The sequence below is a fragment of the Propioniciclava flava genome (assembly GCF_004126535.1).
In the GTDB taxonomy this organism is placed as follows: Bacteria; Actinomycetota; Actinomycetes; order Propionibacteriales; family Propionibacteriaceae; genus Propioniciclava; species Propioniciclava flava.
In genome coordinates this window covers 171125-225841 of record NZ_PPCV01000002.1, presented here as the reverse complement: position 1 = coordinate 225841, position 54717 = coordinate 171125, and the positions used below count along the sequence as shown (strand labels likewise).

Genomic DNA, 54717 nt, shown 5'->3' with positions numbered 1-54717 from the left:
CCACCCACGTAGTAGGGAAGACCGCAGTCGGCGAGCGGAGGAGATGTGGCCCGACTTCGCCACGACGGTCATGGAGGCCTGCTCGTCGAAACGCCGCAGGCGGGCGGCGGCCGACATGCCGGCGGCGACGCCGCCGATGATCACGATGTCCATGGGACTTTCTTTCCGGAGGATGTCAAGGGGTGGCCGGGCGGGCTCAGCGGCCCAGACGACGCCGGGCACCCGGGCGGTGACGCCCGACCCAGACCCGGCCGTCGGCGCCCGTGGTGAACACGCGGCCACTGGGCGTGGGCATCGCGCTGTCCAGCTCGGCCCACAACTGGCCGACCAGGTGGTCGAGCTCACGTCGCGTCTGGTCGATCTGGTCGCGCAGCGCGAAGATCCAGGCCACCTGCGCGACGGGCATCCCGGCGTGCTGCACCATGGTGAGCGCCTGGCGCAGCCGGGCCACGTCGGCCCGGCCGTAGACGGGCTGGCCGGCCACGTCCTGGCCGGGACGCACGATCCCGGCCAGGGCGAAGGCATCCAGGGTGCGCGGGTGGATCCCGGTCAGGTGCACCACCTGGATGGTGGTGAACACGACGTTGTCACGCCGCTCGTGGTTGTTGCTGGTCATGGTCATTCCCTCCCCAGAATCGAGGCGCGCGGGTTGGTCTCACCCATCGCGCGGGCGAAGTCCCGGATGGCCTGCTTGGCCTGGTCATTCACGCTGCTCGGCATCTGCACCTGCAGGGTCACAAGCAGGTCACCGGTGCCGGCCTTGGTCTTCACGCCCTTGCCGCGCACCCGCAGCGTGCGGCCGTTGGGCGTGCACTCGGCCACGCGCACCGTCACCCGTCCACCGTCGAGGGTGGGCACCTCGATGTCGGCGCCCAGGATCAGTTCGTCGACGGTGACCGGCACGTCGAGGGTCAGGTCACGGCCCTTGCGGCCGAACAGCCGGTGCGGGGTGACGTGGACGCGCACCAGCAGGTCGCCGGCAGGTCCGCCGTTGACGCCGGTCGAGCCCTTGCCCTTGATCCGGATGGTCTGCCCGTCTTCGACGCCGGCCGGGATGCGTACCTTCATCGTCCGCGACTGCGGCACCCGGGCGGTGCCACCGCACGAGCCGCACACCTGGGGCGGGTTGCCCGAGGTGATGCCGGCCCCGCCACAGGCCGTGCACGGCACCTGCGAGACCAGCTGCATCGACACCGTCGTGCCGGCCACGGCCTCCTCGAAGCCGATGGTCACCTCACCCTCGATGTCGGCACCTTGGCGCGTGCCTTGCGGGCGACGCCCACCGAAGCCACCGCCCTGGCCGAACAGGCCACCCAGGATGTCCTCGTAGCCGCCACCCTGGCCGAACAGGTGCTCGGCCGAGCCACCCGTGGAGTAGCTGTAGGTGAAGGGCCCACCACCGCCCTGGCCGTACTGGCCTCCGGCACCCGGGAAACCCGCACCGTACTGGCCGGCGCCGGATCCGTAGCCGAAACCGCCGTTGGCGACCATCTCGCGGATCTCGTCGTACTCGCGGCGCGAGTCGGGGTTGGACAGCACCGAGTTGGCCTCGGAGACCTCCTTGAAGCGGGCCTCCGCCGCAGCGTCACCGGGGTGCTGGTCGGGGTGGTTCTCGCGGGCCAGCTTGCGGAAGGCCTTCTTGATGTCCTTGTCAGAAGCGTCCTTGGAGACCCCGAGCACCTTGTAGAAGTCCTTGTCGACCCAGTCCTGGGCGCTCATCAGCGGTCCTCCTGTCCCGTCAGGTCATCGTGGGTGGTGGCCTCGGGATCGGGGTCACTGACCGCGACCCGGGCGGGGCGCAGCACCTTGTCATCGATGCGGTGGCCGGGCTGCATCACCTGCGAGACACAGGTCTGGGTGGCGCCGGGCAAGGGCTGCTGCATCAGCGCCTCGTGCAGGGCCGGGTCGAAGGCGTCACCGACCTCACCGAAGCTGGTCATGCCGTGACGGGTGGTGAGGGCCAGCACCTGGTCGGCCAGCACCTTCACCGGTCCGTCCAGCTGGCCGTGCTCGTCGGCCAAGCGGATAGCGTCGAGCACCGGCAGCAGCTCACCGAGCACCTTCTCGACACCGCCCCGCCGCGCCAGGTCGCGGTCGCGGTCGACGCGCTTCTTGTAGTTGACATACTCGGCCTGCAGCCGCTGCAAGTCCTCGGTGCGCTCGGCCAGGCGACCTTTCAGCTCGGCCACCTGCGCGCGCAGCGCCTCGACCTGCGCGGCAGCGTCGAGCTCCTCAGCGGTCGTGCTCTGCTGACCGGTCGTGGTGGTCACGTCGTCTGCGCTCATCTGTTTTCCTCATGTCTGGTGGGTGGCAGCACCTGGCGGGTAGGCACTGCTTCGAATGGCCCATGGCGCCGCGAAGCGCCCGCAGGGGGGTGCTGCGGGCCGATCGCGTGGCCACCGCCCGGGACGGGTGGGGCCGCGAGGCGACCCCACCCGGCGGATCACTTGTCGTCGACGATCTCCGCGTCGACCACGTCGTCGTCCGAACCACCGGCATCGGCCGGGGAGGCCTGCTCCTGGGCCTGCGCCTGACTGGCCGCATAGACGGCCTGGCCCATGGCGGCGGCCTTGGTGTTCAGGTCCTCCATCGCGGCCTTGACCTCGGAGTCGTTGTCGGTGCCCTTCAGGGCCTCCTTCAGCTTCTCCAGGGCCTCGACGACCGGGGCCTTGACCTCGTCACCGATGCTGTCGGCGTCGGCCAGCAGCTTCTCGGTGCGGAAGGCCAGGGCATCGGCCTCGTTGCGCATCTCGACGGCCTCACGGCGCTTGCGGTCCTCCTCGGCGTGCGCCTCAGCGTCACGGACCATCCGGTCGATGTCCTCCTTGCCCAGCGCCGAACCACCGGTGACGGTCATCGACTGCTCCTTGCCGGTCGCCTTGTCCTTGGCCGAGACGTGGACGATGCCGTTGGCGTCGATGTCGAAGGTGACCTCGATCTGCGGCACGCCACGCGGGGCGGGCATCAGGCCGGTGAGCTCGAAGTTGCCGAGCGACTTGTTGTCGCGGGCGAACTCGCGCTCACCCTGGTAGACCTGCACCATCACCGACGGCTGGTTGTCCTCGGCGGTGGTGAAGATCTCCGAGCGCTTCGTCGGGATCGTCGTGTTGCGCTCGATGATCTTGGTCATCACACCACCCTTGGTCTCCAGGCCCAGGCTCAGCGGAGTCACGTCAAGCAGCAGTACGTCCTTGACCTCACCCTTCAGCACACCGGCCTGCAGAGAGGCACCCAGCGCGACGACCTCGTCGGGGTTGACACCCTTGTGCGGCTCCTTGCCGGACAGCTCCTTCACCAGGTCCGCGACGGCGGGCATGCGGGTGGAGCCACCCACCAGGATGACCTGGTCGATCTTGTCCACCGAGGTGTTGGCATCCTTGATCACGGCGTGGAAGGGCGCCTTGCAGCGGTCCAGCAGGTCCTGGGTCATGCGCTGGAACTCGGAGCGGGTGAGCTTCTCTTCCAGGTGCAGCGGGCCCTGTGCACCGGCGGTGATGTAGGGCAGGTTGATGCTGGTCTCCTGGGAGGAGGACAGCTCGATCTTGGCGCGCTCGGCAGCCTCCTGCAGACGCTGGGAAGCCATCTTGTCCTTGCTCAGGTCAATGCCGTTCTTGTTCTTGAACTGCGTGACCAGCCAGTCGACGATGCGCTGGTCCCAGTCGTCGCCACCCAGGCGGTTGTCACCCTTGGTGGCCTTCACCTCGAAGACGCCCTCGGAGATGTCCAGCAGGGACACGTCGAAGGTGCCACCACCCAGGTCGAAGACCAGGACCGTCTGCTCCTCGCCACCCTTGTCCAGGCCGTAGGCCAGGGCGGCCGCTGTGGGCTCATTGATGATGCGGTCCACGGTCAGACCCGCGATCTCACCGGCCTCCTTGGTGGCCTGACGCTCCGCGTCGGAGAAGTAGGCCGGGACGGTGATGACCGCATTGGTGACGGGCTCACCCAGGTAGGCCTCGGCGTCGCGCTTCAGCTTCTGCAACACGAAGGCGCTGATCTGCTGGGGCTTGTAGACCTTGCCGTCGATCTTGATGCTCCAGTCGGTGCCCATGTGGCGCTTGACGGAGCGAATGGTGCGGTCGACGTTGGTGACGGCCTGGCGCTTGGCGACCTCGCCCACCAGGACCTCACCGGTCTTGCTGAATGCCACTACCGACGGGGTGGTGCGAGCGCCTTCGGCGTTCGGAATGACAGTGGGATCGCCACCCTCAAGAACTGCGACGACGGAGTTGGTGGTGCCCAGATCGATGCCGACGGAACGTGCCATGGTGTTCTCCTCCTGTGTGGTGCGAACTGCGAAGGATGGTCCAGAAGCGCTGCATGAACGGTGCGCTTCCACGTCATCCACTGTCGCCCAGGGCGCGGCTCCGGTCGATGGGTGGCGACACCCAAAGTGGCCGGGGCGATCCCCACCCCCGGGCCAGAACGCTTGGCCGGGCTGCCGGTGCGCGTCGAGAGTGGAGCCACCACGAACAGCGAAGCTGTTCCTCACAGAAAGGCAACCTCATGGAGTTGAAGGATTTCACCGCTCTGGTCGTCGGCGTCGACGGCTCCTCAGCCGCCGACCGTGCTGCCGCGTGGGCCTGTCAGTTCGCCGACCGGCACGACCTGTCGGTGCGGCTGCTGATGATGGTGTCCATGCCCGTGCCTCCCAGCACCGACACCTTCGCCGGCCCGATCTCCCACTGGTACACCCCGCAGCTGGTCGAGGACTACCTCGACGCGATGCGCGCGCAGGTCAACCAGCTGGCTGAGCTGAACCGGGCTCGATTCCCCCAGGTCGACATCACCACCGAGGTGCAGCTCGGTGCCCCCGCCCACGGCCTGATCGCTGCCACCGGGCCGAGCGACATCCTCGTGGTCGGGCGCCAGGGCCGCGACGGCATCGTGGAACACCTGCTCGGCAGCACCACTGACGCCGTCCTGTCCCACAGCAAGCAGCCAGTCGTCGTCGTGCCCATGCAGGGTGACTGGAGCCCCGACGGCCCCGTGGTCGTGGGGGTCGACGACCAGGGTTCCTGCCAGGCCCTGCACCTGGCGGCACAGATCGCCAGCAGCCACCACACCACGCTGCAGCCCGTCACCGTCGTCCACTTCGACCCCTCGTGGACCACGGCATTCGACGACCGCATGCCGGAACTGATGGCAGCCAACGCCATGGAACGTCTCGATGATCTGCTGGAGCCGGTGACCGAGCAGCATCCCGACCTCACTGTGGACGCCATCCTGGTCGACGGCAAGCCCGTCGACGCCCTGGTCAAGCGTTCCCGCGGCGCCAGCCTCGTGGTGGTCGGCAGCCGTGGCCGGGGCGGCTTCATCGGTCTGCTGCTGGGCTCGACCAGCCGACGCATCGCCGGTCGGAGCTTGGCGCCGGTGATGGTCGTGCGCAGCGAGAGCACCCCCACCCACCAGGCCTGACCCGCCTCACCACGTCAGACGCGTCGGGGCGTGTCAGTCGCTGGCCAGCGTCGCGGACAGCGTGAGTTCCTTGCCGTCACGCACCACCAGCAGGTTCACCTGCTTGCCGACGGGAAGTCCCCGCACATGCCCCACCAGGGACAGCGCAGAGGTGGTGGCAGCACCGTCGATGCTGAGGATGTGATCGCCGGCCTTCACCCCGGCCCGCTGAGCCGGACTGTCGGCAACCACCGAGACGACCACCGCGCTGCGCACCTGTTGCGTGCCGCGTGCCGCGATGCCGTCAGCCACGGAGATCCCCAGTTGCGAGTGCCGGGCCCGGCCATCACGAATGAGCTGTTGGGCCACCATCGACACCTGGTCGGACGGGATCGCGAACCCGATGCCGATGCTGCCGCTGCCCGGGCCCAGCGTGGCGATGGAGGAGTTGATGCCGATCAGCTCGCCACAGCCATTGACCAGGGCCCCACCCGAATTGCCCGGATTGATCGGTGCCGAGGTCTGGATGGCATTGGTCACCGTCGCGACGCTCGGTCCGGCGCCTTGTTCGGAGGCAGCCACCGGACGGTTGAGGGCACTGACGATGCCGGTGGTCACGGTCCCCTCCAGGCCCAGGGGATTGCCCACGGCCATCACGGGCTGCCCGGTGCGCACCTTCGCGGAGGTGGCAATCCGGATCGGGGTGAGCTTGGCGTCCTTGACCGTGAGCACCGCCAGATCGGTGATCGGGTCACGACCGGCGATGGTGACCGGCTTGACGGTGTTGTCGGACAGGGTCACCGACACGTCACTGTCGGTGGCATCACCCACCACGTGGGCATTGGTGACGATGTGGTGGTCATCAATGACCACCCCCGAGCCCTCACCCACCGGACGGCCGCCGCTGGAGACACCCACCGACACCACCGACGGGCTCACCGCGTCCGCCAATGACGTCCAGGAAGGATCATCCAGGCTGCACGAAGAACCAGAATTGTTCCCCGACGGGGAACCGCTGGCGGCCGCTGACGTCGTGGGGGCCTTCGGACCAACCGGGTCCATCGGGGCGGTGTCACTACAGGCAGCAAGGGGAAGCAGCGAAACCATTGCAAGGGCGGTGACCGCCGAACGTGCAAGGCGAGGTTGAAGCATGGCAAAACTCCTGATGGGGTAGAGGGCTGTGGATGGGTTGCAGACGGGGCCGACGGATCAGGTCAGCTGTTCTTGGCCGCGCGCCACACGGCGATGGCGGCAGCGGCCTGCGTCGCGCCGATGGCCAGCAGCGTCATACCGGCCCACAGGCCGATGGTGATGATAGCGGCGGTGTGGTCGATGACGAACCAGCCGCCGGCCAGGACGAGCAGCAGCCCGCCCAGGACGTGGAGCCAGCGGTGATCGGTTGCCTTGCGGGCCATCAGGGCGATGCCGGACACGATGGTCCACAGGCCGACGGCGACGGCGATGAAGGACAGGGTCAGGCCGGGCAGCAGCAGCACGAGCAGGCCGAGGGCGACGCCGATGACGCCGATGGTGCCGGCGACCCAGCGCAGCAGGCCGGTGGCGTGCCAGGCGCCGATCATCGTCGAGACGGACTCGACGAGCAGGAAGGCGCCGCAGAAAATGACCAGCGAGCGCAGGGTCAGGCCGGGCCACCAGATGAGCAGGATGCCGAGCCCGATGAGCAGCGCGGCGTTGAGCAGTTCGACGAGGGACAGGGTACGTAGGGTCTTGGTCATGGTCGTCTCCACAGGGTTGGACGGGATGTTCACGTCGTCCATTCGAGTGCTCGACACCCGGCGCAACCATCGGTGTCGACACCCACATGCGCAGGCACCGACATGCACCCGGCTGGGTCAGGGTTCGATGAGGCCCACCCGGATGGCGTAGCGGGTCAGTTCGAGACGGTCCTTCATCCCGAGCTTCTCCAGCAGGTTCGCACGATGCCGCTCGACGGTCTTGGGACTGATGAACAGCATCTCGGCGATTTCCTTGCCGGAGTGCCCTTCGGCGATGAGCTTGAGGATCTCCTCCTCACGCGGGGTCAGCAGCCGGTCGCCTTCGTGGGCCTCACCACGCTGGACGTACTCGCGGATGATGGTCGACATGGCACCCGGGTACAGGAAGGGTTCCCCGCGCACGGCGGCATGGCAGGCGTTGAGCAGGTCGCGGTCGGCCATGGACTTGTGGACGTAGCCGGCCGCGCCGGTCTTGAGGGCCTCGAACAAGTACTGCTCGTTGTCGTGCATGCTCAGGATCAGCATCTGGGTGGGCAGCTTGCGCTGGGAGACCTCGCGGGCCACCTGCAGCCCGGTCATGCGGGGCATGGTGACGTCCAGGATGGCCAGGTCGATGTCGCCGCGGCTGATCCGCTCGAGGGCCTCGGCCCCGTCGGCGGCCTCCGCGACGACGGTCAAGTCGGGCTGCGGGTCGAGCATCATCTTCACGCCTTGGCGCAGCAGGGTGTGGTCGTCGGCCAGCAGCACGCGGGCGACTCGGGTGGTGGGCGTGTGCATGGTCAGTCCTCCGGGAGGCTGTCGTGGGGGAGGGTACCCCGGTCGATGCGCAGTTCGACGCGGGTGCCGCCGCCGGGGTTGTCGGTGATGGTGAGCTGGGCGTTGATGGAGCGTGCGCGGTCGTGCATGCTGGCCAGGCCCGTGCCGGGGGTGGAGCCCTGCAGGCCGCGGCCGTCGTCGGCGATGACCAGCCGCACGGTGTCCTGGTCGCAGTGCAGTGACAGGGTGACGGTGCTGGCCTGGGCGTGTTTGGCGCTGTTGGTGAGGGCCTCCTGGGCGATGCGGTAGACGACCAGTTCGGCGGCCCAGCCCAGGTCGGGCACCGGCTGCAGGTCTCGGCGCACGACCACGCCGGTGGCCTCGGCGTGTGCGGTGGCCAAGGAGGTCAGGGCGGCGACCAGGCCCAGGTCTGACAGGACGCTGGGACGCAGGTCGGCGGCCAGCCCACGGACCTCCTGCAAGCTGGTGCGCACCGCCTCCTGGGCCATGGCCACCTTCTGCTCCTGGTCGGCGCCGTCCTGGATGGACTGAAGCAGCAACAGCGCATAGGTGAGGGTCTGGCCGATCTGGTCGTGCAGTTCCCGCGACAGGCGGGCCCGTTCCAGTTCCTGGCCCTCGATGAGCGCGGTCAGCGTCGCCCGTCGCTGGGACCGCAGGCGCTCCACAAGGTTATTGTGGGCATCGACGATGCTGTCCAGGTCGGGCATCTCCGGAACGGCCTGGATCGGGGCAGCGTCGTCGAGGTTGGGTGTCTCGGCGATCTGCCGCGCGACCTTCTGCACCGGGGCGAAGCCCCGCTCGATGGCGCGCCAGCTGATGATAGACACGATGATCACTCCAGTCAGGGAACAGGCGATCTCCCAGGGCTTGGGGGGCCAGCTGATGGTGAGTGGGGTTGCGACGATGAGCAGGTTCATCGACAGGAAGGCACCCGAGACCGTCGCCCAGACCCGCTGCTGCAGACTCATCGGGGGCTCCTCGCGAATGAGCCGCCCTCGGCGCCAGTGGTGGCCGGGGGACGGCGACAGGCCCTGTCGTGAGTCTGCAGTCTCGATCCTAGGGGTCCGGGACGGTCAGGGGGTCGGGTCGTGGTCGGCGACGACGGCCACCGGGGTCGAGGTCAGCCGCAGCAGTCGACGGCTCTCGGAGTTCTCCCGCTGGCCCCGGTAGTTCGGGCCTCGGCTACCGACCACGGTCAGGCTGGCTTCCAGAGCCTCGGCGAGCAGGGCATCGGCGGGTTCGTGGGGTGAGATCATGACGTCGTAGCTGGAGGGCAGCAGCTCGGCGGCGGCCTCGGTGAGGATGGCCACGGCACGGTTCCGCAGCTCGTCAATGTCCTCGCATCTCTCGTCGGCGACGACCACCTTGAGAGGCATCCCCGCGCGGCGGGCCACGGCGGCGGCTAAGCGGATCCCCGGCACGCCGGGCTCCTCCAGGTCCAGCCCCAACACGACGGGACGGTCGAAGGTGTTCCAGGTGGTGGCAGGGATCACCACCACCGGCCCGTGGGCCTCCTGCAGCAGGTCCTCGGCGACAGTGTCCATCACCGGGACGATCGGCGCATCGGCCCCTCGTGCTGGGATGACCACCATGGCCGCGGTGCGGCTGGCCTCGGCCAGGGCGGGGGCGAGCATGCCGGGTGCGGCCACGAGCTGGCCGCTGTCAGCAAGCAGGGTGCGGATGCCGGTGGCGAGGTGGGGGGTGGGCAGGATCGTCAGGGGCCAGTCGCCAGCGCGGGCGATGTCCTGGGCCCACACGGCCGCGGCGATCGAGGCGGGCGAGCCGTCGACGCCCACCACGACGTGGTCTGTGCATTCCATCTGCGATGCCTCCTTGAGGACTGGGTCAGGGACAGGACCCGCAGGCTGCGGCCGGTCCGGGACTCCTCCAGCTTCACCGGGTCTCGCGCGAAAGGCCACGGTTCACGGCCCGGATGGGCGTCGTCCCCCACACAGGTGAGTGCCAACCCCCAATTGCCTGCGAACTCCTTGACCTGCCCGGGGGCCGCTGCACACCATCGATGTGCACCGGATCCCAGCCGCCGGGCCGCAAGCCCCGCAGGCCGGGACCGCCCACGAACCACCCATGGACCACCACCCGCCACCGGCGCGGTCACCCTGACGAAGGAGCACTGATGGACACCGAGAAGCTCACCACGATGAGCCGGGACGCGGTCTCGGCCGCGATCCGCAATGCCCTGGCCGCCGGCAATCCGACGGTCGAACCCCAGCACCTGCTGCACGCCTTGCTGATGGTGCCGGAGAACTCCGTCGCGCCGCTGCTGGCCGCCGTCGGCGTGGACGCCGACCAGGTCGACCAGCGTGCCCAGGCCGCGATCGGCAAGCTGCCCTCCAGCCAGGGCAGCTCGGTGGCGCAGCCGCAGCTGTCGGGCGCCATGGCCCGGGTGCTCGCCGACGCCGAGATCCGCGCCGACAAGCTCGGCGACTCCTATGTCTCCACCGAGCACCTGCTCATCGCCCTGACCACCATCCCGTCGGAGGCCCAGACGATCCTCGTGGGAGCCGGCGCCACCACCGAGAAACTGGAAGCAGCCTTTGCCGAGGCCCGCGGTGACCGGCGCGTCACCAGTCCGGAGGCCGAGGGTGGCGAGTCGGCGCTGGGCAAGTACTCCGTCGACCTCACTGAAAGTGCCCGCGAGGGCAAGCTGGATCCGGTCATCGGCCGGGACCAGGAGATCCGCCGGGTGGTGCAGGTGCTGGCCCGTCGCACCAAGAACAACCCGGTGCTGATCGGCGAGCCCGGCGTCGGCAAGACCGCCGTCGTCGAGGGCCTCGCGCAGCGCGTCGTCGCCGGCGACGTCCCCGACTCCCTCAAGGGCCGCCGGGTCGTCAGCCTCGACCTGTCGAGCATGGTCGCCGGCGCCAAGTACCGCGGCGAGTTCGAGGAACGACTCAAGGCCGTGCTGAAGGAGATCCAGGAGTCCGAGGGTCAGATCATCACCTTCATCGACGAGCTGCACACCGTCGTCGGCGCTGGTGCCGGCGGCGAGGGCGCCATGGACGCCGGCAACATGCTCAAGCCCATGCTGGCCCGCGGCGAGCTCCGCATGATCGGCGCCACCACGCTCGACGAGTACCGCGAGCACATCGAGAAGGATCCGGCCCTGGAGCGCCGCTTCCAGCAGGTCTACGTGGGTGAGCCGACAGTCGAGGACACCATCGCGATCCTGCGCGGCCTGCGCGAACGCTACGAGGCGCACCACAAGGTCCGGATCACCGACAGCGCCCTGGTGGCCGCCGCCAGCCTGTCCCACCGCTACATCACCAACCGGCGGCTACCCGACAAGGCCATCGACCTGATTGACGAGGCCGCCAGTCGGCTGCGGATGGAGATCGACTCCTCCCCGGAGGAGATCGACGTGCTGCGCCGTCAGGTGGACCGGATGAAGATGGAGCAGTTCGCGATCAGCAATGAGTCCGACGCCGCCTCGAAGGCCCGCCTGGAGCGCCTGGAGAAGGAGCTGGCCGACGCCGAGGAGAAGCTGCGTCTCCTGGAGGCGCGCTGGGAGGCCGAACGGGCTGGCCTGAACCGGATCGGTGAGCTGAAAACCCAGATCGACCAGCTGCGCATCGAGGCGGAACGGGCCCAGCGTGCCGGCGACCTGGCCGCGGCCGCCGAGATCGCCTACGGACGCATCCCGGCACTGGAACGCGAGCTGGAGCAGGCCAAGCAGGCCGAGGACCAGGAGCAGGCGGAACGGATGGTGGCCGACGAGGTCACCGCCACCGACATCGCCGAGGTGGTCAGCGCCTGGACCGGTATCCCCGTCGGCAAGATGCTGCAGGGCGAGTCCGACAAGCTGCTCCACATGGAAGAGCACATCGGCAAGCGATTGATCGGCCAGAAGAAGGCCGTCAAGGCCGTCGCCGACGCCGTCCGGCGCAGCCGTGCCGGGATCAGTGACCCGAACCGGCCCACCGGCAGCTTCCTCTTCCTCGGCCCGACGGGCGTCGGCAAGACCGAGCTGGCCAAGTCCTTGGCGGACTTCCTGTTCGACGACGAGACCGCCATGATCCGCATCGACATGTCCGAGTACTCGGAGAAGCACTCGGTCAGCCGCCTGGTGGGTGCGCCTCCCGGCTACGTGGGCTACGAGGAGGGCGGCCAGCTCACCGAGGCCGTGCGTCGACGTCCCTACAGCGTGGTGCTGCTCGACGAGGTGGAGAAGGCCCACCCGGACCTGTTCAACATCCTGCTGCAGGTGCTGGACGACGGTCGCCTGACCGACGGGCAGGGCCGTACGGTGGACTTCCGCAACACCATCCTGATCCTGACCAGCAACCTGGGCAGCCAGTTCCTCGCGGACACGAGCCTGGATGACGAGGCCAAGCATGAGGCTGTGATGGGTGTGGTGCGCGGGGCCTTCCGTCCCGAATTCCTGAACCGGCTGGACGAGATCGTGATGTTCGACCCGCTGACGCTTGAGGACCTCACCCACATCGTCGACACGAACCTCGACAAGATCAACGCTCGGCTCGCGGAGCGTCGCATCGTGATCGACGTCACCGACGAGGGCAAAGAATGGCTGGCCCGCAACGGCTTCGACCCGGTCTACGGCGCCCGCCCGCTGCGTCGCCTGGTGCAGTCCACCATCGAGGACCAGCTCGCCCGCAAGCTGCTCGCCGGCGAGATCGTCGACGGGGCCGTGGTCACCTTCGATGTCGATCCCGACACCGACGAACTGCGCATCGTCTGACCCGACCAACAGGCCGGGGCTCCCACCACGGGAGCCCCGGCCTGCTTCATGTCTGCGTGAGGTCAGGCGGTGTGGGTGGTGTCCTGGGTAACGGCACGCAGCGCCCGTCGTAGCTGGTCGACGCTGATGGTGCGGTCGGAGGAGTAGAGCGAGGTGTCGTCGCTGACGCGGCGAACGGTGACGCGGGTGCGCTGCACCTCCAGCACATGGGTGACGCCCCGGGCGGCCAGCTCCAGCGAGGAGAGCTCGGCCTCGCCCAGGTCGACGGCCACGACCCGGTCGTCACGGGTGAGGACGATGCCGTTGACGGCGCGCACCAGGCCCAGGATTGGGCCGGCGTCGAGGCTGCCGTGGCCGGTGGACGACAGGCTGAAGCCCTCCAGCGTGGCGGCCTGCTCCAGGTAGGCGCGGGCTCGGTCGCGGAAGTCGAGGGCGTCGCTGGCCAGTTCGCGCATCTCGTCGGACCCGTCGGTGGCGATCTCCTCGAGCTGCTCGGCCGCCATCTCGTCGAGGATGGCCTGCACCTCCAGGCGTTGCTCGGGGGTGAACTTGGCTCCGCTACCGGCAACGTTCACCTCGTCCGGCAGGCGTCCGTACATCGCCAACAGGTAGCCAGCGGCGCTCAGTGCGACGAAGGCGACGGTGCCGATGCCGTCGTTGCCCTTGATCCACTCCAGCGCGGCGGCGAAGGCCAGCGGGACGGTGGAGGCGGCCACAAGCAGCAGCCTGCGTCGCATCGACCAGACGGGCCGGGGCTGGGACGTCAGGGCGGTCACTGGAGGGTCAAGGTGGCTGGGCATGCTTCGAGGCTACCGGGCCCTGACGCAAGAGATCGGGGTCACCTCGCGAGGAGGTGGGGCTCGAGCTCCAACCGCACCTGGCCAGTCGACTGGTGCGTCAGGCCGCCGGGTAGAGCTTCCCGGGCTTCGTGGAGCCCAGCAGCTGGCTGACCGTGACCAGCGTGTAGCCCTGCTTCTGCAGCGTGTCGATGGTGGGAGCGGCCGTATCCACGGTCCACAGGTGGATGTCGTGCATCAGCAGGATGGAGTCCCGGCTGGCGCGCTGCACCGTGAGCTTCGTGATGACCGCCGCCGTGTTGTGGCCGGCCACCCAGTCCTCCGGTGAGTTGTTCCCACACCACGACGGCCAGCCCGTTGGCGCCGACGACCTTGTCCGTGCGCTGCGTGCGGGCGGCATAGGGCGGACGCATCAGCGTCGGCTTCTGGCCGGTGATCCTCTGCAGGGCCGCATTGGTGCGCCTGACCTCCCACGCCGCCTTCGCGTCCGGCAGGTCGCTGGTCGGCTTGTGGTCATAGGTGTGGTTGGCGATCTCGAAACCCTGCGCATGCGTCTGCTTGACGGTGGCCGGGATGTTCGTCGACAGGTGAGGTCAGTCCAGGTGCGGCTCGACCCAGCGCCGCAGGGCCCCCAGCGACATGGCACCGGCCTGTCGGGCCACCACCTGGCCATCCCGCAGCAGTACCAGCGTCGGGATCGACTGGACGTCGAAGGAGGCCTGCGTGGCTGGCGACTCGTCGACGTTGACCTTCACCAGCTTGAGACGGCCGGCGTACTGCGCGGCGAGCCTCTCCAGCACCGGCGAGTACTGCTTGCAGGGGCCGCACCACGGCGCCCACAGGTCCACCAGGACCGGCAGCTTCGACGAGTCGCTGACAGCGGCGAAGTCGGCGTCGTGGGCGTCGGTGATCCAGGGCAATGGCGCGTGGCAGGTAGCGCACTGCGGCACCCCAGCAGCCACCGCGGGGACCCGGTTGCGGGTGTTGCAGGCAGGACAGGTGGTGATGTGGGCGTCCATGGTTCCTCCACAGGTCAGGGTTCATCGCTTCTCCAGGGGCGGCCACACCCGTGGCCAACCCGACACGTCCAGCGTGCCCCCGCACGGGTGCTTGATGCAGCATTGGAGCTGGTGGATGGGCGGGCGTCCACGCCGAGATGGGGGCCAGACCCCACACACCGCCGGCCATCCGACGCGCCGCGGTTCAGGCCGCCGCAGGGCTCGACTGGTGCGGGGTCAAGTCCCATGGGGTGCTTCCCTCAGGCTTCGGGGCGGAGGCGGATCAGGGCTTGCGCTGCTGCGAGCCAGTCCTGAGATGGTGTCGGTTCCTGCAGCCTCTGCAGGGCTTGCTGAGATTCGTGGCGCTCATTGTCGCCAGCCGGGTCGAAGACCTGGTACCGCTCCAGGAGCCAGCGGCACTGGGCCTGCTGTCCCATGATCTCGTCGACCCGCTCGCCGCAACAGCGGATGCACCGCGCGTCTTCCAACATGCGCCACGTCTGCAGGAGCTGCTTCGTGCGTTGGCGCAAACGCACGTGGACGTGCCCGGAGCCGTCGTGTCCGGTGGGGGTGGTCACCGAGCAGGACACCGGTATCGGCAAACCGCGGGCAATGCTGACCACCCGGGCCTGCCGCTGGGCGACCGAACAGCTCCGACGCGAGCACGCCAGCATCGCCGGACTGGCCCGGCAGTTAGCCACCACGTGGCGGACCGTGTGGACCAGCATCGAGCCGATCCTCGCCCGCGCCGCCGCCGACGAGTCCCGCTTCACCGGGGTCACCACCCTCGGGGTGGATGAGCACCTGTGGCATCACGTCAGCCCCCGCAAGCGCGGCCCCAAGGAACTCACCGGGATGGTCGACGTGACTCGTGACCAGGACGGACGCGTCCACGCCCGGCTCGTGGATCTGGTCCCTGGACGTTCGGGGACCGTGTACAAGACGTGGCTCGACCAACGCGGCAAGATGTTCAAGGCTCGGGTCGAGGTCGCCACGTTGGATCCGTTGCGTGGCTACAAGAACGCGATCGATGACAAGCTCGCCGACGCCACCGCCGTCCTTGACGCGTTTCATGTGGTCGCCCTGGCCGGCCGGGCGGTCGACGAGGTCCGTCGCCGGGTGCAGCAGGAGATCCACGGCCACCGCGGCCGAGCCGGCGACCCCTTGTACGGGATCCGGAACATCCTGCGCTGCGCGGCCGAGCGGCTCACCGACAAACAACACGCCCGCATCGCGGCGGCGATCGCCGCCGATGAACGCCACGACGCCGTCCACATCGCCTGGCAGTGCGCCCAGAAGGTGCGAGCCGCCTACGCCCACCCCGACCCAGCTCGAGGCCGCCAACTCGCCGAGCAGATCGTCGCCATCTTCCCCACATGCCCGATCCCCGAGATCGCCCGCCTCGGTCGCACCTTCAAACAATGGAAGGACGCCTTCCTGGCCTACTTCGACACCGGCCGCGCCAGCAACGGCGGGACCGAGGCCGTGAACGGGCTCATCGAGCTCCACCGCCGCATCGCCAGAGGCTTCCGCAACCGAGAGAACTACCGACTACGCATGCTCCTCATCGGCGGCGGACTCACCCTCGACCCACCGCAGGCATGAAGAGCCCGGAAACGCATCTTGGTCGAAGTCGCCGATCACGTGGAGTCCCGCAAGCCGATGGGTTCGAGCGAGTTGCAACCAGCGGCACAGTTGCTTCACCCGCAATACATCTTGCCCAATGAGCTGAGCAACAAGATGCAGCGCTGGCAGGGCACGGAGTGGCAGAAGCCGGCGCGTCACCTCATCAGGGCTGATCTGCGCGACATCTTCGCGGGCTTGGTACTGCGGACGAGGACTATGAGCGACACTTTGACGATCTCGAGTATTGCTTGGCACTGACCCAGGTGAAGCACGATGTGCGTTCCCTTTACGGGGAGTACGTTCGCGATCAGTTCGGGGGTGGTGGACGGGGGCCCGACGCCCCGCACGTCGAGGTGGAGTTCCGCCGGCGCTCCGCGCAGAGAGAGACATGGGTCAGCTACTTCGGTGGCTCGGAGCAGTTGGAGTCGGGTGTTACGACGCTGCGCGAGGCCATGAGGGAGTACCGGCGCAACATGTGGTGACTCTCGCCCTCAAGGGCCAGTCTTCTGGGCCGCCCCCTTCATTCGGTCCGGTCGCTCTGTGAGTCGTCGGTTTCGATTTGATGGGTGCACTGCCGAGCGTACTCGGCCGGGGGTAGGTAGCCGAGCGATGAGTGCCGACGCTGATGGTTGTACTCGGTCTTCCAGTCGCCGATCACGACCTGAGCGTGCAGCAGTGAGTAGAAGCTGTTGATGTTGAGGCACTCGTCGCGGAGGCGGCTGTTGAACGATTCGACGTATCCGTTGTGCCAGGGCGAGCCGGGCGGAATGTAGAACAGGCCGGTGCGGGTACCCGCCCAGTCGGCCATCGCGTCGCTGATGAACTCGGGCCCGTTGTCGCTGCGGAGCACACCCGGTGCTCCGCGGACGGCGACGAGCTCTTCGAGGTGGGCGGTGAGCCGGTCGGCGGTGATCGACCGCTCCACGAGCCCGCCGATGCATTCGCGGGTGTGCTCGTCGACGATGGAGCAGATCTTGATCGGGCAGCCCCGCTCGTCGGCGTCGAACTGGAAGTCCACCGCCCATACGAGGTTCGGTGCGACCGCCGCCGGGGCGTCGACGGTCGAGGATCCGACACGCTTGCGTCGCCGCTGCGGGACGCGGAGGCCTTCCTCTCGTCAGAGGCGTTGGATCTTCTTGTGGTTCACCGCCCAGCCCTCACCCCGGGCGTCGTGATACGCCCGCCGGTACCCGTAGCGGGGATGCTTCTTCGCCCACGCGCGCAGCCAGTCTCGCAACGTGCGATCAGGGTCGGCGACCGTGTCGCCCTTGAGCGGGCGACGGTACGCGGACCTGCTCAGCCCGGCCAGACGGCACGCCATCCGCTCGCTCACCTGCAGTGTCCTGATCAGGTGCGAGACGGCGGCGCGGCGCCTGCCCGGGCCTAGAAGTTTCCCTCGGCCAGCTCCTTGAGCGCGGCCTTCTCCAGCTCCGCTTCGGCCAGCAATCGCTTGAGCGTGGCGTTCTGCTTCTCCAGCTCCTTGAGACGCTTCGCGTCGTCGGCCTTCAGTCCGCCGTACTGGTTACGCCACCGGTAATACGTCTGCTCGGATATCCCAAGCTCCCGACACACCGCGGCGATGTCGCTGCCGTCGGCGAGCATCCTGTCGGCCTGCCCGAGCTTGCGGACGACCTGCTCCGGGGTGTGACGCTTCCTGATGTTCGACATGATCTGACCAGTCTCCCTGCCCGCAACCACGGGCGGCAGGACGACTCCCAGAACCACCGGACCTACAAAACGGGGTCAGCCCACTCAACTCACGCACGAGTGACTCGGTCAACGCGCGGATTTCGGAGAGCGACTCGTTGATCTCGAAGGGTGTGTTCCGGGCGATCCGGTCGAAGAGCTGCGCTTCGCTCTCGTCGTTGGTGCTTCGTGTTCTGGCGAGGGCGGCCCGGACCGCCTGGTACTCCGCGTGGGTCTTGAGTGAGCTGAGAAGCGCGTAGGTATCGAAGACGATTGCTTCGGCGTTGGATTCGAGGTACTGACGGCGAGCGCGACCCTCCAGCTTCCCGAGTTCCTGAACGTGGCCTGCCACGTTCTTGCGGTACAGCTTCAGTTGCTTGCGGATGTTGGGGCCGCTGGGAGTGATGGGCTCCCAGACAGAGTCTGTGATGGCGTCGAGTTCGCGGGTCTCCTTGACTGCCTCATCGACGGACTCCGCCAGTCCTTCAAGCTCTGCCCATTGCTCGTTTCGGATGGCCTTGAGCGTCTGCGTCGTGAGCTGGATGTTGGAGCGGACGAAGCCGGAAATCTCGCCGAGCTGCATTTGGAGCGCGATCATGGCGACGGCCGGGCCGATGGCTGCGATCGCTGTAGCGGCTGTCATTGAAGCGGGGATGAAACGCGCCTGGGCGACCAGTTCGCCGTTCTTGAAGATCGCCCCGAGCTTGGCGCCGTCCTTTGCTGCCATCTGGCCGCCGCTCTTGAGCAGGGACAGCGTGGCGTCGTTGCCGCGGAAGAGGCCCTGCGCGCTCGATACAGCTTCCGCAACGTTTCCGACGATGGTGCCTGCGTTGCCGAGGGTCGACACGCTCCCCGACGCCACTGGGCAGGAAGTCATCTTGCTCGGGCGTATCTCGGGCACGTTCGCGGTGCGGCGGCTGACATGAACCAGCGACAAGCCGGGGGCATGGGCGACGAACTCACCAACGCCGCCCTCGTCGGGCTGATCGGCATGTTCGGCATCGCGCTCGTGCTGCGCGCAGCCGGTAGCGTCACCTCGTTCCTCACCGGCCTGCCACAACCCGACGCCGGCCCGGTTGCGGGGCTCGGGGTGCTGTTCAACCCCGCAGACCCCGCGACCGCGCTCAGCGCCGAAGGACTCAACCCGATCCTGTACTGGCTCGTCAGTGCGGTCATGCTCGGCGGGCTCGCCGCCGGGATCGTCTGGGTCTGGATCATGCTGCGCCACCACACCAGGAAGGCCGAGACCGATCCGCACCGACTCGCCGGGATCGCGACCAGCCATGAAGTCAAGACCGCAGTGTCCGCGAAGGCACTGCTTCATCGCGCGGCCACGCTACGGCCCTCCTTGGAGTCACCAGCCCCGCAGGATGTCGGCTACCTCCTCGGGGCCAGTCGGGGCACGAAGGTCTGGGCATCGGTCGAGGACTCGATTCTGCTGATCGGCCCGCCCCGCTCGGGCAAGGTCTGCACGTCGTCATCAACGCGATCCTCGACGCACCCGGCGCGGTCGTCACCACCAGCACCCGGCCCGACAACCTCACCGCCACCCTCCGCGCCCGCCGCCGTCGCGGCGGCCCGGTCGCGGTGTTCGACCCGCAACGCCTGGCCGAGGACATCCCTGCCGGGCTGCGCTGGTCACCGGTGCGCGGCTGCCACGACCCACTGATCGCGATGATCCGCGCCAACGGCCTCGCCGCCGCTACCGGCCTCTCCGCTGGTGGGGTGGAGTCCGGAGGCTTCTGGGAGGGCAAGACCCCACCGCGCTTCAGAGCTTGCTGCACGCCGCAGCCCTCGACGGCAGACCACCCGCCGAACTGTTTAGATGGACCCTCGACCTCTCGGCTGCCTCCGAAGCGGTCGCGATCCTCAACTCCCACCCGAACGCGGCGATGGGCTGGGACGACTCCCTGGCCGCGATGATCGACGCCGACCCCAAGACCCGCGACAGCATCTGGCAAGGCGTCTCCCTCGCCCTCGCCGCGCTTGCCGACCCTCGCGTGCTCGACGCGGTGTCACCTGAGCCGGACGAGCAGTTCGACCCCGAGACCTTCCTCACCGAGCACGGCACCCTCTATCTGCTCGCCACCGGGGCAGGTGCGGGTGCCTCCGCGTCGCTGGTTGCGGCGTTCGTCGAAGACCTCATCGAAACCGCGCGCAGGCTCGCCGCCCGCTCGCCCGGAGCCAGGCTTGATCCGCCGCTGCTGCTCGCGCTCGACGAGATCGGGAACCTCGCGCCATTGCCGTCGCTCCCGACGCTCATGGCCGAAGGTGGCGGCACCGGGATTACCACCATGCCCGTGTTGCAGTCGCTCGCCCAAGCCCGCGACCGGTGCAGCGAGCATCAGGCCGGCGCGATCTGGGACGCCAGCATCGTCAAGATCATCCTCGGCGGCGCATCCAACAGCCGCGACCTCCAAGACCTCTCCACCCTCATCGGCGAACGCGACGAGTACACCGACTCGGTGACTCTCGAAGACCGAGGCACCCGCTCCAACCAACGCTCCATCCGCCGCGTGCCGATCCTGCCGCCCGACCGCATCCGCACCCTGCCCTTCGGCACCGGCATCACCATGCTCCGCTCCGCTCCGCACCACCCATCGTCACCGACCTACGAGCCTGGCCCACCCGACAGGATGCCGCGCAACTCCGCGGTGACCGCGCCGAACTCGAAGCCCTCCTGCGCCGCCCCGCACCCTGACAACTCTGGGCGCCGGGGCGCACCTGCCTGACACAGCGACCACATGCAGCTGGCCGCCCAAGTTCAGGAGGACGCCATCATGGCCATTCACACCCAGGAATCACTGTCGGGCTTCATCGCCTCGGAGCCGTTGCTCACCGAGACGGCCAAGGGCGACGCGAGGTTCTTCGCCCGCATCGGCAAGGAGCACTTCCGCCGGGAGGAAGACGGCTCGTTCACCCAGACCGAGACGACCTACCACCACCTGGTGATGTTCGGACGGTCGGCCGAGCATGCACACGCGAACTTCGCTCAGGGCGACAACTTCGTGGCCGAGGGCTACACGCGCCCGGTCAACTACGAGCGCAACGGCCAGGCGATCGAGGGCGAAGAATTCATCGCCAAGAAGATCGGCCACGACGCCGCGCGAACCCGCTACGAGGTGGACCGCACCCCGCGCAACTCGGCCGGACGCGACGCCGCCGCCTACGAGTCCCCGCGACGGACGAACGCTGCGGCCCAGGCCACGCCGGTCAGCATGTGAGTTCGGGAGCCACGCCATGACGAACGATCAGAACCAAGAACCCACAGCACCCGATCTCCCCGTCGGCCCGTCCGAAGTGGATGAGCCCGACGTGTTCGACGGGCCGCCCCGCGTCACCAACGCCGACATGCCCGAGCCGCCCCATCCGGTGAACTGGAACCTGCTCACCGCTCACGAGCTGGAGCAGGAATGGCTCGCGCTGAACCGGTGGGTTGACTGGCTGCGGCGCACCTACGGCCTCACCGTCGCGGTGGTGCCGCCGTTCTGGCACCACCACCCGGAGATGGTCTGGGAGCTGTCGGCACTGCACCTGCACTGGCTTGGGGCCTCCGACCCCGAGCAGAACGCGTCCGCACCCCTCGGCTGGCACCGCGACTTCGCCGACGCGCGAGAACGGCTCCGCTACTGGATCACCGCCTGCAGCACGCGCGGGGACCGCGACCGTCCCACCCGCCAGGCCGCCTGGCCCGGCGAAGAGTCCCCTTCAATCCAGGAGGTGAAGTTCGACGACAGGGACGAAGAGTTCGCGGACTTCGTGATCGCCCAGGTCCGCAAGCGCCAGGAAGCCGAAGACGAGTTCTACGCCAACCTGGCCGACGACGAGGGTCCGTAGACCGATGAGCCGCTATGCCAAGAAGACCGACCGTCGCCCCTACGAGGAGCGTTCGTTCTCCGTCCGGGCCGTCCACCGCGAACGCGCCGACCTGCACAAGCTCACCGAGGTCCTCATCCGGCTGACGTTGCACGAGACAGGCGAAAGCCGCGCGGCCCGCGAGGCCACGCGGGTACCCGACACCTACCGGGCGGCGACGGATGGCCTGGCCGCCTCTGAAGCCGCCCGGTAGAATGAACCGTGCAAGCCTCGCGATGCGGGGTGTTGTGGCCTAAACCTCGCCGCTCGGCGGGCAACACGCACCGAGACCATCGGGTCTCGCCCTACAGCCTTCACCGGCTGCTCTCACGATCAACACCCCCTCCCACGAACAGTTGGGAGCGCGAGGGTCGAACCGCGTGAGAGTGAGACCCCGATGACCACCATTGCCGACGATCCGGCAGCCAGCCTCACCGACCCGCCGAAGACAATGGCTGCCGCTGTGTCCTACCTGCGGGTCTCGACCCGCGAGCAGGCTGAGAAGGGCGGCACGGACGAGGGCTTCTCGATCCCGGCCCAACGCGAAGCGACCAGGCGCAAGGCCGAACAACTCGGCGCCGGCATCGTCGAGGAGTTCATCGACGCGGGAGCTTCGGCCAAGTCGTCCGACCGGCCCGAACTGATGCGGATGATCCAGTACGTCAAGGCCAACAAGGTCTCCTACTGCATCGTCCACAAGGTAGACCGACTCGCCCGCAACCGCGCCGACGACGTGAGCATCCACCTCGCACTCCAACAGTGCGGGGTCATGCTCGTCTCCGCGACGGAGAACATCGACGAGACCCCGTCGGGGATGCTCCTGCACGGCATCATGTCCACGATCGCCGAGTTCTACTCCCGCAACCTCGCCACCGAAGTCACCAACGGCATGACCCAGAAGGCCATCGGTGGCGGCACGAACGGACGAGCACCCATCGGTTACCTCAACGTCCGCAAGCGCGACGAGTTGGGGCGCGAGCTCCGCACCATCGAACTCGATCCCGAGCGAGCACCGATGATCGAGTGGGCCTTCAAGGCATACGCCTCCGGGAACTGGAGCGTCAGCCAGCTCCACGACGAACTCACCTCACGCGGACTCCGCAGCCTGCCCACGCCGAAGAGGCCGGCGAAGCCCTTGGCCGTGTCCACCATCCATCGCCTCCTGACCAACCCTTACTACAAGGGCGATGTCATCTACCGAGGCACCCGCTACAAGGGCAACCACCCGGCGCTCGTGCCTGCCGAGGTCTGGTACCAGGTCCAGTCCGTGCTCACCGCGCACCAGTGCGCCGTCGAGGCAACCCAAGTCCACGGCCACTACCTCAAAGGCACTATCCACTGCGGCCAGTGCGGTTCGCGGCTCATCGTCTCCAACGCGAAGAACCGCCACGGCAACGTGTACTGCTACTTCGTCTGCTCCGGCCGACACTCCAAGCGGACCGACTGCACGCGCCAGGCGATGCTCATCGAGGATGTCGAGAAGCTCGTCGAGGACTACTACTCCCGCGTCCAGATCACGCCCGCCCAACAGGACGCCCTCGCCGGGATGCTCCACCACGAGTTCGACCGGCTGATGGCCGCCGAAACCGAAGAACTCGCGCGTCTCACGGCCAACCGCGACCGGCTCGAAAGCGAGCAAGACCGACTCATGCAGGCCCACTACGCCGACGCGATCCCGCTGACCGTGCTCAAGCGCGAGCAGGACCGCATCGCCGCCGAACTCGACAAGGTGACCCGACGTATCGACGCCCACTTCGGTGACTACGCCGACGCTCGCGCCCACCTCGACGACGCACTCGGCCTGCTCGCCAACTGCGCCGACATCTACACCCGCTGCGACGACACCAACCGGCGTCTGTGCAACCAGGCGTTCTTCACCAAGGTCTTCATCGACGAGGACAACGAACTGCGCGTCGAGCACAACCGCCCCTTCGAGATGCTGCTCGATCCGCAGGTCAACGCCAACGCTCTGACCTGGGCCGCGGACGCGAACAAGGCCCGAACCTCGACCAACGTTTCCGTTGGCAAGGGTTCGAGCCTTGTGCGTGCGGTGGAGCTAAGGGGATTCGAACCCCTGACCTTCTCATTGCGAACGAGACGCGCTACCAACTGCGCCATAGCCCCTCAAAGCGAAGAACAGACTACCACGCTGCTCCGGGTCGGACGAAATCACTCGCCAACCGCGCGGGGGCGATCCGGGGACTCTCCGGACGCGGGAGTCTCGGCCGCGGGGGCGACCGGAGCGGTCTCCGGGCCGTCAGCGGTGACGGGGAGTGACATCTTGCTCGCGACGGGTGCGGACAGGTCGATGGTGCGCACGGTGCGTGGCGCGAGTGGGCGCGACACGTAGGTGGGGGCCGTGATGGGGATGGGCTCCCACAGCGAGCCGGTCCGCTCGATGGGGGCGCTCAGTTCGACCGACTGGGCCGCCTCGTCTTCGGCGGTGGATTCGTGGACGGCGATGGCGACGGTCATCTCATCGACGTCGCCGCCGCGGATGATCCGGGCCCGCTCGTCGAGTTCGCGGCGAAGTCGGGCCACGCTGAAGCGGGCCACCACGAGGAACGCGACCAGAAGGACGACAGGGACGGTGAGCACCCACCACGGGACCAGCCCGAAGGCGGCGAGCACCGCAGTGGTGATGCCGAGCAGGCTCAGGAAGATCATGACGTTGCGGCGGCGTCCGGCGGTTTCCCGGTCACGGTCGGCGAGTTCACGCAGCGCGGCACGACGGTTGTGGGGCGTCGACACGACGGCGGAACCGTTCTCGGCTGCGTCCAGGGCTGTCCCGCGACGCACGATCGTCACCGACGAGCCGAACGGCTCGCTGGGCTCGACTTCCTCGGGGGCGCCTTGCTCGCGACGATTCAGCAGCATGGGCACCAGGTAGACCAGCCAGCACGCCGCGACGGCGCCGAAGATCAGTCCCTGAAAACCCATGTCGCAAACCCTAAAGCCCGCCTGAGAAACGCCCAGGCAGGACGCGCCGCGCCCGCATCATCCACATCAGAAGTCGTAGCCAGAGGCCCGCTGGTGTCACCCCTAGGTGGGACACCACCCCCGTCGAGGGTGGCGTTCAACGATCGGCGGGCAGGCGTCCGAGCAGGCCCGCCGGGTCCACCTCTTCGGCGTGCAACGCGAACATCAGGTGGTCGCGCCAGGCGCCGTTGACGTGCATGTACGCCGGACGCAGCCCCTCCGCGCGGAACCCCAGCTTCTCTACGACCCGCAGCGAGTTGGCGTTCTCGGGACGGATCGCCACCTCGAGGCGATGCAGCTTCACCACGGTGAAGGCGTGATCGCCGCCCAGCGCCAACGCGGTCGGGACGACACCGCGTCCGGCCACGTCACGATCCACCCAATAGCCGGCCATACCCCAGCGGGCCGATCCGTACGTGATCCCCGAGATCGTGAGTTGACCCACGAGCCGAGAGACCCCGCTGGGTTCGGTCCAGGTGATCACCCACGGGAGCGACCGTCCGGCGCGGGCGTCCGCGTCCAGGCGGCGCACCATGCGGCGAAACGTCAGGCCACTATCGGGGGTGCCGGGCGGACGCGTCGCGTCCCAGGGAAGAGTCCAGGCAGCGTTGCGGGCGCGCACCGCGTACCAGGCGTCCTCGTCGGTCGCCCGCAGGGGACGCAAACCGATGGGACCGTGCTGCAGGCTGACCGGCCAGCGCCGAGCCCTTCGCAGGTTCACCGGGCCCCGGGATCCGTTCCGTCGCCGAGCACCAGGCAGTCCACATGCGTGTTCGCTTCGACCCGCCCCGCGTTCGGCGGGATGATCGCCAACACGTTCGCCCGGGCCAGATCCCACGCCAACTCCGAATCGGCCGCCGCCACGGGCGTGGTGGCGCCCAGCAGCGTCCGGACGGCGGGCACGTACTGGGTGACGCCAACCTCGGACTCGATCGTCTCGGTGAGCCGCCCCAGGACGCGCTCGCCGGTCAGCGGATCCACCTCGTTGAGGGTGTGGACCAGCGGACGCACCAACGCCAGGTAGGCGACGTACGCGGAGATCACCCCGGCGGGAAGCGCCACCATTGGCGTCTTGGTGTCACCGAGCGCCGCGTAGGCGACCGACACCTGGCCGTTGAGACCCACCAGCGCCTCGTCAACATCGTGGGCGCCCGGAACCGAGCCCACGAACGACGCGCCGCCCACCACGACGATCAGGTCGGCGCGAATCTGTTGGTCGTTGACGACGCGGGCCACCGAGGCGGCATCCGCAGGGACGACGCCCAGCGGGTACACCGTCGCGCCGTCGCTGCGGGCGGCGGCGGTGATCAGCGCGGTCGTTGCGTCGTAGCGTTGCTGAGGGGCAGTCAGAGCGCGGCCCGGTTCGACGAGGGTCTCCCCCACCGTGAAGACCACCAGGCGCGGACGCGGACGCACCATGACCTTGTCCAGGCCGACTTCCGCAAGCACGGCCACCGAGCGCGGGGTGAGCACGTCACCTGCGTGCAGCAGCGGCGTCCCGTCGGACAACTCCGACCCGGCACGGCGCACGTTTTGGAACAGGCGCGTCTCGGTCCCGATGACGATGGTGTCGTCAGCCCCAGGGGCACCGGACGCCAAGGGCACGACCGCATCGACCCCGTCGGGAACGATCGCTCCAGCCTCGAGGCGGACCGTCGCTCCTGCCACAAGGGGGCGTCCCGGGGCGTCCGCGGCGCGGATGCTGCCCACCAGATGCAGCGCTACAGGCTCCAACGGGGTCGCCCCCACCAGATCGGAGCCACGAACGCCGTAGCCGTCAATGCGCGCGGTGGTCACCAGCGGCAGATCCAGGTCGGAGACGATGTCCTCGCACAACACGAGCCCGGGCACATCCAGGATCTGCATCGCGAACGGGCGCATGTGCTGGACCTTGCCCAGCAAGAACGCACGCTCCTCGTCCAGCGAGCGGGCGGTTCCTACGCGGTCGGAGAATGCCGCGGAGCGCGGGGCGTCGCCCTCGACGCCGTCGTTCGTCATGGGTGCGAAGCTGGCCATGAAACTACGATAAGACAAGGAGCACGCCGCTCCTGTGAAAGGGCACCGCGAGCCGTGCAATCATCTGGGCAACTCGAGGCCAAATCCCTGGCCCGCGCCGGCGTCCTGGCCGCGCGACGCGCCGATACGACCCGCGAACGGGCGGACGCTGCACGCCTGCCCCGGCTGCTGGACGCCTGCGCCGGGCACGCGACCGTCGCCTGCTACCTGTCGGTGCCCCCCGAACCGGACACCACACACCTCATCGCCGCGTTGCAGGAACGCGGCGTCGCCGTGCTACTGCCCGTGCTTGCCGGACACCGCGAACCCGCCTGGGCCTGGTACGCCGGGTTGGCAGCGTTGCGTCCGGGCTGGCACGGCATCCCCGAACCCACAACGCCCACCTTGGGCGCTCAGGCGCTGGCGTCCTGCTCGTTCGTGTGGGTTTCTGCTCTCCAAGTAACGGCTCACGGCGACCGCCTGGGCACCGGCGGTGGGTGGTACGACCGTGCCCTGGTTCACGCGGCTCCCGATGCCGTCATCGCCACGCTGGTCAGTGACGGTGAGGTCGTCCCTGACGTCCCCGTGGAGGAATGGGATCGCCCCGTGGATCTCATCGTCACACCCACCCGGACGCTCTCTCCGATGGCGAACCGCTCCTGAGGCACGTGCCCACCGGGGCTACACTGGGCCGCCGTTGCGAAAGGAGCACCATGCCCACCTACGAGTACCGCTGCGCCGACTGCGGAGCTGACCTTGAGGTGCAGCAGAAGTTCACCGATGATCCGCTGACCGTATGCCCCACCTGCCAAGGCTCACTGCACAAGGTGTTCAGCCCGGTCGGTGTCGTGTTCAAGGGATCCGGCTTCTACGCAACCGACAACCGCAGTTCCACGGACAAGGGCAAGGCGTCCCCAGAGAAGAAGGCGGCCAAGCCCGCCGCCACGAAGGACGCCCCCGCCGCAGCCAAGCCTGCGACTCCGTCGACAAGCAGCACCCCCACCGCAAGCTGACGCCGCCCGCCTAACGTCGGGGCGTGAAACCCCCGCGCACCCCCTCCACGCTCACCCTCCCACACGTCCTGCGCCTGCGGCGGCGTCCCCTCGCTGCGTTGTGCACGTTCCTAGCCGTGGTGACCGCCCTGCTCGCGCTCGCCCCGCGCCCAGTCGACAGCCGGCCCGTGGTGGTGGCAGCACGCCCGCTCCCTGCTGGCACCGTGCTCGCCCCCGGCGACCTGTCCCTCCGGAGCCTGCCCCTCGACGCGATCCCCGACGGGGCCGCCGCGCAGGTGCCCGACGTCACCGGAGCAACACTCTCGGGGCCCATGACGGCGGGCAGCGTCGTGACGGAGGCCTCGATCGCAACCGGGGAGCGGCTCGCTAGACCCGGGCTGGTCGTCGTCGCCCTCCCGCTCCCGAGCAGCGCGATTGCGGCCTTGGTCCGGCCCGGGGCTGCGATCGACCTGATCGGCGCCGACGGTGGCACCCTGGCTGCCGATGTTCGAGTCCTGAGCGCACCGGATTCCACCAACGGGCTCGGCTCCGGATCGCGGGCCGCTCTCGTCGAGGTCACGCCGCAGGTCGCGTCCCAGTTGGCTCAGCGTTCCGCTGTGGACACGATCACGATTGCCGTCCGCTAAAGCGAGTCTCGTTTCACTGAACGATCCGCGTAAGCAAAAGAAACTGCACAGTGTAGCGTCGAGTTCGTCGCCGGACGCGGTTTCGCACACATCTACGGCAGCAGGACTCCACCCCAAGCGGGCACAACGAGGGAGAGGGAACAACGTTCCATGAAGGGTTTCAGGGATTTCTTGATGCAGGGCAACCTCATCGAGCTGGCGACCGCCGTCATCATCGGCGCGTCCTTCTCCAAGGTCGTCGACGCCTTCACGGGCATCATCATGGGCTTCATCGGCCTGTTCGGTGGGCAGCCTGACTTCAGCGCCGTCACGATCCCCTACCTCGGCATCAACATCGGCGTCTTCATTAACGCTGTCGTCGCCTTCGTGATCGTCGCTGCCGTGCTGTACTTCTTCATCATCAAGCCGTACACCGCTTTGAAGGAGCATGCGGCCAAGAACAAGGAGGTCGAGGTGACGGCGGAGGCCCCGAGCACCGACGAACTCCTCACCGAGATCCGTGACCTGCTCAAGGCACGCAACTGATCTGACCGTCTGCCCGGGCATGGCCCGCAGATCGACAGTCAACGGGGTCCGCCATCCGACGGACCCCGTTGTGCGTGTCAGGACCCACCCGTGCCGCACCCAGCGCTGCCGTTTCCTGGTGGGCGCCTCAGGGCGTCCCCATTTGTAGAACGCGGCGCATCACGTCGTCTTGCCCAGCGCTCCGGGGAGCGCCCGTTATGTCCGGCCGAAATGCGGGGGCACGTCAGCGAGGAGGCGTCGCTCGTCGGCGTCCAACCGTGTGCGCGTGGACGGCGGGCGTACCTCCAAGGCGCTCAAGCCCAGGCGTTCGCGAAGCCGCAAGATCGCCGCATGGAACTCGGCGGGCCCCACACCGTCGCGCTCGTGCGCCGCGACCGGATGCGGCCACGGCACGCTCCCCGCGCACTGGTGCGCATGGTCGTGGACGCGCTCGGCGTCCCAGCCCGCCGCTGCGAGCGCCGCAACGGCAGCGTCCACATCGAAAGCGTCCTGGACGCCGAGTTCGAGTGTCTCACCTGTGAGCGCGAGCCCCAGGGCCCGATGCCAGCGGGCCGTCACGGCTCCCCGATGGTCTCGGTGTCGACCGTTCGAGGGGCGCCTTCGTCTGGGAGCACCGCGTCCCCGAGCACGGTAACCACGTCGGAGAACGTCCAGTCACCGTGCACCGTTAAGGAGCGCGCCTCCCGCAGGGAAGGCACGAACTCGACCCGCGCCTCGAAATCGGGCAGCAACGCGTAGAACCGCTTGTCGAGGGAAACCGCAGGCAGGCGTTCGGTCGTCGCCAACAGCCGCGCGTCCCCATCAAGGGCGAACGCATCGGAGCGCACGAGCATCAACTCGTTGGTGGTCTTGACGGGCAGGAAACGGTCCCGCTCGACCGCGATCGCCTGTGCGCCCGGGAACACCTCAATGGCGGCGCCCATCGCAGTCTCCATTTGGATGACCTCGGGAGTGGACGCGTCACCGGGATCGACATGCTTTTCGTTGCGGATCAACGGGAGGCCAAGGACGTTGTGCCGCTCGACCATGAGCCTGCTGAGCGCCTCCAGGTCGACCCACACGTTGTTGGCGTGGAAGTAGGGGTGACGATATTCGTCGGTGAAGAAGTCCATCTCTTCGGGCGCAGTCTGGGCGGTGTCGCGCAGGATGAGGCGACCGTCGCTCTTGCGGATCGCGAGGTGTCCCCCCTTGCGGTCATTGGGGGTCCGGGGGCACACCTCGGCGGCATAGGGTGCGCCGGATTGGGCGAACCAGCCGGCCAGGGTGGCGTTGGGTCCCGCACCCAGGTTGTCGCCGTTGGCGATGGAGGCGTAGCGGAATCCGGCGTCGATGAGACGTTCGAGCAGCCCGGTTCCGACGAGGGCGGTATAGATGTCGCCGTGCCCGGGCGGGCACCATTCGAGTTCAGGCTCGGCGGGCCACTCGATGGGCTCCAGGGTGTCCTTGGTCAGCTTCGGCTCGAACCCTTGCAGGAAGTCGATGGGGAGATCGCCGACGGCCAGGTCGTCGTAGCGCTCCAGATGATCCAAGGTCGCCTGCCGGGTGCGGAAGCTGTTCATGAAGATCAACGGAAGCCGGGCTTCGTAGCGCTCGCGGGCGCGCAGCACCTGAGCGACGAGGATATCGAGAAAGGTCTTGCTTCCGCGCACTGGAAGCAACGTCTTGGGCCCGTCCAAGCCCATCGAGGTTCCCAGGCCACCGTTGAGCTTAATGAGAGCGGTGCGGGCGAGCGCGTCCCGCGCCACGTCCGGGTCGATGTCCACCGACGCGAGTCGAGGCGGATCGGTGAGCGGCTCGATGGAGTCTTCGCGGATGTACCCACCGCCCGAGGCTCCGAGTTGCTCGTAGTAGTGAGAGAAGACGTCGATGGCGGCGTCAGTCGCGCCGGCGGCAGCCATCTTCTGGCGTGCCCGCTCAAGTCCGGAGGTCATGGCCTTGACTCTAGCTGTACTGACCGGGGACGTTAGTCGACGCTTGCGGCGCTGGTAGAACTCGCGTCAGGGCCGCGGCATCGCCGGTGACATCCACGCCCTGCGCGATAGCGGCGGGCAGAGGCATTGCGCCTTGTAGGAGGGCAACCAGTACCGGCCCGGGGCCTGTAACACCCGCCAGGGGGCTGACATCGCGCTGGCAAGGGTCCACCGTGATGGTCCCGTCGGCGGCGGTGAGGTCGAAGCCGTCGTCGAAGGTGCCGAACCGGATCACGATCGGTGGCTCGTCCGGTCTGTGATCCGCGAGGAGGAAGCGTGCCGGTTGGCTGAGCCAGTGCATCTGGAAGATCGCATCACTCGGCGCGTCTGGAACCGTCGGTGCACCCCACTTCAGAAGCTCGCGCAGCACTCCGTCCAGGGCCCGGCCACGCTCGGTAAGCCGATACGTTGGCGTGCCCGGGGTTCCTGGGGCGGGCTCGCGGGCGACGACACCGTTGGTCTCGAGGTCCCGCAGACGCTGGGTGAGCAGGTTCGTCGCGATGCCAGGCAGGCCGCGCTGGACTTCGCCAAAGCGCAATGCGCCCCCGATCAGCAGCTCACGCACGATCAGGAGAGTCCACCGATCACCGACGACATCCAGGGCGCGAGCGATCGAGCAGAGCTGTCCGTAGGACTTCACCTGAACCCCCTTGACTTTATCAAGTGCCTGCTTGAAAGTATCAAGCACCATTCTCACACCAAGGAGAGCCATGCCCGCCACCCTGTCTTCTGCCTCACCTCAGACCCTCAAGGACTACTACCGGATCCTCGAGTCCGGCATCGACAGTTACCAGGATGGGGCTGACCTACGGCCTCTGCTGGGTGACCACCTCGACTTCACGGGCTCCCTCGCTGGACACCTCCCCGACGCCACCGATGGCTTCCTGGTCGGGGTTGCCGGTTTCATTGCGACGGTCAAGCAGATCGAGATCATCCACGACGTGCACGGCCCTAACGGCTCCGCCGTGCTCTACACGGCGACCATGCCCGGCGGTCCCATGACCTTCGCGGAGTTCTTCACCTTCGACGGCGGACGCATCGCGTCCTTGAACCTTCACTACAGCGGCCCCGAGTACATCGAGAAGGGTGGACGATGACAGCACAGAAGGACCTGGTCGAGCGAGTTCGTAACGCGCTAAGAGCTCGCAACCCTCGTGAGGTGTCGATGTTCGGGGGAGTGTCGTTCATGGTCGAGGACCGGATGGTCGTCGCCGCTCGTCGGGAAGGGACACTCCTGCTACGCATCGACCCCACTGACGCGGAAGACCTACTCGCCCGCCCTGGTGCTCACCCTGCGCTCATGGGCGCAGACCGCCCCATGGGCGACGGCTGGATCTGCGTCGAGCAGGCCGCACTCCAGGGACCTGGGCTCGAGTCCTGGCTCGAGCCAGCACTCACCTTCCATGCAGCGCAAGGCGCCGAGTAGAGATCTCTACTCCAACTCCATCATCCGGTAGCCGGTCGCAAACGCGGCCGGCCACCGATCTATCTCAGGAGGCACTTTGAGTCATCGCAATGCCGCGCTGACCCCACGTCATCGTCTACGAGTCGCACGCCTCGTCATCGAGGAAGGATGGCCGATCAGCGAAGTCGCTGCCCGCTTCCAGGTGTCGTGGCCGACCGTGAAGCGGTGGGTCGACCGCTACCTTGCTGGCGAGCCGATGCAGGACCGGTCGTCACGGCCGAAGTCTTCGCCGAACAAGACGAGCAAGAAGACGACAAAACGGTGCGTGAGCCTACGAATGCGCCTGAGGGAAGGGCCTGTTCAACTCGCAGCCCGACTCGGCATCGCCCCGGCCACGGTCCACCGCATCCTTACGACCGCGCGCATGAATCGACTTTCCTACGTCGACCGTGCCACCGGCGAGCCGATCCGCCGATACGAACACGACCACCCTGGCTCGCTCGTGCACGTGGACGTCAAGAAGCTCGGGAACATCCCCGACGGTGGGGGCTGGCGATACGTCGGGCGACGTCAAGGATCGAGGAATCGTGCCGTCACTCCCGGCAAGCCGAAGAACAAGTGGCGCAACCCCAAGCTCGGGTATGCGTTCGTGCACACCATCATCGATGACCACTCGCGCGTCGCCTACACCGAGGTTCACAACGACGAATCCGCTGTCACCGCCGTCGGAGTCCTGCATCGAGCGGTCGAGTGGTTCGCCGACCGAGGGGTCGCTATTGAGCGCATCTTGTCCGATAACGGTGGTGCGTACCGTTCTCACCTGTGGCGAGACACGTGCGAGGCTCTATCGATCACTCCGAAGCGAACGCGGCCATACCGCCCACAGACCAACGGCAAGGTCGAGCGATTCCACCGCACCATGGCCGACGGCTGGGCGTATGCGCGCTGCTACACGAGCGAGAACGAACGCCGCGATGCCCTCCCAGACTGGCTCCACGAGTACAACCAGCACCGACCACACACCGCCTGCGGAGGCCAGCCGCCCTTCTCACGATTGATCAACGTCCCCGGTCAGTACATCTAGCGATGCGCCCGCTGCGATCGCCGTGGGGTTCGTCCGCCGCGCAACACGGCCCCCATGCAGCGGCGGGCGAAGCCCGACCAGGGGGCGGTCAAAATCCCTCGTGAACGCAAAGGGAGAGCGACGCCGGTCGAAGGGCTTAGAAGCCGTCTACCCACCCCCAGGAGACAACATCGACCTGGCGTCGCTCTCGTTCGATAACTATACATCCCCCGAGGAGGGGCGGGTGTCACCCACATATGTGACACCCGGCGTAGCGCTGATAACTCTTAAGTCTTCAACTGGGATCGATCCACCTCTTGGTGTCTTCGATCCTCCTCCAGGGGTGAAGGGCTAACGAGCAGCGTGGCGGATCCCGAAGACGCCGGCCCAGACGAGCGCGGCCCCCAACGCAACCCCGAAGATCGTCTGTGTCAGGAAAGCAAACACCAAGCCCGCAAGGATGAGGATCGCCGAGCACAGGATCATGATGCCTCGCCGCAGAGGCGAGACGCAGACGGTGGCTCCCTGGCGGATCGCTTCAATAACCCGGACGCGCTCGGCGTCGTGCTGCGCCTGCGTGATGTCGCCCGACGCGAGCTTCACCTCTAGTGCCGCCAGCATGTCGGCTCCATAGTCTCGACCGTTCTCCACACCGCTGATCCTGCCAGACGGCAACAGCGGGGTGCGAGGGATCGTGGTGGCGGCCCCAGGAGGATTCGAACCTCCGACACAAGGTTTAGGAAACCTCTGCTCTATCCCCTGAGCTATGGGGCCCGGCCCGGCAAGGCTAGCGCCGCCCCGGGCCGGTCTCCAATCGCGACCAGGGGTGACGTGCCCCTGCGTCAGCCCAGCATGTCGCGCACGAGCGGGACGACGCGGGTGGCGTACAACTCGATCGAGCGCATCAACTGGGAGTGTGGCATGGGACCGTTGGCGTACTTCAGGTCGAAGCGCTGGACGCCCAACTGCTTGATCGTGGCCGCGATCTTCGCCGCGACCGTCTCCGGGGAGCCGACGTAGAGAGCGCCATGCTCAATCTCGTTCTCGAACTCGTCGCGGCCCACCGCGCCCCAGCCACGCTCCTGGCCAATCCGATCGCGGTTGTCCTTGAAGTGCGGGAACAACTGCTCGGCAGCAAGGTCGTCGGTATCGGCAATGTGCCCGGGACTGTGGACCGCCACGGGCAGGTCCGTCCGCTGTCCAAACTCATTCAACGCGCGATGGTACAGATCCACGAACGGCTTGAACTGGCCGGCCGGACCGCCGATGATCGCCAACTGCAACCCAAACCCGTAGTGGGCGGCGCGGACGACCGACTGCGGCGAGCCGCCGACGGCCACCCACGCGTTCATGCGGCCGCCCTCTGTCTTGGGGAACACGTCAACGTCGGCCATAGGCGTCCGGTAGTTACCCGACCACGTGACGGGCTGCTCCTTGAGGAGTTCCGCGAAGACGGCGAGCTTCTCCTCAAACAAGGTCTCGTAGTCGGCCAGGTCGAACCCGTACAGCGGGAACGACTCGATGAAAGACCCCCGGCCCAACACGGGCTCGGCACGCCCCCCGCTCAGGGCATCGACGGTCGCGAAACGCTCATAGACCCGGATGGGGTCATCCGAACTCAACACAACGACCGCCGACCCGAGCTTGATCTGCTGGGTGCAAGTCGCCAGCCCAGCCAGCACCGTGTCGGGAGCGCTCACAGCAAAGTCGGGCCGGTGGTGTTCCCCCACCGAAAAGGCGTCCAGTCCAAGCTGGTCAGCCCACACGCCCTCCTCGACGACATCGCGGATGACCTGAGCCTGCGACACGCGACGCCCTTCGTCGTCGAGTGTCACGTCCCCGAATGTGTCCAGACCAAACTGCACCGACATGGCTCTCCTTCGCGGTGAGAGAAAAAGTGAACAACAGGAGTCGCCGCGGTGGATGACCACCGCGGCGACAACAGATCAGTTCTCGGACGCCTGTGCGTGCTCGGCGTCGTGGCGCTCCTGCGCCTCCTTGGCCTGCGCCCGGACCTCTTCGAGGTCGAGGGCCTTCACGGCATCAACGAGTTGATCGAACCCCGACGCGTTCATCGCGCCCGCCTCGCGGTAGACCAAAACGCCGCCACGGAACGCCATCAGGGTCGGGATCGACTGGATCTCCAAAGCTGCGGCGATCTCGCCTTGGGCCTCGGTGTCCAGCTTGGCGAACGTCACATCGGTGTACTTCTCCGACGCGGCGTCAAAAACGGGCGCGAACATGCGGCACGGACCGCACCAGGCCGCCCAGAAGTCGATGAACAACGTGTCGTTGCCCTCGATGGTCGAAGCGAAATTCTCGGTCGTCAACTCGACGGTGGCCACGCTCGGCTCCTTTCGTTGGTTACCCTGCCTCAACACCGTTCTCGGGTGAGTCATTCCCGGCGGGGTTCGCGTGCAACTGTTTCAACACGACGAACCGCCGCATACCGATCGACATGCGCACCGGCCCCCGCCGCTCGACGCGCGAGGTGAGCCAGTCCGCAGCAGCCTGGGTGCGGCGCGGTGAGGATCCCGGCACGTAGAGCGCATCGATGATCTCCCGCGCCTGCCCGCGGTCCGCAATCTCGACGTGATACCGCTCGCGAGCGTCCTCGACCTTCCGCAGACCGGTGCCCTCCAGCGCCTCCACATAGCCGGTGACCTCGGTGGGGCCAGGGAATCGGGGGCGCGCGCGCAGGTGCGCCACCAACTGCAACGATCGGACGAGTTCGTGCGGCCGCGCCAGCAGGATCGTCGGCGCAATGAACGCGAAGATCCCACCCGGACGCAGGACGCGGGCCACCTCCGCGAAAAGATCGGCGGCAGGCTGGATCACGACGGGCCCTAGGACGCTCACCACCGCGTCGACGCTGTCGTCGGGCAGAGGGAGTTGGCGTGCATCCGCACACACGAAAGGGCCCTCGGCACGCTGAGCGGCCACGTCGAGGCGAGCCACCGACACGTCCACCCCGATGACGCGCCGCCCGGGGGCGACGAGTTCACGCGACATTGCCCCCGTGCCGCAGGCAACATCGAGCACTGTGGCTGCACGCGGCGACACAGCACGAGCCAGCCAGTGATAGGGCGATGCACCGCCCGATTGCAGCCGCCGCACCACGGCCTCCGACAGCGCGGGCCGGTCCCGATGGACGCGGTCCAGGTAGGCCTCCCAGTCGAAGCCGCGCTTCATCGTGGTGCGGGGGACGCCTACGCCGCGACCGGGGCTGTCACGAACAGGTGGTGGGCCACGTCGGGGGTGAGGAACGCCTCATGACCCTCGATGGTGAGCTTGAGTTCACCATCGACGTTCTCCGCGGTAAGACCGACGCCTGGATGGACCCCCACCTCGTCCAGCACGCTCAGGACGGTGGGCATCGCCTGGACGGCTTCGGTGAGGCGCGCGACGGTGACGTGGCACGGGCCTTCCTCGGGCAGGACGTGTGCCAGCGGCTGCACGACGGGTTCGGCGGGGAGTTGTGGCCCCAGGACGCCCGCCGCCGGGATCGGGTTCCCGTACGGCGACACGCTGGGGTTGTGCAGGATGGCGTCGAGTCGGGTGGCTACCTCGTCGGAGATCACGTGCTCCCACCGGCAGGCCTCGTCATGCACCAGATCGAGCGGCAGCCCGATCACCTGAGTCAGGAGCACTTCGGCCAACCGGTGCTTGCGGATGACGCTGGTGGCCTTGGCCCGACCGGCTTCGGTGAGCTGAATGTGGCGGTCGTCGGCCACGTGCAGCAGCCCGTCGCGTTCCATGCGCTGCACGGTCTGGCTCACCGTCGGACCGCTTTGGCCCAGGCGCTCAGCGATGCGGGCACGAAGGGGCGTCACACCCTCCTCTTCCAGGTCGTAGACCGTGCGCAAATACATCTCTGTCGTATCGATGAGGTCACTCACGCCGATCCCCTCCCGCTCATAGCGACGCTGTACGCGCCTACCCTAGCCGCCATGGGCGCTCACGCCGAGGTGGCCCCGACGATGGGAGAATGGGGGCGTGTCCTTGACGATTCCCACCGATCTGCTCCCTGTCGACGGCCGATTCGGCTGCGGCCCCTCCAAAGTGCGCCCCGCCGCGCTGACCGCGCTGGCCACCCGCGGCGCCACCTGGATGGGAACCTCCCATCGTCAGGCGCCCGTGCGTGAGGTGGTGCGGCGGATCCGTACCGGGCTGGCCAGCCTGTATGACGCGCCAGAGGGCTACGAGGTCGTTCTCGGCAACGGTGGTTCGACGCAGTTTTGGGACGTGGCCTCCTTCTGCCTGATCCAGCAGCGTGCCTCCGTGAGCGTGTTCGGCGAGTTCACCAGCAAGTTCGCCAGCGCCATCGCCCGGACGCCGTGGCTGGACGAGCCGACCGTCGCCGAGGTTGCGCCCGGATCCGTCATTCTCCCTCGCGTTGCGGACGCCGACGTGTACGCCTGGGCGCACAACGAGACGGCGACCGGCGCCGCCGCCCCGATCCACCGCATCCCCGGGTCGGACCCGCAAGCGTTGACGCTGATCGACGCCACTAGTTCGGCCGGAGCGATGCCCGTCGATCTGGCTGACGTGGACGCCTACTACTTCGCGCCCCAGAAGGGGTTCTCCTCCGATGGTGGCCTGTGGTGCGCGCTCCTCTCCCCTGCCGCGATCGAGCGCAGCGCACGCCTCACGCAGGAGCGGTGGATCCCCGACTCGCTGAACCTCCAGTTGGCGGTGACGAACAGCCGCGCGGATCAGACACTCAACACCCCAGCCCTGGCCACCTTGTTCCTCATGGCCGAGCAACTCGACTGGTTACTGGCCTCGGGCGGGCTGGCGTACGCCGAGCGCCGCACCCACGCGTCCGCGTCGCACCTGTACGCGTGGGCGGATGCCCACCCGCTCGCCAGCCCCTTCGTGTCCGAGCCGTACCGCTCGCCGGTCGTCGGGACGATCGACTTCGACGCATCGGTGGACGCCGCCGCGCTGGCGGCAACCTTGCGCGCCAACAACATCGTGGACGTGGAGCCCTACCGCAAGCTGGGTCGTAACCAGTTGCGCATCGGCATGTTCCCCGCCGTGGAGCCGTCCGACGTGGAGGCCCTCACCGCATGCATTGACTGGGTGCTGGAGCGCACCGTCGCCTGACGTCTCGTGGCGGGGCCGGCGCCCCGGCCGCGAGACTCAGCGGCGGCGCAGCACGACGACCAGGCCTGCGACTGCGGCCAACCCGGCGGCGATCGCCACCGACGTGGTGGTCCCCGTCTGAGCGAACGTGCGGTTTTCGGCAGGATCCGTGGTCGCCTGGGTCTGCGGGTTCGCCGACCGCGTCGCGGGATTCTGCGGGGTGGCCGGGGCTGGGCCGGGAACGGCCAGGGATGTCACCACACCGGAGGGCCCCGCAGCAGTCAGCACCTGACCGGCCGTGATCGACTCTGTGATCGACTGGCCGCGCTCCGTAACCCCAATGTCAGCCTGACCCAAGGTGGCGTAGCTGGTGGCGTCCAGTGCGTAGATGGTCGTCGCCGTGCGCAGCACCAGGCGTCCGTCCTGCAGCACGACCGCGTCGGTCACCCCGTCGGGAGCATTCGCCACCCTCGTGAGGGGGCTGGGGGTGTCACGCGACGGCGTGGGGACAGCTTGGTAAATGCCGGGGTTGGGGCCCTTGGTGACCACCGAGATGCGATGGGAACCATCGACCAGGATCGCGGCGGCGTCGTGGCTGCCATCGGGGTAGGTCAACGGGTAGGCAATGGCTTTGAGGATCTCCGTCCCGGGCCAGGGCTCGGTGACCTGATAGACGGTGACCTGAGCTCGCTTCCCACCGATGTCGCCGACGTAGGCCTCCCCCGAGTCGAAGGCGAGCGCCTGCGCATTAGTCAGGTTGTCGCGGGAGTTCATCGTCCCTTCGACGGTGCCGTCCGGCTTGATGGCCGTCAGGGTGAGGCGTCCGCTGGACTTGTCCAGCACCCAATATCTGCCGCGTGCATGATCGGTCGCCATCCCCAACGGTTGCGACGACGCGGCCAACCGCAGCGGCTCCTCGGCTCGGGCCGGAGGCGCCGACCACAGGGCGCCTGCCACAACCAAGAGCAGCAACAGGAGAAGTGCGCCGGTGACGATCCGGTTCTGGGCCCTCAGTCTCACGCTGGCCAGTGTATCCGGGGCGCCAGGCTCACCATCGGGAGGCCGCATGAGTAAGCTCCGGGTATGGGCAACGTGAGCCTCATCGCGGTAGCGATTGACGACGTGCGCGAGGTGTTTAGCGGAAGCGACGCCAGCCTCGCCGAACTGCGTGATGTGGCCGAGCGCGTCTGGCCTGCACCCCCGCCCCGCGGAGGCCTGTTGAGCAAACTGGGCCCCTTCTCGCGGCGGGCCGCCGATGCCCCAGTGGTCTACCCGGGGATCCCCACCGGTATCGACATCGATGCGGTCGGCCATGGTCGTGACGTTCCCCCCGAGCGCCTGTCCGCAGCGTGGGCCCTGGTGGGAGCATGGCTGGCCGATCATGGCTGGAGCCACCTCGAGGTCTCCGTCGACCGAGGCCCCCTGGACAGCATCGATTTCGACCTGGCCGCCCACGGCGTCCCCGCCGACCTCGGGCTGCGCAGTGTGTTCCGTCGAGCCATCGGGCTCCCCCTCAAACCACTACCCGGTCAGACCCTCGGCTATGCGAGGGGCGCCCAGGCCATCGCGATGGCGTCCCATTGGCAAGCAGCCCTCCCGGCGCTGACGCCCGAACATCACGACCTCGCAGCACCCATCGTCGAGTGGCTGCAGGGGTTCCCGCAGTGGACGCAGCAGGCACGCGAGCAGGGGCGTCAGCAACCCGACCTCGTCGCCGTCTACCGCGCCTAGAACGCACGAGGGCCGGGTCATCGTGAGGAGATGACCCGGCCGCTCGAAGGAAAGAATCACGCCAGCAGCGCGTTGATGGCCCCCTGGCCGAAGTAGATGATGAACGCGGCCGAGATGACCCACATCAGCGGATGGATGTCCTTGAACTTGCCGCGGGCGGTCTTGATGGCCACCCAGAACAAGAAGCCAGCGCCGATACCGGTGGTGATCGAGTAGGAGAACGGCATCGCGATCATCGTGATGAATGCGGGGAAGCCCTCTTCAGGATCGCTCCAGTCGACGTGAATGATCTGGCTGAGCATCAAGAAACCGACGAAGACGAGCGCCGGGGCAGCCGCCTCGGACGGCACCAGCTTGACCAGCGGCGCCAGGAACAAGCTGACCAGGAAGGCCAGGCCGGTCACGACGGACGCCAACCCGGTACGAGCGCCTTCACCGACACCCGCCGCGGACTCGATGTAGGAGGTGTTCGAGGACACCGAACCCAGACCACCGGCGATGGCGGCCAGCGAGTCCACCACGAAGATCTCCCGGATGCGCTCGGGGTTGCCGTCCTCGGTGAGGAGATCGCCTTCGGCGCCGACGGCGACGATGGTGCCCATCGTGTCGAAGAAGTCGGCCAGCAGCAGTGCGAACACGGTCATGATCATCGCGATGGTCGCGGTAGCGCTTCCGGAGAAGGCCCCCAGCATGTCGACGCGTCCGATCAAGGACAGGTCGGGGAGGCTGAACAGCCCGCCGGGGCCAACTTCAGGAACGTTCAGAGCCCACCCGGCCGGGAAGTCGGCGCTCTTGGCCGGGACGTGGAACACCGATTCGACGATGACGGCAAGCACCGTCATGCCAACGATGGCGATCAGCATGGCCCCGCGGACGCGGCGAATGTACAGCATGACCAGCAGGAACAGCCCGATCACGAAGATGGCCATCGGCCAGCCGATGAGCGAGCCGCCGATGCCCAACTGCAGCGGCGTCCCGCTGCCGGTGCGCACGATGCCCGCGTCCGCCAGGCCCACGAGCGTGATGAACAGGCCGATGCCGACGGCGATGCCGGTCCGCAGCGGACGCGGCACGGCGCGGAAGACCGCATCCCGGAAACCGGTCAGCACCAAGATGAGGATGAAGATGCCCTCCCACACGACCAGGCCCATCGCCTGCGGCCAGGTGACCTGCGGGGCGATGACGTAGGCCAGCATCGCGTTCAGGCCCAGGCCGGTCGCCAGGCCGAGCGGGAAGCGGCCGACGACACCCATGATGATGGTCATGACGCCCGCGACCAACGAGGTCGCCGCAGCCACCATCGCGATCGTGATCGGAATGTTGGCGTCCGTCGCGGGCAGCCCGCTGATGAGGTTGCCTGTCTTGTCGGGCGTGGTGCCGATGATCAGCGGGTTGAGGGCGATGATGTACGCCATCGTGAAGAACGTCACGAGGCCACCGCGCACCTCCTGCCCGACGCTCGACCCACGCTTGGTGATTCCGAACCAGCCATCAAGGCCGGTTTGTGGCGCGCCGACGGGCGCCGAAGTGCTGGAGGACATGCCGGGAATCTTAAGGGTAGAAGCAGGGACGCTCCCCCTTGTCTCGCCGTCGCCGCCCGTCACGCGGTCGTCACACGGCTATGCTCCGCGCCCCTCCCGGGTGCCGTACCGAAGACTCAGTCGAAGAGCAGGTCGTCGACGGAGATCGTGTCCCACACCGGACGCGGCAAATCCACACCCCGGTGCGCCTCCACGACGTCGGAGTGGGCGCCGCAGCCGTGGTCGACCGAGACGATGTGCGCGTCGCTGGGAGAGAACTCGTTGGCGCAGGCGCCGAAGGCCCGGCCCAGCGAACCCGAGAGCCGAACCCAGTACGCGCAATCGACGCACTGGCCGGGAGCTTGCTTGGTCATGGCGTTGTTGGGACCACCGTCGCCCGCGATCCACCGTTCAGCAGCTTCGTCACGCCCATAGGCGCTCATGACGCGCTCGCGACCAAGCCCCAACTCGGCAACGACGGCGCGCGTCGCCTGCCACTGCGCCGGATCGGCGTCACGCGCCGTGTCGCCACCGGTGAACCCGGCCTCGACCCGGGGGTCGTTGTCGGCCGTCGGCAGGAGGACGCCAGGAGTGACGTCACCGGCCTCGATACGCTCGGCCCATGGCACCCAGGTGGGAGCCAGCAGCGACCCCTCGCCCGGCAGCATCACCACCTCGGAGACGGTCACCACCTTCGCGCGGGCGGCGCGGACCACCGTGACCGCCCAGCGCCAGCCGGGGTAGCCGGGGTGCTCGACGGCGAAGTAATGCGTCGCGACGCGGGTGCCTTCCACCTGGACGCCCAGATGCTCGCCCACGCCCGCAACGTCGGCACGCGCTTCGGCCGCCTGACGTGCGAGGTCGATGGCCTCAGCGCAGGCCTCGTCCAATTCGGGTGCCTTAAGCGCCACTCACAGCTCCAATTCGTCGGCGACGGCCCGGAGCACGTGCGCAGTGTTGGACGCCTGCTTGGCGTCCGGGTGACGGTGGCGGCGGTAGCTCCCACCCAGCGCGTCCAGCATCTTGATCAGATCCTCGACGATGACAGCCATCTGTTCGGGGGATTTCCGCGTCGCCTTCGACAGCGAGACGGGGGCCTCCAACAGACGCAAGGAGATGGCCTGCTCGCCGCGACGGCCTTCGATGAGGCCGAACTCGACGCGCTGACCCTTCTTCAGGGTCGCGACGTTTTCGGGCAGGGCTGAAGAATGGACGTACACCTCGTCGCCGCCATCGTCCTTGGCGATGAAGCCGAACCCCTTGTCGGCATCGAAGAACCGCACGCGCCCGGAAGGCATGTCACACACTCCTGAACAGTCATTGGATAGACCGCTCCAGCGTACCCGACCAGACAAGGTGCGGCGGAGCCCGCCTGAGCCCTCCAGGTATGGTGGGACGGCGACCTGAGGAGGTGGATGACGTGGCCGATTGGACCGATGGGCCCGAGTACGCGCCCCACGAGCGGCCCGGCGCGTTCGTCGCTCCGATGGCTGCACCGCTCAGCCAGGCCGAGGCGCCCCACACGGCAGCGCTCACAGCTGTCGCCCCGGCAACGCCTGCCCCGACCTACGTGGCGCCCTCGGCGCCCGACCTCGCGCGACTCATCCCACCGCCGCCGGATACGCGGGATCCGCGGACGGCCTTCGACGTCGCGGCCAACCCGCTGGGCGGCGTCGAGAATCCGGCCGAGCCCACTCGACGGCCCGAGGAGCCCTTCCCGTCCGCAGCCTCCCCCGTCGCGGCGACCGGATCGTCGTGGCCACCGCCTACACCGTCCCCGTCATGGCCGCCCCCCCAGGCGTGGCCGCCCGGCCCCGTATCGGCGCCGGCCTCACCCGCGGCACTGCCGGAACAGCGTGGCCCCTATGCTCCCCTGCCCAGCGTCAACGGCCCCGGCGTTGCTCCCGGTCAGCCTGGAGGTGCCCCCTGGCAGGCGCAGCAACGCCAGTACAGCCAGGTCACACTGCAGCAGATGCTGAAGGCCGCGACCCCCGGGGTCATGATCGCGCTGGCGTTGGGCGCCCTCATCACACCACTGTCCGCGCCGCTGTTCCTTGTCGCCTGGGCCCTGTCCACCCGTATCCGCTATCGCCGCGCGCCCATCCAACGGACGTTCCTGGTCATCGCGGTGATCGTGCTCGCCATCTCCCTGTTTTCCATGGCCGCCGAGACCGGGGGGTTTGATCTGTTCTCGCTCCCCGGATACGCACAGCCCTGGGCTCGCCTGGCGGACTTCGCCCTCTTCCTGACGACGCCCCTGCTCATGGGGCAGGCTCTGCGCAATCGCGAACCACCCGAAGAGATGCCATGACTGCCGAACCGTTTCGGTCACGCACGTTCACCCCGATCGCCCCGGCTGATCGGCCGCGCAAGACGCGGCGCGGAGTGCGCGTCGTGGTCACCGATGGAACAGCGGTCCTGCTGTTCGCCGACACCGATCCTGGGGTTCCCGGCTCCCGCTGGTGGGTCACCCCTGGCGGCGGAATGGATCCCGGGGAAACCGAGATCGAGACGGCGTTGCGGGAACTCGCCGAGGAGACGGGGTTCCACGCGCGCGCCGAGGATCTGGTCGGCCCCCTCATGCGCCGCGTGGCCGCGCACGGTTACTCCGATCAGATCTGCGAGCAGACAGAAACCTTCTATCTGCTGCGCGTCCCCCAGTTCACGCTCGACACCTCCGGCCACACGGCCGAGGAGCAGGTGACCCTGGCGGGGCACGCCTGGATTCCCCTGGCCTCCTTGGCCGACGTCCCCGAGCCGATCTGGCCTCAGCAGTTGGCCACGCTGGCGTCCTGCGGGAACGATCCGGAGCGCTGGCCAGGTGACGTGGGTTGGGTCGAGGAGTCCACCGTCGCGATCGGTCCGTAGACTAGGGCCGCTTTTTCGCTTGGAAGGAACCCTCATGGACACGGCACAGCCGGACTCCCCCGTCTCGACGCGCTTCTTGATGAAGTTCATCCTGCTGTCGATCGCAGCGGCCGTCCTAACCGTGGGCATCAAAGGCTCCGCCGCGCTGATGACGGGCTCGGTCGGGTTGCTGTCGGACGCCTTGGAGTCTACGGTCAACCTCGTCGCCGCGTTCGTCGCGCTGTGGGCGCTCGCGGTGTCCGGCAAGCCCGCCGACCACAATCATGATTTCGGTCACGGCAAGGCCGAATACATGTCGAGCCTGGTCGAGGGCGCCCTCATTTTCGTCGCCGCCGCCAGCATCATCATCACCTCGATCCGCCGGTTCATCGTCCCCGAACCCGTCGAGGAGATCGGCTGGGGCCTGATTCTGGCCAGCCTCGCAACCGTCATCAACCTCGTGGTCGGGCTGATCCTCATCCGCAAGGGGCGGCAGAACCGCTCCATCACGCTGGAGGCGGACGGAAAGCACCTGATCACCGACGTCTGGACGACCGTCGGCGTCATCGCGGGCATCGTGCTGTTGTTCCTGACCGGGTGGCAGTGGATCGACCCGCTGATCGCGTTGCTGGTCGGGATCAACATCTTGTGGACCGGCGGCAAGCTCATCCGCCGCTCCGTCGTCGGGTTGCTGGACGCCGCACTTCCCGATGAGGAGGTCGCGCTCATTCATGAGGCCCTCGATGTCGTGACCGATACCAACGTCGACGTCACCCAGATCCTCACCCGGGAGTCGGGGCGTCAGCGGTTCGTCCAGACCACGGTCGTCGTCCCCGGTGATTGGTCCGTGTCGCGCAGCCACAAGCTGGCTGACCGCATCGAGGAGGTCGTCGATGAGGCGCTCCCCGGCACCACCACGGTCGTCCACATCGAACCGGGTCCCGAGAGCGCCCCGGCCCCAGGCGTCGAACAGGGCCCCGACGCCGCCTCGGCCTCCGGCGATGCGTCGGGCACCGAAGGCACCCCCGCTGCGCGCTAGCCGCGGTGGCGGGCAGCGCTCGCGGCCTGGGCGTCCACCAACAGGCGCCAGGACCGCACCAGCGACTCGTCCACGTAGGCGCGCGCTGATCCGCCGGGCCTGACCTGACCCTCCAGGTGGAACTGGCGCACGCCCGCCCGGGCGAGCCAAGGCACCTGATCCGGCAGGAGGGCACCGTCGGCGACCACCAAACGGGCCCGGGCCGGTTCGTCGCGCAGCACGGCCAGCAGATCGTCTAGGCCATGCTCGAGATCACGGGCGGACCCCGCCGTGCGGACCCCGTCGAGGCCAGGAAGACTCATCACCGCTCGCCAGGCCGCGGGGACGTCCAGCACCGCGTCGAAGGCTCGCGAGAAGGTCCACGGGCACACGACCCCATCCAGCAGTGCCGATACGACCTCCACGTCGACAGCGCCCAGGCCGTTGACGAAACCGAGAGTGACCCCGTCCGCCCCGGCGTCGAGATAGGCGGAGATCAGGCCTCGCAACCGCGTCGCCTCCCCGCCGTCGGTGGAGTACCCCGGACGCAGCCGCACGACCGGGCGGAGATGCAGTGACGTGCGCGAGCGAATCTGCGCCACCAGTCGCGGCTCGGGCGACAGCGCCCCATCGTCAAGGACGCCCACGACCTCGAGCCGATCCGCCCCGCCAGCCTCGGCAGGGGCGGCGTCCTGTGCGGACAGGACGCGGACCTCCAGGAGCGCGCTCATGGCGTCATCATGGCCGACGACGCGGTGAGCGGCGCCGCGCCACGCGGGAACGCCGCGCCACGCGGGAACGCCGCGCCACGCTCCGTCGTCTAGATGCGACGCGGGGCGCCCCACCGAAGTGGGACGCCCCGCGTCAAGCCAGGAGGACTGGGCTCAGAAGCCCATGCCACCCATGCCCTCGTCGCCACCGGCGGGCGCGGCGGGCGCCTTCTCCGGCTTGTCGGCGATGACGGCCTCCGTCGTCAGGAACAGGCCTGCGATGGACGCCGCGTTCTGCAGCGCCGAACGCGTCACCTTCGCGGGATCGGGGATCCCGGCCTTGAGCATGTCGACGTACTCGCCGGTAGCCGCGTTGAGACCCTCGCCAGCCGGCAGGCCAGCGACCTTCTCCGCCACGACGCCGCCTTCCAGGCCCGCGTTCTCCGCGATCTGCTTCAGCGGGGCCGACGAGGCCGTGAAGACGATCTGCGCGCCGATGGCCTCATCGTCGGACAGGTTCGCGATGCTGCCCTTGGCTGCGGCAGCAGCCTGGATCAGCGCGACGCCGCCGCCGGGGACGATGCCCTCTTCGACGGCCGCCTTCGCGTTGCGTACGGCGTCCTCGATGCGGTGCTTGCGCTCCTTGAGCTCGACTTCGGTGGCTGCACCGACCTTGATGACGGCGACGCCACCGGCCAGCTTCGCGAGGCGCTCTTGGAGCTTCTCGCGGTCGTAGTCGGAGTCGGAGTTCTCGATCTCGCGGCGGATCTGAGCCACGCGGCCCTTGATCTGCTCGCTGTCACCGGCGCCGTCGACGATCGTGGTCTCGTCCTTGGTGACGAGCACGGAGCGCGCGCGGCCCAGCATTTCCAGGGTGACCTGGTCGAGCTTGAGGCCGACCTCCTCGGAGATGACCTGGCCGCCGGTCAGGATGCCGATGTCACCCAGCATCGCCTTGCGGCGATCGCCGAAGCCGGGGGCCTTGACGGCGACCGACTTGAAGGTGCCCCGGATCTTGTTGACGATGAGGCCAGCCAGGGCCTCCCCGTCGACGTCCTCGGCGATGACCAGGAGCGGCTTACCGCTCTGCATGACCTTCTCCAGCACGGGCAGCAGATCCTTGAGGTTGCTGACCTTGCTGTTCACGATCAGCACGTAGGGGTCCTCCAGGACGGCCTCCATGCGCTCGGTATCGGTCACGAAGTACGGGGAGATGTAGCCCTTGTCGAAGCGCATGCCCTCGGTGAGCTCGAGGTCGAGCCCGAAGGTGTTGCTCTCCTCGACGGTGATCACACCTTCCTTACCGACCTTGTCCATCGCCTCGGCGATGATGTCGCCCACGGTGGCGTCGGCCGCGGAGATGGACGCGGTGGCCGCGATCTGCTCCTTGGTGTCGACCGGGGTGGAGTTCTTGGCGAGCTCGGCGGCGATGGCCTTCACGGCCTTGTCGATGCCACGCTTCAGCTCGATCGGGTTCGCGCCAGCCGTCACGTTGCGGAGGCCCTCGCGGACCATCGCCTGCGCGATGACGGTGGCGGTGGTGGTGCCGTCGCCTGCGACATCGTCGGTCTTCTTGGCGACTTCCTTGACCAGCTCGGCGCCGATCTTCTCGAACGGATCATCGAGTTCGATGTCCTTGGCGATGGACACGCCATCGTTGGTGATGGTGGGGGCTCCCCACTTCTTCTCCAGGACGACGTTGCGGCCCTTGGGGCCCAGCGTCACCTTGACCGCGTCGGCGAGGATGTTCATTCCCCGCTCGAGGCCGCGGCGCGCGTCAACGTTGAATTCAATCAGCTTTGCCACTGCGGCAACCCTTTCGGATGTCAGCTATGAGCGTCCGGACGGTGCCCGCGACGGACGGCCTGATCGGCAGGCCTCACCGGACCGAACGTGTGGCACTCTCGACCAGAGAGTGCTAACACCATGTTTAGCACTCGACATGGCCGAGTGCAAACGATCCGCCTCCTCATTGTGGGCCGATTCACGGCCCGTTTTTGACCGGATGAGGCCACCGTCGCACGCGTCGCCATCCCGCCCGGCACGCACCATCGCGGCGAGGTTCTCGCGGCGAGCCTCAGATGACCGAGTGGGCCCCGAGGTGACGGGCCGAGCGCTGCTCTTGGCGACGCTGCCGCTGACGACGCAGACGCTTGACCAGCATCGGCGCGTACGCCAGGGCCTCGGGCCGGTCGATCAGGGCGTTGAGTTGCTGGTAATAGCGCGGGGAGGAGAGGCCGAAGCGCTCCAGGATCGCGGCCTCCTTGTTGTCTGTCGCCGACCACCACGACGCCTCAAAATCCAAGAGGCGCTCATCGATCTCGCTCAGGCCGGACGAAGCGATCATCGGATTGGCATCGGACATGGGGCCAAGTTTACGCGCGAATCACAGCGGTGTCATTCGCTCCTGGGGCGGCGGGGTTGCCCGCCCGGAGGGCGCCGGGTCTAATGGGGGGAGACACGACGACGTTGACCGACGCTTGGAGGCGCTCCCGATGGAACAGCTACAGGGAACGATGATCCATTACCCCTGGGGCACCTTCGAGGCTGTTCACTCGCTGCTCGGCACGCAACCCGATGGCCGCCCGTTGGCCGAGTTCTGGCTCGGCGCTCACCCGCTGGCACCCTCGGCTTTGGACGGCACGACGTTGGACGCGGCCATCGCCCAGCACCCCACGCTCCTGGGCGATCAGAGCCTTGCCGCCTTCGGGCCGCACCTCCCCTTCCTCATGAAGGTGCTCTCGGCCCGCCACGCCTTGTCGCTGCAGGCTCACCCCAACAGGGAGCAGGCGCAGGCAGGGTTCGCGGCTGAGGAGGCCGCGGGGATCCCACGCGATTCCCCGCAGCGGACCTACAAGGACACCTGGCCCAAGCCCGAGATCCTGGTCGCCTTGGACGAGTTCCACACGCTGGCCGGGTTCCGTGAGCCCGCAGAGACGGCGCGGCTGTTCAGCGAACTCTCAGCAGGCCCCGACGTCGAACGCCTCATCGCGCCGCTGCGCTCGCGCGGGGGCGAGGCCGCCTTGCAAGAGGTCTTCCTCCAAGTGCTGTCCCTGGATGACGAGCGTCGCCAGGCCGTGGATGCGGTCTTGGCTGCGGCGGTCGATCACCGTGAAGCCGACGGGGAACTGGGCGAGTTCGCCCGGACGGCGCTTGAACTGGACGACGTCTTCCCCGGCGATCCGGGCATCATGGCGGCCCTGCTGATGAACCGGGTGGTCCTGGAGCCCGGCCAAGCACTGTACGTCCCGGCCGGGCGGATGCATGCCCATCTTCGCGGCACCGGCATCGAAGTCATGGCGAGCAGCGACAACGTGCTGCGCGGAGGCCTCACCTCCAAGCACATCGCCGTCGACGAACTGGTGACGGTGGTCGACTTCTCCTGGGGCCGTCCGACGATCCGGACCCCGGAAGAGACCTCCCCCGGACTGTGGACCTACCACACCCCCGCGCTGGAGTTCGAGGTCAACCGCATCGAGGCCACGCCCGGGCGCGAGGTAGCGCTGCCAAAGCGGGCCCAGGCCCGCATCATCTTCGTCACGCGCGGTTCCCTCACCTTGCGCTGCCCTCAAAGCGTCGTAGACCTCCACCAAGGCGACTCCGCTTTCCTGTCCGCCGAGGACGTCGAGGTGTCCGCACGCGGCGACGGCCAGGCGTTCCTGGCTTCCCCTGGCCTGTCCTGAGGCCCCGCAACCCGCTTTGTCGGCTTGACGCAACCCCGAGATGAGGATGGATCCATGAGTGGTGGTCTCGCCGCCTTGCTCGACGACATTGCGGCCTTGGCGAAGGCCGCTGCGGCGTCCGTGGATGACGTCGCCGCAGCGGCAGGCCGGGCCAGCGCGAAGGCCTCGGGGGTCGTGATCGATGACGCTGCGGTGACCCCCCGCTACGTCACCGGCTTCAGCCCCTCCCGCGAACTACCCATGATCAAGAACATCGCGGTGGGTTCTCTGCGCAACAAGCTGATCTTCATCCTGCCCGCGATCCTGCTGCTCAGTGAGTTCCTGCCCTGGCTGCTGACGCCGCTGCTCATGGTGGGCGGGGTGTACCTCAGCTATGAGGGTGCCGAGAAGCTCTGGGAGAAGGTTTCTGGCCACACCCCGGTCGTCACCGACGATCCCGTCGCCACGTCAGGAACCGATCACGAGAAGGTGATGACGGCCAGCGCTATCAGGACCGACTTCATCTTGTCGGCCGAGATCATGGTGATCGCCCTCAACGAGGTCACTCACGAGCCGCTCGGCTGGCGGGCCTTCATCTTGGTGATCGTCGGCCTACTCATCACCGTGGGCGTCTATGGGGTCGTCGCGTTGATCGTGAAGATGGATGACATCGGGTTGGCGCTCGCGCGAGGCGAGGGATTCCGGGCTCGCTTCGGGGAGGGCCTGGTGAAGGCCATGCCCACCGTGTTGGCGGTGCTGTCGAATGTCGGGATGATCGCCATGCTGTGGGTCGGCGGGCACATCCTGCTGGTCGGGGTGGCCGAGTTGGGCTGGCAAGCCCCCTACGGGTTCGTGCACCACCTCGAGGAGGGCGTCGCGCACGCCACTGGCGCGTTCGGCGGCTTCCTGGGCTGGCTGACCAACACGTTCTTCTCCTTCCTGGTCGGGCTCGCGGTCGGTGCCGTCGTCGTCGCCGTGATGCACCTGATCCCGCGTAAGCAGACGACCGGCCACTGAGGCGTCCTGTCGGGCGTCGGCGTCAGTCGACGTCCATCGGCTCCTCCACGAGTTCCTCGGCGACCGCCTGCTGTTCATCATCGGATGTCTTCTTCAGCCCGACGACGCAACCGATGATCCCCACCAGGAACAATCCCCGGAGCGCCGTCAGATGTTCGGCACCCGTCGCCGCCGCGTAGACGACGGTGACCACCGCGCCGATCCCCGTCCAGATCGCGTAGGCGGTAGCGGTGGGAATGTGCCGCATGGACCACCCCAGGCCCACGACGCTGAGCACGGTTGCCACGGCAAACACCGCACTGGGCACGGGTTGGGTCAGCCCGGCGGACGCCGACAGCGCCGTTGCCCACACCGCTTCCAGCAGGCCCGCCACCACCAGCACGATCCAGGCCATGTCAGCTCACCAGCTTCAGGCCGACGACGCAGGCGACGATGCCGAACAACAGCCCGATGCGTCGCCAGGTCGCAGGTTCAGTGCCCTGGATCAATCCCCACACGACGGTCAGTGTCGCGCCGGTGGCGGTCCACACGGCGTAGGCCGTCCCGACGGGGATGGTCATCATGGCCAGCGACAGCCCGTACAGGCTGGCGAGCAAAGCGAGCACGAACACGACCGTCGGGAGGGGGCGTCGCAGGCCTGCCGACGCGCCCAACGCGGTCGCCCATACTGCCTCCAAGACACCGGAGCCCAGCAGAACAATCCAGTCCACCTCCGGGACGCTACTCCCGTCGCGTCATCGGCGGCATCCGGCACTGCACCGAATGGTGGTCGGGACTCCGCCTCATACCGACGCCGCCGTGACGATCGGCGAGCGGATACGGCACAATGGGCACGGCCCCTGCGGCCAAGCCTCCGTAGCTCAGTTGGTAGAGCACCCGCCTTGTAAGCGGACGGTCGCGGGTTCGATTCCTGTCGGAGGCTCGTGGATCCCTCCAAGCTCGGCCCCATCAACCCGCTCGGCGCGGTGGGCCGCGCCGCCACCGGCACCCCCCGGAGCAAGTGGGCCGAGGCGACCGCCGCGAACCCGCAGCATTCGGCCTGGTACGTCCAGCGTTTCCGCGACATGGCCGCGGCCGGGGCCGACCTGGTCGGCGAAGCGCGGCTCGTGGACGCCTTGGCCGCGCGCGGATCAACCATCCTGGACGCAGGGTGCGGCCCGGGGCGTCACGCCGGGTATCTCCACGAGCGTGGCCACACGGTCGTCGGGGTCGATCTGGACCCGATTCTGATCGACGCCGCACAGCAGGACTTCCCGGGGCCGCGCTACCTGGTGGGCGACCTCGCCGATGTCACGTTGCCCGCCGACGTGCCGCAGCCGTTCGACGTCATCTTGTGCGCCGGTAACGTGATGGGCTTCCTCCATCCCGATACGCGACGGCCCGTCCTGGCGTCCTTCGCCTCCTGGCTCGCCCCCGAGGGTCGCGCCGTGGTCGGCTTTGGCGCCGGTCGCGGTTACGCCTTCGACGACTTCTTCGCGGATGCGGCGGCGTCCGGGCTGGCCGTCCAGGACGCCTTTGGCACCTGGGATCTGCGCCCCTACTCCCCTGGCTCGGGCTTCCTGGTCGCGCTCCTAGCTCGCGCCTGACCCACCGCCCCGGCGCCGTTCAGTCCTGGTCGGCGCGGGCTGCGCCCGTCTTCTCCGCGGCAGCACGTTGCCGCTCGCGGTAGAAGTAGACCGCCAGCATGCCGACCAGGATTGCGATCGAGACGTACCACAGGTACTTGCCATAGGTGTCGACGGCGGCCACGGCCGGTTCGCCGATCCAGTAGCCCAGCGCCATGTAGCCGGCCGACGTCACCAGCGCACTGGCGAACGCAACGCTGAGGAACTTGCGCAGGCTTGTTCCGGCTGCGCCCAACGCCGCGTAGACGACGGCCGCAGGGATGGGGATCGGGAGGAACGTCACGAAGATCGCCAACGATTCGTAGCGGCGCGCCCACCCCCAGGCCCGTTCGTAACGGCGCTGCGTGCGCGGCGACTTGCCGTAGACCCACACGTCGAGGATCGAACGGCCCCACAGGCGCCCTGCCCACCAGTAGATCCAGTCGAACTTCATGCTCATCAGCGCACCGAACACCAACACCAGAGGCCACCAGTGGTCGCCCACCGCAGCTAAGGCCCCCACGAGCACCAACCCCGTGCGGTAGCCGAGCGAGCCCAGCAGGTGCGGCGCCAGCCCCAGCATCACCGGACGCAAGGGAAGCATGACCAGCCCGTAGATCGCCGCCACGCTGATGGCGCTCAAGCAGATGATGTCGGCGCGTCCGGGCTTGTGCTTCCACGGCATACCTTCGGCCTGCCACCACTCCTCCCCAGCCGGATCGTCTCCGGAAGAGGCGTCCGGCAGGGCGGGATCGGGCTGTTCGCTCACGGGCGCACAATACCCGGCCACACTACCCGATTGGCCTGACCAAAACAGCCTCCGGACAGCACCTCGAGAGCTTCGCTGCGAAGTCGCCGCAGTGTCACCGGACGTGCTTAGATGGCGCTAGACCGTGAAGGTGCGGTCGGTTCCACCAAGGATCGTCGGGCACGTACCTGCCCGTGGAAAGGAGTGCGGCGATGGCCGCTGTTTCGTTTAAGGACGCCACCCGTGTGTACCCGGGTGCCGATCACCCCGCCGTTGACAAGCTCAACTTGGAAATCGGCGATGGCGAGTTCATGGTTCTCGTCGGCCCCTCCGGCTGTGGCAAGTCCACCTCCCTGCGCATGCTCGCTGGCCTCGAAGAGGTCAACGCAGGGTCCATCACCATCGGCGACCGCGACGTCACCGACCTTCCCCCGAAGGACCGCGACATCGCGATGGTGTTCCAGAACTACGCCCTGTACCCGCACATGACGGTTGCGGACAACATGGGCTTCGCGTTGAAGATGCAGAACGTGCCGAAGGAGGAGCGCGAGAAGCGCGTCCTGGAGGCCGCCAAGCTGCTGGGCCTCGAAGACTTCCTCTCCCGCAAGCCGAAGGCCCTCTCCGGTGGCCAGCGCCAGCGCGTCGCCATGGGCCGCGCCATCGTCCGCCAGCCGCAGGTCTTCTTGATGGATGAGCCGTTGTCCAACCTGGACGCGAAGCTCCGCGTGTCGACCCGTACCCAGATCGCCGCACTGCAGTCCCGCCTGGGCGTCACCACCGTCTACGTGACCCACGACCAGATCGAGGCCATGACGATGGGTGACCGCGTCGCGGTCATGAAGGACGGCGTCCTGCAGCAGGTGGATTCTCCGCTGGCGCTGTACGACCGTCCCGACAACCTGTTCGTCGCAGGCTTCATCGGCTCCCCGGCCATGAACCTCATCCCCGGCAAGATCGTCGAGGGTGGCGTCCAGGTCGGCGACTACGTCGTCCCGGTGGCCCGTGAGGTGCTCGCCAAGACAAGCGGCGAGTCGGATCTGACGCTCGGCATTCGCCCGGAGACCTTCGTCCCGGCCGAAGGCAACGACGGCATCGCCGTCGAGATCGCCCTGGTCGAGGAACTCGGCGCCGACTCCTACCTGTACGGCACCCGTGCGGGCCTGTCGGACGAGGAGAAGCTCAACGCTCCGCAGATCGTCGCCCGCCTGCAGTCGCGTCACCCGCTCGCACCGAACCAGACGGTTCGCCTGCGTCCGACGCCCGACTCGCTGCACGTGTTCTCCAACGCGTCCAGCAAGCGGATCAGCGACTGATCCTCGCGTTCGTCCACCACGGCCCCGCCCGCGCTCGTCGCGGCGGGGCCGTGGTGCTGCTCGGGCCCGGCTGCGAAGGACGCCCCGCCCAGCCGACCTGCGCGTCCCCCGGTGCGCTGAGGGCGTAGATGGTTGAATAGGGCCGTGCCTCGCTTCCTTGCGGCTCAGCCCGACGCCCGCCTGATTCCGCTGCCGTGGCACCTTCCCCTCGAGCAGTGGCCTAACGACGTCTTGGTGGCCCTCCCCCGCGGTATTTCCCGCCACGTCGTCCGGTTCATTCAGGTCGGTTCGGAG

Annotated in this window: 62 protein-coding genes, 3 tRNA genes and 3 pseudogenes (2 of these 68 only partly in view); 29 read left to right on the top strand and 39 right to left on the bottom strand. The window is 67.9% G+C overall.

Annotated features, from left to right (window positions below; genetic code table 11):
* The 5 genes from C1706_RS14225 to dnaK all read right to left on the bottom strand — a co-directional run.
* Positions 1-153: the 5' portion of a hypothetical protein gene (locus C1706_RS14225; RefSeq protein ID WP_206660981.1), read on the bottom strand. 18 nt of this gene lie to the left of the window's left edge; the window shows 153 of its 171 coding nt (coding positions 1-153); it begins with the start codon at positions 151-153; its stop codon lies off the left edge, out of view.
* Between the two features lie 43 nt (positions 154-196).
* Positions 197-616 carry a MerR family transcriptional regulator gene (locus C1706_RS03865; RefSeq protein WP_164987420.1) on the bottom strand — a complete coding sequence of 140 codons (420 nt, stop codon included), beginning with the start codon at positions 614-616 and terminating at the stop codon, positions 197-199.
* Positions 617-618: 2 nt separating this feature from the next.
* Positions 619-1719 carry a DnaJ C-terminal domain-containing protein gene (locus C1706_RS03860; protein ID WP_129457911.1) on the bottom strand — a complete coding sequence of 367 codons (1101 nt, stop codon included), beginning with the start codon at positions 1717-1719 and terminating at the stop codon, positions 619-621.
* Entirely contained in the window at positions 1719-2285 is a 567-nt protein-coding gene (locus C1706_RS03855; RefSeq protein WP_129457910.1) for a nucleotide exchange factor GrpE, read from the bottom strand. The genes C1706_RS03860 and C1706_RS03855 overlap by 1 nt, the downstream gene beginning before the upstream one ends.
* A 158-nt stretch (positions 2286-2443) precedes the next feature.
* On the bottom strand, positions 2444-4267 hold the full coding sequence (gene dnaK / locus C1706_RS03850) for a molecular chaperone DnaK (protein WP_129457909.1): 1824 nt from the start codon (positions 4265-4267) through the stop codon (positions 2444-2446).
* 239 nt (positions 4268-4506) lie between these two features.
* On the opposite strand from dnaK, the gene C1706_RS03845 reads away from it, so the two are divergent.
* Complete coding sequence (locus tag C1706_RS03845) at positions 4507-5418, top strand: universal stress protein (RefSeq protein WP_164987419.1); 912 nt, start codon at positions 4507-4509, stop codon at positions 5416-5418.
* A 33-nt stretch (positions 5419-5451) separates the two neighbouring features.
* Here the strand turns inward: C1706_RS03845 and C1706_RS03840 are convergent, their stop codons facing one another.
* From C1706_RS03840 to C1706_RS03820, 5 genes are all read right to left on the bottom strand, one after another.
* Positions 5452-6459, bottom strand: coding sequence for a S1C family serine protease (locus tag C1706_RS03840; protein ID WP_284690548.1), 1008 nt, complete (start codon positions 6457-6459; stop codon positions 5452-5454).
* Positions 6460-6611: 152 nt separating this feature from the next.
* Entirely contained in the window at positions 6612-7166 is a 555-nt protein-coding gene (locus tag C1706_RS03835; RefSeq protein ID WP_164987418.1) for a DUF308 domain-containing protein, read from the bottom strand.
* An 84-nt stretch (positions 7167-7250) separates the two neighbouring features.
* On the bottom strand, positions 7251-7910 hold the full coding sequence (locus C1706_RS03830; RefSeq protein ID WP_129457906.1) for a response regulator: 660 nt from the start codon (positions 7908-7910) through the stop codon (positions 7251-7253).
* A gap of 2 nt (positions 7911-7912) precedes the next feature.
* Positions 7913-8878, bottom strand: a complete 966-nt coding sequence (locus C1706_RS03825; protein WP_129457905.1) for a sensor histidine kinase — start codon at positions 8876-8878, stop codon at positions 7913-7915.
* 105 nt (positions 8879-8983) lie between these two features.
* On the bottom strand, positions 8984-9730 hold the full coding sequence (locus C1706_RS03820; protein ID WP_129457904.1) for a universal stress protein: 747 nt from the start codon (positions 9728-9730) through the stop codon (positions 8984-8986).
* A gap of 314 nt (positions 9731-10044) precedes the next feature.
* On the opposite strand from C1706_RS03820, the gene clpB reads away from it, so the two are divergent.
* Positions 10045-12627 carry an ATP-dependent chaperone ClpB gene (gene clpB, locus C1706_RS03815; RefSeq protein WP_129457903.1) on the top strand — a complete coding sequence of 861 codons (2583 nt, stop codon included), beginning with the start codon at positions 10045-10047 and terminating at the stop codon, positions 12625-12627.
* A 62-nt stretch (positions 12628-12689) separates the two neighbouring features.
* Here the strand turns inward: clpB and C1706_RS03810 are convergent, their stop codons facing one another.
* From C1706_RS03810 to C1706_RS13965, 5 genes and pseudogenes are all read right to left on the bottom strand, one after another.
* Positions 12690-13427 carry a hypothetical protein gene (locus C1706_RS03810; RefSeq protein ID WP_129457902.1) on the bottom strand — a complete coding sequence of 246 codons (738 nt, stop codon included), beginning with the start codon at positions 13425-13427 and terminating at the stop codon, positions 12690-12692.
* A gap of 97 nt (positions 13428-13524) precedes the next feature.
* A complete protein-coding gene (locus tag C1706_RS14500) occupies positions 13525-13737 on the bottom strand; it encodes a polysaccharide deacetylase family protein (protein ID WP_241653412.1) in 213 nt (70 codons plus the stop codon).
* A gap of 43 nt (positions 13738-13780) precedes the next feature.
* Positions 13781-13999, bottom strand: a pseudogene (locus tag C1706_RS14930) (polysaccharide deacetylase family protein); the annotation flags it as partial.
* Positions 14000-14017: 18 nt separating this feature from the next.
* Positions 14018-14443 carry a thioredoxin gene (gene trxA, locus C1706_RS03800; RefSeq protein ID WP_129457901.1) on the bottom strand — a complete coding sequence of 142 codons (426 nt, stop codon included), beginning with the start codon at positions 14441-14443 and terminating at the stop codon, positions 14018-14020.
* Positions 14444-14682: 239 nt separating this feature from the next.
* Positions 14683-14913: a hypothetical protein gene (locus tag C1706_RS13965; RefSeq protein ID WP_164987398.1), complete on the bottom strand. Its 231-nt coding sequence runs from the start codon at positions 14911-14913 to the stop codon at positions 14683-14685.
* Between C1706_RS13965 and C1706_RS03795 the strand changes: the two genes are divergently transcribed.
* Genes C1706_RS03795 through C1706_RS03785 form a run of 3 tightly spaced genes read left to right on the top strand, consistent with a single transcriptional unit; the run spans position 14858 to position 16530 of the window.
* Positions 14858-16027: an ISL3 family transposase gene (locus tag C1706_RS03795; protein WP_129457900.1), complete on the top strand. Its 1170-nt coding sequence runs from the start codon at positions 14858-14860 to the stop codon at positions 16025-16027. The genes C1706_RS13965 and C1706_RS03795 overlap by 56 nt on opposite strands.
* An 18-nt stretch (positions 16028-16045) precedes the next feature.
* Positions 16046-16306, top strand: a complete 261-nt coding sequence (locus tag C1706_RS03790) for a hypothetical protein (RefSeq protein ID WP_129457899.1) — start codon at positions 16046-16048, stop codon at positions 16304-16306.
* Positions 16307-16323: 17 nt separating this feature from the next.
* A complete protein-coding gene (locus C1706_RS03785; protein WP_129457898.1) occupies positions 16324-16530 on the top strand; it encodes a hypothetical protein in 207 nt (68 codons plus the stop codon).
* 38 nt (positions 16531-16568) lie between these two features.
* Here C1706_RS03785 and C1706_RS03780 read toward each other — a convergent pair.
* Positions 16569-17716, bottom strand: a pseudogene (locus C1706_RS03780) (IS3-like element ISPfr10 family transposase).
* A gap of 940 nt (positions 17717-18656) precedes the next feature.
* On the opposite strand from C1706_RS03780, the gene C1706_RS14495 reads away from it, so the two are divergent.
* The 6 genes and pseudogenes from C1706_RS14495 to C1706_RS14485 form a co-directional block, all read left to right on the top strand.
* On the top strand, positions 18657-19403 hold the full coding sequence (locus tag C1706_RS14495) for a hypothetical protein (protein ID WP_241653411.1): 747 nt from the start codon (positions 18657-18659) through the stop codon (positions 19401-19403).
* Between the two features lie 106 nt (positions 19404-19509).
* On the top strand, positions 19510-20466 hold the full coding sequence (locus tag C1706_RS14490) for a type IV secretory system conjugative DNA transfer family protein (protein WP_241653410.1): 957 nt from the start codon (positions 19510-19512) through the stop codon (positions 20464-20466).
* 12 nt (positions 20467-20478) lie between these two features.
* On the top strand, positions 20479-20958 hold the full coding sequence (locus C1706_RS03765; RefSeq protein ID WP_241653409.1) for a single-stranded DNA-binding protein: 480 nt from the start codon (positions 20479-20481) through the stop codon (positions 20956-20958).
* Between the two features lie 16 nt (positions 20959-20974).
* Positions 20975-21571: a hypothetical protein gene (locus C1706_RS03760; protein WP_164987417.1), complete on the top strand. Its 597-nt coding sequence runs from the start codon at positions 20975-20977 to the stop codon at positions 21569-21571.
* A gap of 4 nt (positions 21572-21575) precedes the next feature.
* A complete protein-coding gene (locus C1706_RS03755; RefSeq protein WP_129457897.1) occupies positions 21576-21803 on the top strand; it encodes a hypothetical protein in 228 nt (75 codons plus the stop codon).
* A 183-nt stretch (positions 21804-21986) separates the two neighbouring features.
* A pseudogene (locus C1706_RS14485) lies at positions 21987-23030 on the top strand (recombinase family protein); the annotation flags it as partial.
* A 610-nt stretch (positions 23031-23640) separates the two neighbouring features.
* Here the strand turns inward: C1706_RS14485 and C1706_RS03745 are convergent.
* From C1706_RS03745 to C1706_RS03730, 4 genes are all read right to left on the bottom strand, one after another.
* Positions 23641-23713, bottom strand: a tRNA-Ala gene (locus C1706_RS03745).
* Between the two features lie 45 nt (positions 23714-23758).
* Entirely contained in the window at positions 23759-24529 is a 771-nt protein-coding gene (locus C1706_RS03740; RefSeq protein WP_129457896.1) for a SepX/GlpR family protein, read from the bottom strand.
* A 136-nt stretch (positions 24530-24665) separates the two neighbouring features.
* Complete coding sequence (locus C1706_RS03735; RefSeq protein ID WP_241653408.1) at positions 24666-25289, bottom strand: GNAT family N-acetyltransferase; 624 nt, start codon at positions 25287-25289, stop codon at positions 24666-24668.
* Complete coding sequence (locus C1706_RS03730) at positions 25286-26584, bottom strand: molybdopterin molybdotransferase MoeA (protein ID WP_129457895.1); 1299 nt, start codon at positions 26582-26584, stop codon at positions 25286-25288. The genes C1706_RS03735 and C1706_RS03730 overlap by 4 nt, the downstream gene beginning before the upstream one ends.
* Before the next feature lie 54 nt (positions 26585-26638).
* Here C1706_RS03730 and C1706_RS13960 point away from each other — a divergent pair, with 54 nt between their 5' ends.
* From C1706_RS13960 to mscL, 4 genes are all read left to right on the top strand, one after another.
* The gene (locus C1706_RS13960) at positions 26639-27226 is read left to right on the top strand and encodes a 5-formyltetrahydrofolate cyclo-ligase (protein ID WP_164987416.1); all 588 of its coding nucleotides are present in this window, start codon (positions 26639-26641) and stop codon (positions 27224-27226) included.
* Positions 27227-27276: 50 nt separating this feature from the next.
* On the top strand, positions 27277-27576 hold the full coding sequence (locus C1706_RS03720; protein WP_129457893.1) for an FmdB family zinc ribbon protein: 300 nt from the start codon (positions 27277-27279) through the stop codon (positions 27574-27576).
* A 23-nt stretch (positions 27577-27599) separates the two neighbouring features.
* A complete protein-coding gene (locus C1706_RS03715) occupies positions 27600-28202 on the top strand; it encodes an SAF domain-containing protein (protein WP_129457892.1) in 603 nt (200 codons plus the stop codon).
* A 150-nt stretch (positions 28203-28352) separates the two neighbouring features.
* Positions 28353-28727, top strand: coding sequence for a large conductance mechanosensitive channel protein MscL (gene mscL, locus C1706_RS03710; RefSeq protein ID WP_129457891.1), 375 nt, complete (start codon positions 28353-28355; stop codon positions 28725-28727).
* 195 nt (positions 28728-28922) lie between these two features.
* Here the strand turns inward: mscL and C1706_RS03705 are convergent, their stop codons facing one another.
* From C1706_RS03705 to C1706_RS03695, 3 genes are read right to left on the bottom strand one after another with little or no spacing between them, the layout of a single operon-like run.
* On the bottom strand, positions 28923-29285 hold the full coding sequence (locus tag C1706_RS03705) for a hypothetical protein (protein ID WP_129457890.1): 363 nt from the start codon (positions 29283-29285) through the stop codon (positions 28923-28925).
* On the bottom strand, positions 29282-30658 hold the full coding sequence (locus C1706_RS03700) for a UTP--glucose-1-phosphate uridylyltransferase (protein WP_129457889.1): 1377 nt from the start codon (positions 30656-30658) through the stop codon (positions 29282-29284). The genes C1706_RS03705 and C1706_RS03700 overlap by 4 nt, the downstream gene beginning before the upstream one ends.
* Positions 30659-30668: 10 nt before the next feature.
* On the bottom strand, positions 30669-31409 hold the full coding sequence (locus tag C1706_RS03695) for a winged helix-turn-helix transcriptional regulator (protein WP_206660947.1): 741 nt from the start codon (positions 31407-31409) through the stop codon (positions 30669-30671).
* On the opposite strand from C1706_RS03695, the gene C1706_RS03690 reads away from it, so the two are divergent.
* From C1706_RS03690 to C1706_RS03680, 3 genes are all read left to right on the top strand, one after another.
* Positions 31408-31794 carry a hypothetical protein gene (locus C1706_RS03690; protein ID WP_129457888.1) on the top strand — a complete coding sequence of 129 codons (387 nt, stop codon included), beginning with the start codon at positions 31408-31410 and terminating at the stop codon, positions 31792-31794. The genes C1706_RS03695 and C1706_RS03690 overlap by 2 nt on opposite strands.
* A complete protein-coding gene (locus C1706_RS03685; protein ID WP_087101690.1) occupies positions 31791-32123 on the top strand; it encodes a TfoX/Sxy family protein in 333 nt (110 codons plus the stop codon). The genes C1706_RS03690 and C1706_RS03685 overlap by 4 nt, the downstream gene beginning before the upstream one ends.
* 76 nt (positions 32124-32199) lie before the next feature.
* Positions 32200-33186, top strand: a complete 987-nt coding sequence (locus C1706_RS03680; protein ID WP_129457887.1) for an IS481 family transposase — start codon at positions 32200-32202, stop codon at positions 33184-33186.
* 330 nt (positions 33187-33516) lie between these two features.
* On the opposite strand, the gene C1706_RS03675 is transcribed toward C1706_RS03680, so the two are convergent.
* The 6 genes from C1706_RS03675 to C1706_RS03650 all read right to left on the bottom strand — a co-directional run bounded on the left by C1706_RS03675 (position 33517) and on the right by C1706_RS03650 (position 37064).
* The gene (locus C1706_RS03675) at positions 33517-33786 is read right to left on the bottom strand and encodes a hypothetical protein (RefSeq protein ID WP_129457886.1); all 270 of its coding nucleotides are present in this window, start codon (positions 33784-33786) and stop codon (positions 33517-33519) included.
* A gap of 77 nt (positions 33787-33863) precedes the next feature.
* Positions 33864-33939: transfer RNA gene (locus tag C1706_RS03670), tRNA-Arg, on the bottom strand.
* 68 nt (positions 33940-34007) lie between these two features.
* Entirely contained in the window at positions 34008-35036 is a 1029-nt protein-coding gene (locus C1706_RS03665) for an LLM class flavin-dependent oxidoreductase (protein WP_129457885.1), read from the bottom strand.
* 75 nt (positions 35037-35111) lie between these two features.
* Positions 35112-35510: a thioredoxin gene (trxA, locus tag C1706_RS03660; RefSeq protein WP_129457884.1), complete on the bottom strand. Its 399-nt coding sequence runs from the start codon at positions 35508-35510 to the stop codon at positions 35112-35114.
* Positions 35511-35529: 19 nt separating this feature from the next.
* A complete protein-coding gene (locus C1706_RS03655; protein ID WP_129457883.1) occupies positions 35530-36357 on the bottom strand; it encodes a class I SAM-dependent methyltransferase in 828 nt (275 codons plus the stop codon).
* Between the two features lie 17 nt (positions 36358-36374).
* Complete coding sequence (locus C1706_RS03650) at positions 36375-37064, bottom strand: metal-dependent transcriptional regulator (protein ID WP_129457882.1); 690 nt, start codon at positions 37062-37064, stop codon at positions 36375-36377.
* A 97-nt stretch (positions 37065-37161) separates the two neighbouring features.
* On the opposite strand from C1706_RS03650, the gene serC reads away from it, so the two are divergent.
* Positions 37162-38274 (top strand): phosphoserine transaminase, encoded by a 1113-nt coding sequence (serC, locus tag C1706_RS03645; protein ID WP_129457881.1) that lies wholly within the window; start codon positions 37162-37164, stop codon positions 38272-38274.
* Positions 38275-38310: 36 nt separating this feature from the next.
* On the opposite strand, the gene C1706_RS03640 is transcribed toward serC, so the two are convergent.
* Positions 38311-39273, bottom strand: a complete 963-nt coding sequence (locus C1706_RS03640; RefSeq protein WP_164987415.1) for an LPXTG cell wall anchor domain-containing protein — start codon at positions 39271-39273, stop codon at positions 38311-38313.
* A gap of 63 nt (positions 39274-39336) precedes the next feature.
* Here C1706_RS03640 and C1706_RS13955 point away from each other — a divergent pair, with 63 nt between their 5' ends.
* Positions 39337-39984, top strand: a complete 648-nt coding sequence (locus tag C1706_RS13955; RefSeq protein WP_164987414.1) for a DUF7691 family protein — start codon at positions 39337-39339, stop codon at positions 39982-39984.
* Positions 39985-40040: 56 nt separating this feature from the next.
* Here C1706_RS13955 and C1706_RS03630 read toward each other — a convergent pair whose 3' ends face one another.
* From C1706_RS03630 to C1706_RS03620, 3 genes are all read right to left on the bottom strand, one after another.
* The gene (locus tag C1706_RS03630) at positions 40041-41525 is read right to left on the bottom strand and encodes an NCS2 family permease (protein ID WP_129457878.1); all 1485 of its coding nucleotides are present in this window, start codon (positions 41523-41525) and stop codon (positions 40041-40043) included.
* Between the two features lie 116 nt (positions 41526-41641).
* Positions 41642-42415, bottom strand: coding sequence for a DUF3027 domain-containing protein (locus tag C1706_RS03625; protein ID WP_129457877.1), 774 nt, complete (start codon positions 42413-42415; stop codon positions 41642-41644).
* Positions 42416-42802 (bottom strand): cold-shock protein, encoded by a 387-nt coding sequence (locus C1706_RS03620; protein WP_129457876.1) that lies wholly within the window; start codon positions 42800-42802, stop codon positions 42416-42418.
* 122 nt (positions 42803-42924) lie between these two features.
* On the opposite strand from C1706_RS03620, the gene C1706_RS03615 reads away from it, so the two are divergent.
* From C1706_RS03615 to C1706_RS03605, 3 genes are read left to right on the top strand one after another with little or no spacing between them, the layout of a single operon-like run.
* Entirely contained in the window at positions 42925-43815 is an 891-nt protein-coding gene (locus C1706_RS03615; RefSeq protein ID WP_129457875.1) for a hypothetical protein, read from the top strand.
* Positions 43812-44372 carry an NUDIX hydrolase gene (locus tag C1706_RS03610; protein WP_129457874.1) on the top strand — a complete coding sequence of 187 codons (561 nt, stop codon included), beginning with the start codon at positions 43812-43814 and terminating at the stop codon, positions 44370-44372. The genes C1706_RS03615 and C1706_RS03610 overlap by 4 nt, the downstream gene beginning before the upstream one ends.
* Before the next feature lie 34 nt (positions 44373-44406).
* Positions 44407-45390 (top strand): cation diffusion facilitator family transporter, encoded by a 984-nt coding sequence (locus tag C1706_RS03605; protein ID WP_129457873.1) that lies wholly within the window; start codon positions 44407-44409, stop codon positions 45388-45390.
* Here the strand turns inward: C1706_RS03605 and C1706_RS03600 are convergent.
* From C1706_RS03600 to C1706_RS03590, 3 genes are all read right to left on the bottom strand, one after another.
* Entirely contained in the window at positions 45387-46100 is a 714-nt protein-coding gene (locus C1706_RS03600; RefSeq protein ID WP_129457872.1) for a copper homeostasis protein CutC, read from the bottom strand. The genes C1706_RS03605 and C1706_RS03600 overlap by 4 nt on opposite strands.
* Positions 46101-46253: 153 nt before the next feature.
* Entirely contained in the window at positions 46254-47885 is a 1632-nt protein-coding gene (groL, locus tag C1706_RS03595) for a chaperonin GroEL (RefSeq protein ID WP_129457871.1), read from the bottom strand.
* Positions 47886-48156: 271 nt separating this feature from the next.
* On the bottom strand, positions 48157-48444 hold the full coding sequence (locus C1706_RS03590; RefSeq protein WP_129457870.1) for a DUF3263 domain-containing protein: 288 nt from the start codon (positions 48442-48444) through the stop codon (positions 48157-48159).
* A gap of 130 nt (positions 48445-48574) precedes the next feature.
* Between C1706_RS03590 and manA the strand changes: the two genes are divergently transcribed.
* Both manA and C1706_RS03580 read left to right on the top strand, forming a co-directional pair.
* A complete protein-coding gene (gene manA / locus C1706_RS03585; protein ID WP_129457869.1) occupies positions 48575-49762 on the top strand; it encodes a mannose-6-phosphate isomerase, class I in 1188 nt (395 codons plus the stop codon).
* A gap of 54 nt (positions 49763-49816) precedes the next feature.
* A complete protein-coding gene (locus C1706_RS03580; protein ID WP_129457868.1) occupies positions 49817-50758 on the top strand; it encodes a DUF808 domain-containing protein in 942 nt (313 codons plus the stop codon).
* A gap of 22 nt (positions 50759-50780) precedes the next feature.
* Here C1706_RS03580 and C1706_RS03575 read toward each other — a convergent pair whose 3' ends face one another.
* The gene (locus C1706_RS03575; RefSeq protein ID WP_129457867.1) at positions 50781-51152 is read right to left on the bottom strand and encodes a DMT family transporter; all 372 of its coding nucleotides are present in this window, start codon (positions 51150-51152) and stop codon (positions 50781-50783) included.
* 1 nt (position 51153) lies between these two features.
* Complete coding sequence (locus tag C1706_RS03570; RefSeq protein ID WP_129457866.1) at positions 51154-51468, bottom strand: DMT family transporter; 315 nt, start codon at positions 51466-51468, stop codon at positions 51154-51156.
* 139 nt (positions 51469-51607) lie between these two features.
* Between C1706_RS03570 and C1706_RS03565 the strand changes: the two genes are divergently transcribed.
* Positions 51608-51680, top strand: a tRNA-Thr gene (locus C1706_RS03565).
* A 1-nt stretch (position 51681) separates the two neighbouring features.
* Complete coding sequence (locus C1706_RS03560) at positions 51682-52344, top strand: class I SAM-dependent methyltransferase (RefSeq protein WP_241653407.1); 663 nt, start codon at positions 51682-51684, stop codon at positions 52342-52344.
* Positions 52345-52363: 19 nt separating this feature from the next.
* Here the strand turns inward: C1706_RS03560 and C1706_RS03555 are convergent, their stop codons facing one another.
* On the bottom strand, positions 52364-53131 hold the full coding sequence (locus C1706_RS03555; RefSeq protein ID WP_129457865.1) for a DedA family protein: 768 nt from the start codon (positions 53129-53131) through the stop codon (positions 52364-52366).
* Between the two features lie 191 nt (positions 53132-53322).
* Here C1706_RS03555 and C1706_RS03550 point away from each other — a divergent pair, with 191 nt between their 5' ends.
* Together C1706_RS03550 and C1706_RS03545 are read left to right on the top strand one after the other, a co-directional pair.
* The gene (locus tag C1706_RS03550) at positions 53323-54423 is read left to right on the top strand and encodes an ABC transporter ATP-binding protein (protein ID WP_129457864.1); all 1101 of its coding nucleotides are present in this window, start codon (positions 53323-53325) and stop codon (positions 54421-54423) included.
* A 144-nt stretch (positions 54424-54567) separates the two neighbouring features.
* Positions 54568-54717, top strand: partial view of a DUF4032 domain-containing protein gene (locus tag C1706_RS03545; RefSeq protein ID WP_129457863.1) — the 5' end (the start) only. It continues 1230 nt past the right edge of the window; only the first 150 of its 1380 coding nucleotides appear in the window; it begins with the start codon at positions 54568-54570; its stop codon lies beyond the right edge, outside the window.

Coding starts and splice junctions, on each gene's coding strand:
- manA (WP_129457869.1), top strand. CDS start 48,575: ATGGAACAGCTACAGGGAACGATGATCCATTACCCCTGGGGCACCTTC.
- C1706_RS03795 (WP_129457900.1), top strand. CDS start 14,858: ATGATCTCGTCGACCCGCTCGCCGCAACAGCGGATGCACCGCGCGTCT.
- C1706_RS13955 (WP_164987414.1), top strand. CDS start 39,337: ATGGGCAACGTGAGCCTCATCGCGGTAGCGATTGACGACGTGCGCGAG.
- dnaK (WP_129457909.1), bottom strand. CDS start 4,267: ATGGCACGTTCCGTCGGCATCGATCTGGGCACCACCAACTCCGTCGTC.
- C1706_RS03580 (WP_129457868.1), top strand. CDS start 49,817: ATGAGTGGTGGTCTCGCCGCCTTGCTCGACGACATTGCGGCCTTGGCG.
- C1706_RS03610 (WP_129457874.1), top strand. CDS start 43,812: ATGACTGCCGAACCGTTTCGGTCACGCACGTTCACCCCGATCGCCCCG.
- C1706_RS03865 (WP_164987420.1), bottom strand. CDS start 616: ATGACCAGCAACAACCACGAGCGGCGTGACAACGTCGTGTTCACCACC.
- trxA (WP_129457901.1), bottom strand. CDS start 14,443: ATGGACGCCCACATCACCACCTGTCCTGCCTGCAACACCCGCAACCGG.
- C1706_RS03675 (WP_129457886.1), bottom strand. CDS start 33,786: ATGCTGGCGGCACTAGAGGTGAAGCTCGCGTCGGGCGACATCACGCAG.
- C1706_RS03810 (WP_129457902.1), bottom strand. CDS start 13,427: ATGCCCAGCCACCTTGACCCTCCAGTGACCGCCCTGACGTCCCAGCCC.
- C1706_RS03605 (WP_129457873.1), top strand. CDS start 44,407: ATGGACACGGCACAGCCGGACTCCCCCGTCTCGACGCGCTTCTTGATG.
- clpB (WP_129457903.1), top strand. CDS start 10,045: ATGGACACCGAGAAGCTCACCACGATGAGCCGGGACGCGGTCTCGGCC.
- C1706_RS03840 (WP_284690548.1), bottom strand. CDS start 6,459: ATGGACCCGGTTGGTCCGAAGGCCCCCACGACGTCAGCGGCCGCCAGC.
- C1706_RS13965 (WP_164987398.1), bottom strand. CDS start 14,913: ATGTTGGAAGACGCGCGGTGCATCCGCTGTTGCGGCGAGCGGGTCGAC.
- C1706_RS03845 (WP_164987419.1), top strand. CDS start 4,507: ATGGAGTTGAAGGATTTCACCGCTCTGGTCGTCGGCGTCGACGGCTCC.
- C1706_RS03830 (WP_129457906.1), bottom strand. CDS start 7,910: ATGCACACGCCCACCACCCGAGTCGCCCGCGTGCTGCTGGCCGACGAC.
- C1706_RS03820 (WP_129457904.1), bottom strand. CDS start 9,730: ATGGAATGCACAGACCACGTCGTGGTGGGCGTCGACGGCTCGCCCGCC.
- C1706_RS03760 (WP_164987417.1), top strand. CDS start 20,975: ATGACGAACGATCAGAACCAAGAACCCACAGCACCCGATCTCCCCGTC.
- C1706_RS03685 (WP_087101690.1), top strand. CDS start 31,791: ATGACAGCACAGAAGGACCTGGTCGAGCGAGTTCGTAACGCGCTAAGA.
- C1706_RS03755 (WP_129457897.1), top strand. CDS start 21,576: ATGAGCCGCTATGCCAAGAAGACCGACCGTCGCCCCTACGAGGAGCGT.
- C1706_RS03730 (WP_129457895.1), bottom strand. CDS start 26,584: ATGGCCAGCTTCGCACCCATGACGAACGACGGCGTCGAGGGCGACGCC.
- C1706_RS03620 (WP_129457876.1), bottom strand. CDS start 42,802: ATGCCTTCCGGGCGCGTGCGGTTCTTCGATGCCGACAAGGGGTTCGGC.
- C1706_RS03575 (WP_129457867.1), bottom strand. CDS start 51,152: ATGGCCTGGATCGTGCTGGTGGTGGCGGGCCTGCTGGAAGCGGTGTGG.
- C1706_RS03690 (WP_129457888.1), top strand. CDS start 31,408: ATGCCCGCCACCCTGTCTTCTGCCTCACCTCAGACCCTCAAGGACTAC.
- C1706_RS03825 (WP_129457905.1), bottom strand. CDS start 8,878: ATGAGTCTGCAGCAGCGGGTCTGGGCGACGGTCTCGGGTGCCTTCCTG.
- C1706_RS03740 (WP_129457896.1), bottom strand. CDS start 24,529: ATGGGTTTTCAGGGACTGATCTTCGGCGCCGTCGCGGCGTGCTGGCTG.
- C1706_RS03765 (WP_241653409.1), top strand. CDS start 20,479: ATGCAGCTGGCCGCCCAAGTTCAGGAGGACGCCATCATGGCCATTCAC.
- C1706_RS03630 (WP_129457878.1), bottom strand. CDS start 41,525: ATGTCCTCCAGCACTTCGGCGCCCGTCGGCGCGCCACAAACCGGCCTT.
- C1706_RS03590 (WP_129457870.1), bottom strand. CDS start 48,444: ATGTCCGATGCCAATCCGATGATCGCTTCGTCCGGCCTGAGCGAGATC.
- C1706_RS03665 (WP_129457885.1), bottom strand. CDS start 35,036: ATGTCGGTGCAGTTTGGTCTGGACACATTCGGGGACGTGACACTCGAC.
- C1706_RS03720 (WP_129457893.1), top strand. CDS start 27,277: ATGCCCACCTACGAGTACCGCTGCGCCGACTGCGGAGCTGACCTTGAG.
- mscL (WP_129457891.1), top strand. CDS start 28,353: ATGAAGGGTTTCAGGGATTTCTTGATGCAGGGCAACCTCATCGAGCTG.
- C1706_RS03855 (WP_129457910.1), bottom strand. CDS start 2,285: ATGAGCGCAGACGACGTGACCACCACGACCGGTCAGCAGAGCACGACC.
- C1706_RS03860 (WP_129457911.1), bottom strand. CDS start 1,719: ATGAGCGCCCAGGACTGGGTCGACAAGGACTTCTACAAGGTGCTCGGG.
- C1706_RS03600 (WP_129457872.1), bottom strand. CDS start 46,100: ATGAGCGCGCTCCTGGAGGTCCGCGTCCTGTCCGCACAGGACGCCGCC.
- C1706_RS03550 (WP_129457864.1), top strand. CDS start 53,323: ATGGCCGCTGTTTCGTTTAAGGACGCCACCCGTGTGTACCCGGGTGCC.
- C1706_RS03655 (WP_129457883.1), bottom strand. CDS start 36,357: ATGAAGCGCGGCTTCGACTGGGAGGCCTACCTGGACCGCGTCCATCGG.
- C1706_RS03695 (WP_206660947.1), bottom strand. CDS start 31,409: ATGGCTCTCCTTGGTGTGAGAATGGTGCTTGATACTTTCAAGCAGGCA.
- C1706_RS14495 (WP_241653411.1), top strand. CDS start 18,657: ATGAACCAGCGACAAGCCGGGGGCATGGGCGACGAACTCACCAACGCC.
- C1706_RS03700 (WP_129457889.1), bottom strand. CDS start 30,658: ATGACCTCCGGACTTGAGCGGGCACGCCAGAAGATGGCTGCCGCCGGC.